General features: G+C 52.6%; 46 protein-coding genes, 1 tRNA gene, 1 pseudogene and 1 riboswitch (2 of these 49 cut by a window edge). Of the genes and pseudogenes, 29 read left to right on the top strand and 19 right to left on the bottom strand.

What is annotated here, in order from left to right; translation table 11 throughout:
• The 14 genes and pseudogenes from D5085_08140 to D5085_08205 form a co-directional block, all read left to right on the top strand.
• Nucleotides 1-7,668 carry the 3' portion of an amino acid adenylation domain-containing protein gene (locus tag D5085_08140; protein ID QEP43084.1) on the top strand. The gene continues 1,242 nt to the left of window position 1, outside the view, so the window shows 7,668 of its 8,910 coding nt (coding positions 1,243-8,910); its start codon lies off the left edge, out of view; it ends in the stop codon at nucleotides 7,666-7,668.
• 43 nt (nucleotides 7,669-7,711) lie between these two features.
• Nucleotides 7,712-8,155, top strand: coding sequence for a hypothetical protein (locus D5085_08145; GenBank protein QEP43085.1), 444 nt, complete (start codon nucleotides 7,712-7,714; stop codon nucleotides 8,153-8,155).
• A 66-nt stretch (nucleotides 8,156-8,221) separates the two neighbouring features.
• Complete coding sequence (locus tag D5085_08150) at nucleotides 8,222-8,632, top strand: hypothetical protein (protein QEP43086.1); 411 nt, start codon at nucleotides 8,222-8,224, stop codon at nucleotides 8,630-8,632.
• A gap of 37 nt (nucleotides 8,633-8,669) precedes the next feature.
• Nucleotides 8,670-9,965, top strand: coding sequence for an NAD(P)/FAD-dependent oxidoreductase (locus tag D5085_08155; GenBank protein ID QEP43087.1), 1,296 nt, complete (start codon nucleotides 8,670-8,672; stop codon nucleotides 9,963-9,965).
• Between the two features lie 37 nt (nucleotides 9,966-10,002).
• Nucleotides 10,003-12,090 carry a heavy metal translocating P-type ATPase gene (locus D5085_08160; protein ID QEP43088.1) on the top strand — a complete coding sequence of 696 codons (2,088 nt, stop codon included), beginning with the start codon at nucleotides 10,003-10,005 and terminating at the stop codon, nucleotides 12,088-12,090.
• Between the two features lie 38 nt (nucleotides 12,091-12,128).
• Nucleotides 12,129-12,977: a hypothetical protein gene (locus D5085_08165; protein QEP43089.1), complete on the top strand. Its 849-nt coding sequence runs from the start codon at nucleotides 12,129-12,131 to the stop codon at nucleotides 12,975-12,977.
• Between the two features lie 32 nt (nucleotides 12,978-13,009).
• A complete protein-coding gene (locus tag D5085_08170; GenBank protein ID QEP43090.1) occupies nucleotides 13,010-14,380 on the top strand; it encodes a hypothetical protein in 1,371 nt (456 codons plus the stop codon).
• A gap of 9 nt (nucleotides 14,381-14,389) precedes the next feature.
• Complete coding sequence (purH, locus tag D5085_08175) at nucleotides 14,390-15,955, top strand: bifunctional phosphoribosylaminoimidazolecarboxamide formyltransferase/IMP cyclohydrolase PurH (GenBank protein QEP43091.1); 1,566 nt, start codon at nucleotides 14,390-14,392, stop codon at nucleotides 15,953-15,955.
• A gap of 551 nt (nucleotides 15,956-16,506) precedes the next feature.
• The gene (locus D5085_08180) at nucleotides 16,507-16,959 is read left to right on the top strand and encodes a Uma2 family endonuclease (protein ID QEP43092.1); all 453 of its coding nucleotides are present in this window, start codon (nucleotides 16,507-16,509) and stop codon (nucleotides 16,957-16,959) included.
• Between the two features lie 19 nt (nucleotides 16,960-16,978).
• Nucleotides 16,979-17,236: pseudogene (locus D5085_08185) on the top strand (ParA family protein).
• Between the two features lie 308 nt (nucleotides 17,237-17,544).
• The gene (gene hypB / locus D5085_08190; protein QEP43093.1) at nucleotides 17,545-18,357 is read left to right on the top strand and encodes a hydrogenase accessory protein HypB; all 813 of its coding nucleotides are present in this window, start codon (nucleotides 17,545-17,547) and stop codon (nucleotides 18,355-18,357) included.
• A 6-nt stretch (nucleotides 18,358-18,363) separates the two neighbouring features.
• On the top strand, nucleotides 18,364-19,431 hold the full coding sequence (gene hypD, locus D5085_08195) for a hydrogenase formation protein HypD (GenBank protein QEP43094.1): 1,068 nt from the start codon (nucleotides 18,364-18,366) through the stop codon (nucleotides 19,429-19,431).
• A 51-nt stretch (nucleotides 19,432-19,482) separates the two neighbouring features.
• Nucleotides 19,483-19,824 carry a type II toxin-antitoxin system HicB family antitoxin gene (locus tag D5085_08200; GenBank protein ID QEP43095.1) on the top strand — a complete coding sequence of 114 codons (342 nt, stop codon included), beginning with the start codon at nucleotides 19,483-19,485 and terminating at the stop codon, nucleotides 19,822-19,824.
• Between the two features lie 4 nt (nucleotides 19,825-19,828).
• Complete coding sequence (locus D5085_08205; protein ID QEP43096.1) at nucleotides 19,829-20,515, top strand: type 1 glutamine amidotransferase; 687 nt, start codon at nucleotides 19,829-19,831, stop codon at nucleotides 20,513-20,515.
• A 481-nt stretch (nucleotides 20,516-20,996) separates the two neighbouring features.
• On the opposite strand, the gene D5085_08210 is transcribed toward D5085_08205, so the two are convergent.
• The 5 genes from D5085_08210 to D5085_08230 form a co-directional block, all read right to left on the bottom strand.
• A tRNA-Thr gene (locus tag D5085_08210) sits at nucleotides 20,997-21,072 on the bottom strand.
• 7 nt (nucleotides 21,073-21,079) lie between these two features.
• Entirely contained in the window at nucleotides 21,080-21,691 is a 612-nt protein-coding gene (locus D5085_08215) for an NAD(P)H:quinone oxidoreductase (GenBank protein ID QEP43097.1), read from the bottom strand.
• An 87-nt stretch (nucleotides 21,692-21,778) separates the two neighbouring features.
• Nucleotides 21,779-22,453, bottom strand: coding sequence for a methyltransferase domain-containing protein (locus D5085_08220; protein ID QEP43098.1), 675 nt, complete (start codon nucleotides 22,451-22,453; stop codon nucleotides 21,779-21,781).
• The gene (gene metF / locus D5085_08225) at nucleotides 22,354-23,184 is read right to left on the bottom strand and encodes a methylenetetrahydrofolate reductase [NAD(P)H] (GenBank protein ID QEP43099.1); all 831 of its coding nucleotides are present in this window, start codon (nucleotides 23,182-23,184) and stop codon (nucleotides 22,354-22,356) included. The genes D5085_08220 and metF overlap by 100 nt, the downstream gene beginning before the upstream one ends.
• Nucleotides 23,185-23,254: 70 nt before the next feature.
• Nucleotides 23,255-24,688 (bottom strand): adenosylhomocysteinase, encoded by a 1,434-nt coding sequence (locus tag D5085_08230; protein ID QEP43100.1) that lies wholly within the window; start codon nucleotides 24,686-24,688, stop codon nucleotides 23,255-23,257.
• Nucleotides 24,687-24,780: riboswitch (S-adenosyl-L-homocysteine riboswitch) on the bottom strand. It overlaps the preceding gene by 2 nt.
• Before the next feature lie 174 nt (nucleotides 24,781-24,954).
• On the opposite strand from D5085_08230, the gene D5085_08235 reads away from it, so the two are divergent.
• Genes D5085_08235 through D5085_08255 form a run of 5 tightly spaced genes read left to right on the top strand, consistent with a single transcriptional unit; the run spans nucleotide 24,955 to nucleotide 29,347 of the window.
• Nucleotides 24,955-26,064 carry a fructose-bisphosphate aldolase gene (locus tag D5085_08235; protein ID QEP43101.1) on the top strand — a complete coding sequence of 370 codons (1,110 nt, stop codon included), beginning with the start codon at nucleotides 24,955-24,957 and terminating at the stop codon, nucleotides 26,062-26,064.
• A gap of 48 nt (nucleotides 26,065-26,112) precedes the next feature.
• The gene (locus tag D5085_08240; GenBank protein ID QEP43102.1) at nucleotides 26,113-26,697 is read left to right on the top strand and encodes an aminodeoxychorismate/anthranilate synthase component II; all 585 of its coding nucleotides are present in this window, start codon (nucleotides 26,113-26,115) and stop codon (nucleotides 26,695-26,697) included.
• A gap of 15 nt (nucleotides 26,698-26,712) precedes the next feature.
• A complete protein-coding gene (gene trpD, locus D5085_08245; GenBank protein ID QEP45103.1) occupies nucleotides 26,713-27,747 on the top strand; it encodes an anthranilate phosphoribosyltransferase in 1,035 nt (344 codons plus the stop codon).
• Nucleotides 27,744-28,535: an indole-3-glycerol phosphate synthase TrpC gene (gene trpC / locus D5085_08250; protein QEP43103.1), complete on the top strand. Its 792-nt coding sequence runs from the start codon at nucleotides 27,744-27,746 to the stop codon at nucleotides 28,533-28,535. The genes trpD and trpC overlap by 4 nt, the downstream gene beginning before the upstream one ends.
• Nucleotides 28,532-29,347, top strand: coding sequence for an inositol monophosphatase (locus D5085_08255; protein ID QEP43104.1), 816 nt, complete (start codon nucleotides 28,532-28,534; stop codon nucleotides 29,345-29,347). Before trpC ends, D5085_08255 begins: the two co-directional genes overlap by 4 nt.
• On the opposite strand, the gene D5085_08260 is transcribed toward D5085_08255, so the two are convergent.
• Together D5085_08260 and D5085_08265 are read right to left on the bottom strand one after the other, a co-directional pair.
• Nucleotides 29,316-31,172, bottom strand: coding sequence for a methyl-accepting chemotaxis protein (locus D5085_08260; protein ID QEP43105.1), 1,857 nt, complete (start codon nucleotides 31,170-31,172; stop codon nucleotides 29,316-29,318). The genes D5085_08255 and D5085_08260 overlap by 32 nt on opposite strands.
• 15 nt (nucleotides 31,173-31,187) lie before the next feature.
• Nucleotides 31,188-31,619 (bottom strand): rhodanese-like domain-containing protein, encoded by a 432-nt coding sequence (locus tag D5085_08265; protein QEP43106.1) that lies wholly within the window; start codon nucleotides 31,617-31,619, stop codon nucleotides 31,188-31,190.
• A gap of 308 nt (nucleotides 31,620-31,927) precedes the next feature.
• On the opposite strand from D5085_08265, the gene D5085_08270 reads away from it, so the two are divergent.
• Nucleotides 31,928-32,476 carry an inorganic diphosphatase gene (locus D5085_08270; protein QEP43107.1) on the top strand — a complete coding sequence of 183 codons (549 nt, stop codon included), beginning with the start codon at nucleotides 31,928-31,930 and terminating at the stop codon, nucleotides 32,474-32,476.
• 6 nt (nucleotides 32,477-32,482) lie between these two features.
• On the opposite strand, the gene D5085_08275 is transcribed toward D5085_08270, so the two are convergent.
• The 5 genes from D5085_08275 to D5085_08295 all read right to left on the bottom strand — a co-directional run bounded on the left by D5085_08275 (nucleotide 32,483) and on the right by D5085_08295 (nucleotide 38,956).
• Nucleotides 32,483-35,644 carry a response regulator gene (locus D5085_08275; GenBank protein ID QEP43108.1) on the bottom strand — a complete coding sequence of 1,054 codons (3,162 nt, stop codon included), beginning with the start codon at nucleotides 35,642-35,644 and terminating at the stop codon, nucleotides 32,483-32,485.
• Complete coding sequence (locus D5085_08280; protein QEP43109.1) at nucleotides 35,641-36,744, bottom strand: 5-(carboxyamino)imidazole ribonucleotide synthase; 1,104 nt, start codon at nucleotides 36,742-36,744, stop codon at nucleotides 35,641-35,643. The genes D5085_08275 and D5085_08280 overlap by 4 nt, the downstream gene beginning before the upstream one ends.
• Before the next feature lie 3 nt (nucleotides 36,745-36,747).
• Nucleotides 36,748-37,236: a 5-(carboxyamino)imidazole ribonucleotide mutase gene (purE, locus tag D5085_08285; protein QEP43110.1), complete on the bottom strand. Its 489-nt coding sequence runs from the start codon at nucleotides 37,234-37,236 to the stop codon at nucleotides 36,748-36,750.
• A gap of 49 nt (nucleotides 37,237-37,285) precedes the next feature.
• A complete protein-coding gene (gene hflX, locus D5085_08290) occupies nucleotides 37,286-38,593 on the bottom strand; it encodes a GTPase HflX (GenBank protein QEP43111.1) in 1,308 nt (435 codons plus the stop codon).
• 87 nt (nucleotides 38,594-38,680) lie between these two features.
• Nucleotides 38,681-38,956, bottom strand: coding sequence for an RNA chaperone Hfq (locus D5085_08295; GenBank protein QEP43112.1), 276 nt, complete (start codon nucleotides 38,954-38,956; stop codon nucleotides 38,681-38,683).
• Nucleotides 38,957-39,274: 318 nt separating this feature from the next.
• On the opposite strand from D5085_08295, the gene D5085_08300 reads away from it, so the two are divergent.
• Both D5085_08300 and rpmG read left to right on the top strand, forming a co-directional pair.
• Complete coding sequence (locus D5085_08300) at nucleotides 39,275-39,511, top strand: 50S ribosomal protein L28 (GenBank protein ID QEP43113.1); 237 nt, start codon at nucleotides 39,275-39,277, stop codon at nucleotides 39,509-39,511.
• 29 nt (nucleotides 39,512-39,540) lie between these two features.
• Entirely contained in the window at nucleotides 39,541-39,696 is a 156-nt protein-coding gene (gene rpmG / locus D5085_08305; GenBank protein ID QEP43114.1) for a 50S ribosomal protein L33, read from the top strand.
• A gap of 23 nt (nucleotides 39,697-39,719) precedes the next feature.
• Here the strand turns inward: rpmG and D5085_08310 are convergent, their stop codons facing one another.
• From D5085_08310 to D5085_08325, 4 genes are read right to left on the bottom strand one after another with little or no spacing between them, the layout of a single operon-like run.
• Nucleotides 39,720-41,186 carry a type II toxin-antitoxin system HipA family toxin gene (locus D5085_08310; GenBank protein QEP43115.1) on the bottom strand — a complete coding sequence of 489 codons (1,467 nt, stop codon included), beginning with the start codon at nucleotides 41,184-41,186 and terminating at the stop codon, nucleotides 39,720-39,722.
• Nucleotides 40,960-41,271, bottom strand: coding sequence for an XRE family transcriptional regulator (locus D5085_08315; GenBank protein ID QEP43116.1), 312 nt, complete (start codon nucleotides 41,269-41,271; stop codon nucleotides 40,960-40,962). The genes D5085_08310 and D5085_08315 overlap by 227 nt, the downstream gene beginning before the upstream one ends.
• A gap of 51 nt (nucleotides 41,272-41,322) precedes the next feature.
• Nucleotides 41,323-43,314: a hydantoinase/oxoprolinase family protein gene (locus tag D5085_08320; protein QEP43117.1), complete on the bottom strand. Its 1,992-nt coding sequence runs from the start codon at nucleotides 43,312-43,314 to the stop codon at nucleotides 41,323-41,325.
• Nucleotides 43,315-43,320: 6 nt separating this feature from the next.
• A complete protein-coding gene (locus D5085_08325; GenBank protein QEP43118.1) occupies nucleotides 43,321-46,671 on the bottom strand; it encodes a PAS domain S-box protein in 3,351 nt (1,116 codons plus the stop codon).
• 114 nt (nucleotides 46,672-46,785) lie between these two features.
• Between D5085_08325 and D5085_08330 the strand changes: the two genes are divergently transcribed.
• The 4 genes from D5085_08330 to D5085_08345 are packed head-to-tail and all read left to right on the top strand — an operon-like array spanning nucleotide 46,786 to nucleotide 50,793.
• Nucleotides 46,786-47,730, top strand: a complete 945-nt coding sequence (locus tag D5085_08330) for an ATP-binding cassette domain-containing protein (GenBank protein QEP43119.1) — start codon at nucleotides 46,786-46,788, stop codon at nucleotides 47,728-47,730.
• Entirely contained in the window at nucleotides 47,727-48,488 is a 762-nt protein-coding gene (locus tag D5085_08335) for an ABC transporter permease (GenBank protein ID QEP43120.1), read from the top strand. Before D5085_08330 ends, D5085_08335 begins: the two co-directional genes overlap by 4 nt.
• Before the next feature lie 17 nt (nucleotides 48,489-48,505).
• On the top strand, nucleotides 48,506-49,915 hold the full coding sequence (locus tag D5085_08340) for an ABC transporter (protein QEP43121.1): 1,410 nt from the start codon (nucleotides 48,506-48,508) through the stop codon (nucleotides 49,913-49,915).
• A complete protein-coding gene (locus D5085_08345; GenBank protein ID QEP43122.1) occupies nucleotides 49,894-50,793 on the top strand; it encodes a DUF4340 domain-containing protein in 900 nt (299 codons plus the stop codon). Before D5085_08340 ends, D5085_08345 begins: the two co-directional genes overlap by 22 nt.
• A 201-nt stretch (nucleotides 50,794-50,994) precedes the next feature.
• Here D5085_08345 and D5085_08350 read toward each other — a convergent pair whose 3' ends face one another.
• A complete protein-coding gene (locus D5085_08350; GenBank protein ID QEP43123.1) occupies nucleotides 50,995-51,576 on the bottom strand; it encodes a Uma2 family endonuclease in 582 nt (193 codons plus the stop codon).
• Between the two features lie 501 nt (nucleotides 51,577-52,077).
• On the opposite strand from D5085_08350, the gene D5085_08355 reads away from it, so the two are divergent.
• Both D5085_08355 and D5085_08360 read left to right on the top strand, forming a co-directional pair.
• Nucleotides 52,078-52,776, top strand: a complete 699-nt coding sequence (locus D5085_08355; GenBank protein ID QEP45104.1) for a response regulator — start codon at nucleotides 52,078-52,080, stop codon at nucleotides 52,774-52,776.
• 5 nt (nucleotides 52,777-52,781) lie between these two features.
• Entirely contained in the window at nucleotides 52,782-53,999 is a 1,218-nt protein-coding gene (locus D5085_08360) for a hypothetical protein (protein QEP43124.1), read from the top strand.
• A 2-nt stretch (nucleotides 54,000-54,001) separates the two neighbouring features.
• On the opposite strand, the gene D5085_08365 is transcribed toward D5085_08360, so the two are convergent.
• On the bottom strand, nucleotides 54,002-54,679 hold the full coding sequence (locus D5085_08365) for a Fe2+-dependent dioxygenase (GenBank protein ID QEP43125.1): 678 nt from the start codon (nucleotides 54,677-54,679) through the stop codon (nucleotides 54,002-54,004).
• A gap of 11 nt (nucleotides 54,680-54,690) precedes the next feature.
• Complete coding sequence (locus D5085_08370; protein ID QEP43126.1) at nucleotides 54,691-55,767, bottom strand: chorismate synthase; 1,077 nt, start codon at nucleotides 55,765-55,767, stop codon at nucleotides 54,691-54,693.
• Nucleotides 55,768-56,115: 348 nt separating this feature from the next.
• On the opposite strand from D5085_08370, the gene D5085_08375 reads away from it, so the two are divergent.
• Nucleotides 56,116-57,671 carry the 5' portion of a ribonucleoside-diphosphate reductase gene (locus tag D5085_08375; GenBank protein ID QEP45105.1) on the top strand. The gene runs 1,696 nt beyond the window's last position, so 1,556 of the gene's 3,252 nt are visible here — the first part of the coding sequence; it begins with the start codon at nucleotides 56,116-56,118; the stop codon falls past the right edge of the window.

The raw sequence follows: 57,671 nt of genomic DNA on the forward strand, positions 1-57,671 counted from the left end.
GGCTATCTACAACACATGGGTCGGCGTGACTTTCAGGTCAAAATTCGCGGCTTTAGAATTGAGTTACAGGAGATAGAGAGCGTTATTGACGCTTATGACGGCGTTAAGCAGGCGGTGGTGTTGGTTAAAGATCGCAATCACGACCTCGATCAGCTCAACCACTCATCAATCACTCTCTATCTTGTCGGCTACTTTGTGGCCGATACGAAGCTCAATAAAGACGATCTATTCGCCTTACTGCAAAGCAAGCTGCCCGACTATATGGTGCCTAATTTTTTAGTTCAGGTTGATCAAATCCCCCTAACCCATAATCTTAAAGTTGATCGAAAAAAGCTACTTGCGATCGATGAGAACGAACCCTCGCAACCGGGCGCAACCTCGACTGCCATCACCGATCCGCAACATCGTACCATTGCCGCGATTTGGAGTCGGCTACTTAATCTACCTCTTGAAAAGCTCGATAGCCACAGCAGCTTCTTCCACTTTGGCGGCAACAGTCTGCTAACGATGCGGTTAGCTAATGAACTTGCAGCCACTTTCCAGACCCGTATTCCTATTGCGCTCATCTATGAACACAACAGCATTGCTGCTTTAGCAACAGCGATTGACGCTATCTCGGAGGCACCGCCCCCCATTGCCGCTATCGATAGGCACGAAAAGGGTGATAGACCGCGCCTCTCTTTTGCCCAAGAGCGGCTATGGTTTATTGAGAAGTATGAAGAGGGTACCGCACTCTATAACATTCCGATTATCTACACCCTAAGGGCAGATGTCGGGCTCGCGCCCCTAGAACAGGCGATTAAAAAGATTATCTCACGCCATGAGAGTTTAAGAACACTTATTCGGCAGGATCGGGCCGGTGAGAGCTATCAACAGGTGGTTACTGGTGATCTACTCACGATCGAAAAGGTGCAGCTCGACTCTCTTACCGACTTAAACCAAGCACTAAAACACGACGCGCACTATCTCTTTAATCTACAGCGGGAGCTACCCATACGGCTTAAATTTTATGCCGTAACCGAGACTAAAGAGCACTATCTGCTGCTGCTGTTTCACCACATTGCGACCGACGGCTGGTCGATTGAGCTCTTTATGCAGGAGCTGCTCATCGCCTACCGCCACTATAGCGATCCCTCTTCTCCAACCGATGAGCCCAACCTACCCGCTCTGCCGCTGCAGTATAGCGATTTTGCCTTATGGCAACGCCACTACCTAAGCGGGCCACTGTTAGAGAAGCAGCTCGACTTTTGGCGTCAACGACTCAACGATTTTGAGACGCTTAACCTCATTACCGACGCCCCCCGTCCCGAACGGGTCGATTACCGTGGCGCAGCGCTCGGTTTTGAGCTCGACCAGGCTCGTAGTGATGCCTTAAGAGATCGCGCCAAGGCGCTAGAGGTGAGCCTCTACAGCCTACTAATGGCCGCTTTTCTATTAATGCTAAGGCTTTTTAGCCACCAAAAAGATATCGTCATCGGTCTGCCGATCTCGAACCGCCACTATCACGAAATAGAGAATTTAATCGGCTTCTTCGTTAATAGCCTGCCGTTACGGCTAGTTATCGACGATAACAGCAGCAGCACTGACTATATTCAAACTGTTCACCGAGAGCTATTAGCCCTGCAACTGCATCAAGATATTCCGTTTGAGTATCTGATTAAATCGCTCAATATCGCCAAAGATTCGAGTCGCCACCCGCTATTTCAAGTGATGTTTGGCTTGCAAAACTTTGCCGATAACCTATTCGGTCTCTCCTCTGAGCCTAAGAGCGACGACAAAGATCCCCCTCTAGTACCGTACAGAGGCTCCGTTCCACTCTACGATAGCGCCAAGTTTGATTTAACTGTTTTTGTTAACGATAGCGGTGCTAACCTTTCGGTAATCTTTAATTACGCCACCGCGCTGTTTACACCGGCGACCATTAACAGCTATATGGACTCTTTTGAACAGCTGTTAACCCGTTTCGCAGCGCCTGTCTGTTGCACTCTTGCCACCTTAGACTATATTACCCCAGAGCAGCTTCAGCAGATAACGGTCGATTGGAACCGTGGTGCGCGTGTTACCCCCTTTCGGCAAACGGTTGACCACCTCTTCACCGAACAGGTCAAACAGCAGGGCGATCGCATCGCCCTCTGCTATCAACACCACACGCTCACCTACCAACAGCTCGATAGCTATGCCAATCAGTTAGCTAACTACCTACAACAGCAGCATCACATCGGCGCGAATGATCGGGTGGCGCTATTTCTCCACCCTAGTCAAGCGCTTTACATCGCCATTTGGGCGATCTTAAAGGCAGGTGCCGCCTATGTCCCTATCGATTTACGCTATCCTGAAGATCGTATCGCCTATATTTTAGCCGATACTGGTGCCACTTTAGTGCTGGTCGATCAGCGCTCGCGCGAGCAGCTCGACTCTATTGATGATGGCATAACCCGACTTACCCTTGATGCGCCTGAGGTAGAACAGGCCTATCGCCAAGCCCCCTCTAGCACGCCGACGCCACACCACTCCCCCGATAGCCTAGCCTATATTATCTACACCTCCGGCACCACCGGCCAACCTAAAGGGGTGATGGTTCCCCATCGAAGCGTTGTTGCCTTCTGTCAAGCGGATAACTACTGCCAAATTGATCAACACAACAGCGTGTTAGGTTACTCTAGCCACGCCTTTGATGGCAGCGTGTTCGATATTTTTGTCACCCTCACCCGGGGTGCAAAACTGGTTGCCATTCATAGCGATACCCTGCTCGACGCCGCCGCGCTAACCGAGGTGATCTCGCAACACCACATCGATACCCTATTTATCACCTCGGCACTCTTTGTCAACTATGCTGAACTCAAACAGCGCAACCCACTGCTGGCCATTAAAAATATCCTCTTTGGGGGGGAGAAGGTCAGTCCCGACAAAATTAGCGACTTTCTTAACTATAGTCGCCACACCAACCTCATTCATGTCTATGGCCCAACCGAAACGATTGTCTTTGCCACCTTTGCCCCGTTAACTCTCGATAATGTCGCGGCGCTACCTATCGGTAAACCGCTCGCTGATAAAAAACTCTATCTCCTCAACGAACAGTTGCAGCCTCTACCCGCAGGTGCCGTTGGTGAACTCTATATCTCTGGGCTCAGTCTAGCGCAGGGCTACCTGAATCAGGCCAGTTTTACCCAAGATAAATTTATTCCTAATCCGTTTCAAACGGCTGAAGAGGCCGCGCAGGGGCTATATGCCACCCTCTATAAAACTGGCGATCTAGTCCGCTATCTGCCCAATGGTGATATTCAATATATTGCCCGCAACGACTCCCAAGTCAAAATTCGAGGCTATCGCATCGAATTAGAGGAGATTGAGCAGGTATTAAACAGCTATCCCGGCGTAGAGCAGGTGGTGGTGCTCGCTAAAGGCAGCTCTGGTGCCAAACAGCTAGTTGCCTACCTGCAACTCAACCAGACTCGGCCAACCGAACCGCCCCTTGATGGAGCAGAGCTGCTCGCCTTTGCCCAACAGCGACTGGCCGAATATATGGTGCCACGCCAGTTTGCCGTGGTCGATAAGATTCCGGTGAACACCAATGGTAAAATCGATAAAAAACGGCTCTTGGATCTAGCGACCGAACCGCTCACCCGCCCCAAAACCTTCATCGCACCAAAGAGCCACTACGAGACGCTCCTCTCTAGCCTCTGGCAACGCATCCTATCGCAGCCACAGATTAGCATCAGCGATAATTTTTTTGATCTCGGTGGTAACTCCATCCTACTCGCGCAGATGCACGCTGCGCTACCCGATGAGATAAGAGCAAAAATAAAGATTATCGATCTATTCAAATATCCGACTATTGCCGCCATTAGCCAATTTCTAACCGAGCCGAAGCCAACCCCCCCCCCTCCTAGCGCCACGACACAAACGCATCAACGGGATGATATTGCCATTATCGGCATGGCGGGGCGCTTTCCTGGCGCTGACTCGATTGAAGAGCTATGGCAAAATTTAATCGCCGGCAGAGAGTCGATCACCTTCTATACCAAAGAGGAGCTACTCGCGGCGGGCGTTGACGCAACACTCATCAACCACCCTAACTATGTCGCAGCCCAAGGGGTATTGAGCGATATTCAACACTTTGATGCCGATTTTTTCGGCTATTCACCGCGTGAAGCGACTCTTATCGATCCACAACAGCGGCTCTTTCTAGCCTGCGCCTACCACGCCCTCGAAGCGGCCGGTTACGACAATCCCGATCAACAGCGTGGCCCTATCGCCCTCTATGCGGCTGTGGGGCGCAATCGCTATCTAGCCGACCATTTGAGTGAGCCGGGGGCTGACGATCCAGTCGGTCAATACCAGCTACTATTAGGCAACGGTGCCGACTTTCTAGCGACTCGTGTCGCCTACAAACTCAACTTAACTGGCCCGGCGATCACCGTCCAAACCGCCTGCTCTAGCTCCTTGGTGGCGGTACATCAGGCCTGCCTTGCGCTCAAAGCGGGCGATTGTGATCTTGCCATGGCAGGAGGGGTCTCGCTACAGGCGGTCGATAAACAGGGCTATCTCTATGAAGCCGATATGATTGGCAGCTCAGATGGCCACTGTCGCGCCTTTGACGCGGCGGCGGACGGCACCCTTGGTGGTCAAGGGGTAGCGGTTGTGGTATTAAAGCGGCTCTCTCAGGCGTTAGCCGATAGCGATCCTATCTTAGCCGTCATTAAAGGGCACGCCATCAATAATGACGGCAGTACCAAAATCGGCTTTACCGCACCTAGCATTCAGGGACAGGCCGAGGTTATTCGCAGCGCCATCGCCCGAGCCGGCATTGCCCCCGAAACCCTCTCCTATATCGAAGCGCACGGTACCGGCACCAAATTGGGCGATCCTATCGAAATCGAGGCACTAAAAACCGCCTTTGCCGCCGATCCAAGCCAAGGGCAGTTCTGCGCCATCGGCTCTCTGAAACCCAATATCGGCCATCTCGATGCCGCATCGGGGGTGGCAGGCTTGATTAAAGCGACCCTCTCGCTACACCACAAGGCGCTAGCCCCCACGATCCACTACCAGCAGAGTAATGAGAAGATCGACTTCTCCACCACCCCCTTCTATGTCTCAACCGACTATCGCCCATGGCCCGAGGGGGCTACCCCCAGAAGAGCCGGAGTCAGCGCCTTTGGCCTAGGGGGAACCAATGCCCATGTCGTACTAGAAGAGAGCCCGTCCCCCCTCAATCCACCGCCGCCACCGCCGCTAGAACGAGACTATCCAATCTGGTTCTCGGCCCACACTCCCAGCGCACTCGCGGCGCGACAGCGGCAGCTGCTGGCTTATTTAACCGAGCATCCCGACACTGTCATACGCGATTTTAGCTACACCCTACAGCTAAAACGGCGCCACTTTAAGTTTGCCAGCTATGTTGTCGCCCAAACAGTGGATAGCGCCATCACAGCGCTTAAAGCGACCGACTCACGCCCGCCAATTGAGTGCCGCACGAGCCCCCCTCGCGCCATTGTCTTTATGTTCCCAGGACAGGGATCGCAATATGTCGCCATGGGGGCGGCGCTCTATCGGCAACAGCCCTATTTTCGTCAACAAGTTGATCACTGTTTTGAATTAATACCGGCTCACACTACCGATTTTACCTTAGAGGATATCTTTACTAACGCCGAAAGGCTCCACCAAACCGCCTATACCCAGCCGGCGCTCTTTATCATTTCGTATGCCCTTGCCCGATATCTTATCCATATTGGCGTTAAACCTAATGCGATGATTGGGCACAGTATTGGCGAATATGTCGCCGCCACCCTTAGCGGCCTCTTTACCCTAAAAGATGCCCTCTATTTAGTCACCCAACGCGCAAGGCTACTACAGCGCCTGCCCCAGGGAGCGATGTTGTCGATCCTGCTCCCTAGTGACGATCTCCCCCGTGATGCGCTAGCGTTGGCTCAACGACTCGATCTCGACATCGCAGCCATCAATGACCGCCAAAGTCTGGTGCTCTCAGGCTCCCTAGCTCAAATCGACAGCGCCATCGGCTACCTCAACGAAAACGATATTAGCTATAAACGACTACCGGTCACCCGTGCGTTTCACTCGCGAATGGTAGAGGCGATCCTGCCTGACTTTGAACAGGTTTTAAGCCAAATCGATCTAGCGACAGCGACCCTTCCCTTTATCTCCAACCTAAGCGGCACACTCCATACGCCACAGACACTTAGCTCACGCCACTACTGGATCGATCATCTGCGCCACACGGTTAAGTTTGCCGACGGTCTCACCCACCTATTAACGATGCTAGGGGAGAGCGAGAGCCTCTTTTTAGAGGTCGGCGCAGGAGAGGTACTCACCCGTTCGGGGAGGCGAACACACCCCAACGCCACCCTGCTAGCAACCCTCGGCAGCGATAACAACCGGCTACACCCCCTACTAGAGACGCTACTACAGCTACAGGCTGGGGGGGTTAAACTTAACTGGGAGGCCTACTATCCCGACGGTGCCGCTTATCTACCCCTACCTAGCTACCCCTTTGAGAGCAAACCGTTTTGGATTACCAAACAGGTGTCAGCGTCCACGATACCCGATTCGGAACCGAGCGCCCCGACCGCACCACCAGCGCCGGAGGCCTCTGCTAGCTCCCCCCTCAAAGAGCAGCTTCGATCGATTTGGCGCGACTATCTTGGCCATGCCACGATTGGCGATGATGATAACTTTTTCGATCTAGGGGGCGATTCACTACTAGCGATACGAATTGTTAGCCGTATTAAGAGCAGACTAGCGTGTGAGCTGGCGCTAGCCGATCTCTTCGATAAACCGACGCTTCGTGCCCTAGCGCAACACATTGAACCGCAGTGGGCTAGCCAGAGAGCGATAAGCAACGACTCATCCCCCCTAGTGCAGCTACAGCAGGCAGCAGATAGCGATAAAACGCTCTTTTTAATTCACGCCGCAGATGGCTACCTGTTGAGTTATCGCCCCTTGATTGAGGCGCTTGGTGCTAGCTATACCCTCTATGGCCTACAGAACCCCTATCTGGAGCAGACCAACCCTAAACTCGCCCCCCTTAACTGTATCGAAACGATTGCCACCGCCTACCGTGAGGCGATAGAGAGGGTCGCCCCTGACGGAAAGTATCATCTCATCGGTTTCTCTTTAGGTGGCCTTATCGCCTATGAGATAGCGCAGCAGTTGACTCGAAGCGGAAAAAGTGTCGCGCTCTTGACTCTAATTGATGTTATCAGACCCGACCACCCCTTTGCCAATACCCAGAGCTGTGATGCGATCTTATTAGATATTGTGCAGCTCTTGAGCCGCAAGGCGATCTCCTTTGAGCAATTTGCCCCCCTATCCGCTAATGAGCGGGCCGCCCTTATCGTCGAAACGATTGGGCTTGAGGGGTTAAATCATGACCGAAAAGTAGCGATTTATAACCAAATGAGACACTACAGCGAGGCGATTGCCGCCTATCAAACCGCGCCCTATCGCGGAAAAGTGCTCTTTTTTAATGCCCAGCAGCGCTTTGCAGGTTACGAACAGTTCGCCCTTGATGAGACTTGGCGCGACAGCATCGAACCTGAACTCGCTGTGTACGATATACCCGGCGATCATCTTTCCATGCTCACCCCTCCTCATGTTGCCGATATCGTGCACCACTTTGAATACCACTATCGCCTTGCTAATCCCAAGTAACCGATAGTTTTAACCCTCTATTTACCTTTTGGAGAGCTGTTCTATGCCAAGCTTTATTGATAGCGATATTGAATTTATTACCAACCTCTATAAATCATTTCATGACATAGTAGGCGGTAAAAACATTCCTGATTTCTACCAGGTGATTCATCCTGACGCAGAGATTAAGTTCAATAATGAAACTTATGACTGTGATGAGTGTGTTAGCCTAATGAATGATTTCTGTGCAGCCACCCAATCAATGGAGGTGACAGTTGTCAAGCCAATTGAGTGCATCAATGAAGCAGAGCGCACTTATGTGGCTCTCTCTAGTTGGGCCATTGAGTCGCTATCGGGAAGTGGCAAAGTCGATTGCCCGATGTTGGCGATTATCTCTATTAAAGATAACAAGATCATTCAAGCTAGAGAAGTCATTAATATGGGTGGCGGCTTAAATCGCTTCTTAATAGATGATATTACCGTTAAAAAAGAGGCGTTAGCGCGTTAATATCCGCCTAAGCCAATTGTTTATATCTTACACTATTTCAAAGCGACAACGACCGGAGATAACCCGATGATGAGCGAACTTGAATTTATTAAATCCCTCTATCTACCCTACAATCAAGTCAAAGCAGGAGGGAATATTCCCGACTTCTCTGACACCATTGATGAAGCGGCTGAAATCACCTTTAATAACTGGACGCATAACCGCCAGCAGACTTTAGATTTTATCGACGCTTTTTGTAAAAAGATGCAGTCGATTCAAGTGGAAATCGCCGAAGTTAGCTGTCTTAATGAGGCGACCAGTACCTACGTTATCCTATCGAACTGGGATCTAGAGCTGATACAGAGCCCTGGCAACCACTCGATCTGTCCAATGATGGAGTTAATTACCCTCAAAGGGGGACGCATTATTAAAACAGCCGGCGTCATGCATGCTGTTGGGGAAGTGAGTCAACTCCTCGCCTCAGGGGATATCGACTAATATCCCTCTGTCACAGCTAAAACGGGTAGAAGCTATCATGGAATCAGAACTATTTGATGTTATCGTTATCGGTGCTGGTCTTGCGGGGCTAACAGCCGCAACGCGCTGCCAGCAAGCGGGGCTAAAAGTCGGACTGCTAGAGCAGTTGAATCGTGTAGGCGGTCTATGTGGCACCTACCAGCGCGAGGGGTATGAGTTTGTTATCGGCTGTAATGAGTTTGGTTCCAGTTTAGAGCGCGAAATGGTCGCGCTAGGGGTCGATATTAAATTTAAAGCCCCCAACACCCGCTTTACTTTCGAGTCGAAAAGCTACCAATTTCCGCTGAAACCCCTTGCGCTAGCCGGTATGCTAAAACATACTTTTGATATCCAACGCTTTTTAAAAGCGTGCAAACAGCCCGAAAATAGCGCCCGATCCTTAGATGAGATTGTCAGCCAAACGGTCAAAAATCGCACCTTAGCCCAACTCATTCTCTCTTTTGCTTACCCCTCGGCGATTACCCCTGCTCGACTCAGCGTAGCCAAATTTTTAGAGATGTTCTCTAAAGAGCTCAATTACGACTACCAAAACTCCCGTATTCCTATCGGTGGGCCACAACATTTAGCCGATCAGATCGCCGCCCGTTTTACCGCGATCGGTGGTCAGCTATGGTTAGAGAGGCGGGTCGAGGCGGTAGAGTATGCCGAGGGGATCCATAATGTGGCTACTAGTAACGGTAACTATCGTGCTAAACAGCTTATCTCTAGCGAAGCGAGGCAAGATCGCTTCCCTGACGGGGCGGTAGAGGGACTGTCACTCAACACGCTCCATCTAGCACTCAAAAAGAGCTTCCCTTACCCACAAGGGATGCACACCCTCGCCTATTTTCCACCCGATATCACCGGCTGGATGAGTCAAATGGATCAGGGGCAGCTCCCCGATGCCTTCGGTTTTCACCTCTTTTGTAGCGATCTGCCACCTAAGGATGAGTACTATAGTGTCAACCTCTACTGCACCGCACCGCGTCACATGGAGGATATGGCACCGGCAGCACAGCAACAGATGGAGTCGTTTATCCTTAACCATATCGAACGGCTACTACCGGGGGTTAACGATGCGATTCTCTACAAAACATTTATCACCCCTGCCGATTTCTACCAACAGCACCATCTAAAGAGTCTCGTCACTCCCTATATTGTTGAACACAATATGACTAAACCCGATAGCTACGATTCTGAGAGGGCGATTTACTATATCGGCAATAGCCTCTATCCACCGGGTGAGCACGCTTGTGGTGCCGTACTCTGTGCTAGCCAAGCTGCGACTCGTCTTATTGAGACGCAAGCTAGTTAAGATAATTGAATGTAATTTGATATAAGTTAATCTGACGATGATAGTTCACCTTGCCCTATTTGGTTATCTCTGCCTCTCCGGCTATCGCGCTATAGAGAAAAAGAGGGGAAGTAAGGAGGGCTCCCTTCTGAGTAGTGATAGCCTAAAAGAGCAGATAGCAGACAATGAGAAGGGATTTTATGATAAGCAGATGCTACAGATGTACGATAGTGCTAAAAACGATAGTGATGGCAATATCTCAACTAAAATAGCGCAAGATAACTTCGATGCTGTCAATAATCGTGAGATAAAGAGCGCAGCTATTGCCTTAGCGCTAGCGGCGGCTACGCCACTCTCTCCCCTCTTCGCTATCGCCTCTCTCCCCTTTATTCTCTATGCTAGCAGGCGGGTCATTAAAGAGAGTTTTGATCTAGCCAAAAAGGGGCAGTTCCGTGTCGAGACCATTATTAGTACCATTATTATCGGCACGCTGCTGCTTGGCCAACTCTTTATCGCTAGCTTTGCCACGCTACTCTATAAGCTCTCACTTAAGCTCACCTCCAAGATTATTCATCAGTCCAAACAGCAGCTAACCGAAACCCTGCTTCAGACCCCCGAGTCGGTCTGGATTTTAGTCGATGGCGCTGAAGTTAGTCTCCCTTTTAACGATATTGAGATCGGCCATATCGTAGTCGTTCACGCTGGCGATACGGTACCGGTTGATGGCCTCATTGAGTCGGGTATGGCCACTATCGACCAACATATTCTCACCGGTGAGTCGATTCCGGTAGAAAAAACAGTCGGTGATGAGGTCTTTGCCATGACACTCATCCTCTCTGGCAAGCTACATATCAAAGTCAACTGCCGTACCTCTGAGAGTAATGCGGCTAAAATTACCCAGCTACTTAATCAGACCGCCGACTTTAAATCGGGGGTACAACTCCAGGCTGAAACACTATCGGGTAAACTGGTTAACCCCGTTATCGGCACTAGCCTTGTCGCTATGCCGCTGGTCGGCTTCGGTGGTGCTTTAGGTATTTTGGCCTGCCATCCGGGGAACTCACTGATCGGTATCGCCCCGATTACCACCCTTAAACATATCTCTGCCGCTTCGAAACAGGGGATATTGATTAAGGATGGCCGTACTCTAGAGCTACTAAAAAGTGTCGATACGGTGGTGTTTGATAAAACCGGCACCCTAACCGATGAGCAGCCCTATGTCGGGCAGATCCACTGCTTTACTGAGCTATCGCAAAACGAGGTACTACGACTAGCTGCAGCGGCCGAATTTAAGCAGACCCACCCTTTAGCTAAGGCGATTTTAGCTGCGGCACGGCAGCGTGAGCTGACTTGGCCTGCCCCAAATGAGTGCGAATATCGCCTCGGTTACGGTCTCATTGTTGTCGTTGACGGTGTCACCGTACGACTAGGCAGCCGCCGCTTTATGGTTGCAGAGAGAGTCGCCATACCGCCAGAGTTAGCCCCGCTAGAGGAGCAGAGCCATACGGCAGGTACCAGTCTGGTTCTAGTCGCGGTGGCCGACCAGCTAGTGGCGGCGATTGAGCTACGCCCTTCGCTGCGTCCTGAAGCAAAGCGCGTTATAACCGAGCTAAAACGCCGTAAAACTGTGGCTCAGATCTATATTATCTCCGGCGATGGCGAGACTGCCACCCGCGAGCTGGCTAAAACATTAGGGGTTGATGGCTATTTCGCCGAAATATTGCCCCAAAACAAGGCCGCCATTATTCAACAGCTACAGCAGCAGGGGCGCAGTGTCTGCTTTGTCGGTGACGGCATTAACGATGCCATTGCACTGAAACGGGCGCAAGTTTCGGTATCGCTAGCAGGAGCCTCTAAAATCGCGACCGACACTGCCCAAGTTGTACTACTCGATAGGGGGATTGAGCACCTAACCTCACTCTTTGAACTTGCCGATCACCTAAATAAAAAGATGGATCGTCTCTTTAAAATAATGTTAACGCCATCACTTATGGGTGCCTCTAGTGTCCTCTTTTTAGGTACTGGTGTTACCGCTGTGCTCTACCTCTGTAGTCTCGGCATGATAGCCTCTATTGGCTATGTACTGCTGCCGTTACCTAAACAGCTAACTCCACCTAAAAATAGAACACTACCCCAGCTTGATTAAAGCCTTTTTTATGCCACAACTTTTAGAGAAACTATTTTATGTTTTCAAAATGCCTTGGAAAATTTCCACTCGATATAGACAACCTCTATGCCGATTTAGCCCAGCTACATGAATCAGACTATATTCCTGCCTATTCAGAATATACTATCGGTTCATGGCGTACCGCTATTTTAATGAATCAAGAGGGTGATTCGAGTAGCGGTGAAGTAATAGAGTATGCTGGCTCCGCTCAAGCGACACCTCTGGCTAAAAAATTACCCCATATTATGCAGGTGCTTAGCGAGACTTTTAATATGGCGACAATTAAGTTAGCCCGTATTGCGACCATTAAAAAGTATGGTCTTATTCTGCCCCATATCGATTTCGTCACCTTCTCCAAACCGTGTAAACGGTATAATATCGCCCTTATCTCTAATGACAGATGTATTAGTATTGAGGAGCAGACCGCCTATAGTATGCGTTCGGGAGAAATTTGGGATTTAGATGCGACCCATCCCCATAGCGCCGCTAACTTCTCTGATGAAGATAGAGTGTCGCTAATTATCGATTTAGAGCCCATAGATAACGAAAAAGACTATTTTAACCATCCCGATAAGCTAGCTGCGGCAGAGCCGATCCGCTTTATCGAGCGTGAGCCTCTTCCTGCCGAACTCAAGGAGCACTACTTAGCGCTAGCGGCACTAATGACTCGCCATAACTACAGAGATATTTTGGCGATGGTAGCCAAACTCCCCTTCTTGTGGCAGATGGAGTTAACCGATGTTTTTGAGATTACACAGCAGATCTGTCATCGTTCCGGTGATAGGCTTTTAATCGATAATATCGCCAAAACTAAACATGCCTTTTTACACGAAAGAGCCACCGATCCTGTCTCTGGTATTCTGTAACATCCATTAGTATATTAACGGAGCTTTTAGCGATGAGTGCTACTCAGTTAACTATTTTGGCGGCTATTGTCAGCTATTTTGTCGCCATGATTATTATCGGTATTATGGCAAGCCGCCATCAGAGTCATAGTGGCTTTGTTATCGGCTCTCGTGATGTGGGCTATATTCCAACTATCGGTTCACTCTCCTCTTCGTTTCGTGATGGCATGGGAGTTATCTTTTGGGTCGGTTTTGGTGCCTCAGTCGGTTATGGTGGGATATGGGTCTTTATCGGTGTTGTCGCAGCTCTGTTAGTCTATGCCTTTATCGGGCCGAGGGCACGACAGTTAGCCGCACAACAGGACTATATTACTATCGGTGAGATGATTCGCGCCCGCTCCGGCAGCCTTACCGAACGCTTTAGTGCGGCAATTATTGTCTGCTTCGCCTTAATGGTGATTGCCATCCAGCTCCATGTTGCCGGCAACCTCTTCTCAATGGTATTGGGGATCGCTCCTTGGATCGGGGTCTTCTCCGTTGCCATTGTCGTCGGCTTCTACCTCTTTTGGGGTGGCTATAGCACCGTCGTCAAGACCGATGCGGTACAATTTTTTATTATCTTATCGCTGCTATTTATGCCGCTCTTTTTAGAGCCGACAGAGGCGATGTTCCATTTCGATACTATTTGGGCATTAGAGACAGAGACGATTATCGCCTTTAATTTAATCGGCTTTTTCTATGTTTTAAGCTCTGCTGATACTTGGCAGCGGATCTTCTCGGCTCGAAATACCCGCGTGATCTACTTCTCTTTTCCGCTATCGGGCGTCGCGCTGCTGATTATCACTTTAGGGCTTATCTTTCTTGGCATGCTCGCTAGACCCCATTTAGGTGAGGTGATCGATACCAATACAGTCTTTTATGAGATCTTTAAAGGCGACTATCTCTCTCCCCTCCTACAGGCCTATATTGCGGTGGTTGTGATGGCTATCTGTATGTCAACACTCGATACAATGTGTTATCTCACCGCAGCCACCATCGCTAAAAACCACACTCCAGCACACCTAACTGCAACACGCGATAGCTATGTTAACTTTTCACAAAAGGTGATGCTTCTCACGCTTGTCGCCATGAGTTTAGTGACCCTCACCATTAGCGATCTGCTGCTATTTGCTTTTAGTGCGGCTAGCCTGCTCTTTATCTTATCTCCGCTCTATCTCTTTACGGTATTTAACCTCCCCAAAGTGCGTAACGATAAAACCGATCGGCTGATGACACTGGCTATCGCGATGAGCGCAATCATCTATCTTTATATGTTCTCAGCCGGCCACTTTGAGCGAGCGATTTTAACCCTAGTTCCAGTGGCAATCTCAACGGTACTAACTAGTGTTGCGATCTATTTTGGTAATATAAATAATCAGGAGTAAACCGAATCTATGCGAACCATCAAACGAGCCCTTGTTAGCGTCTCTGATAAGAGTGGTATTGTCGAATTTTGCCGTCAGTTACAGCAGCAGCAGGTGGAGATCCTCTCTACCGGAGGAACAGCTAAACTGCTAGCAGAGAGTGGCGTTAAAGTGGTCGAGGTCTCAGACTATACCGCCTTTCCAGAGATGATGGCAGGACGAGTCAAGACACTACACCCGAAAATTCATGGGGGTATTTTAGCTCGACGAGGAGTCGATGAGGCGATTGCCGCCGAGCACGGTATCGGTTTTATCGATCTAGTGGTGGTCAACCTCTATCCGTTTGAACAGACGGTCGCTAATCCTGACTGCACTCTGGCCGATGCGATTGAGAATATCGATATTGGCGGTCCGACTATGCTCAGAGCGGCAGCGAAAAACCATGCCGATGTCACCGTAGTGGTCGATAGTGGTGACTATGAGCCGCTGCTGCAGGAGTTAGCTGAGCTAGGCGGTGTGAGTCGTGAGAGCCGCTATCGGCTAGCGGTTAAAACCTTTGAGCACACCGCAGCTTATGATGGGGCGATTGCTAACTATCTCGGTGCTCATCACTCTAGCGGCGAGGCTGAGACTTTTGGTTCGACCTTTACGATGCAGTTTCACAAAGTTCAGGCGATGCGCTATGGTGAAAATCCGCACCAGCTCGGGGCCTTCTATCGTGAAGCCCACCCCGCTATCGGTACCATTGCCACCGCCGAACAGCGACAGGGTAAAGAGCTATCGTATAACAATATTGCCGATACCGATGCGGCGCTAGAGTGCGTGAAACAGTTTGATAGCGCCCCGACCTGTGTGATTGTTAAACACGCTAACCCTTGCGGGGTCGCGACGGGTGCGACACTGCTAGAGGCATATCATCGTGCCTACGCTACCGATCCGGAGTCGGCCTTTGGCGGTATTATCGCCTTTAATGGCGAGCTTGATGGTGAGACAGCGGCAGCGATTGTAGCGCGACAGTTTGTGGAGGTGATTATCGCTCCAACAGTGTCGCCGGCGGCGATCGAGGCGGTAGCGGGCAAAAAAAATATTCGTCTGCTACAGTGTGGGCAGTGGAGTCGTGGCGTCTCGGACGGATTTGACTTTAAACGGGTCAATGGTGGTCTGCTGCTACAGCAGCGCGATAGTGGTATGGTAGCGGCGGCTGATTTAAAGCTGGTTACTCGGCGTCAACCCGACGAGGGCGAGCTGGCCGATCTGCTCTTCACTTGGCGAGTGGCTAAATTTGTCAAATCGAATGCGATTGTTTATGGCCATCATGGGCAGACGATTGGCGTCGGTGCAGGCCAGATGAGTCGGGTAAACTCAGCTCGAATCGCCGCGATTAAGGCCGAACAGGCTGGTTTAGAGGTGGCGGGGAGCGTGATGGCGTCAGATGCCTTCTTTCCGTTTCGTGACGGTATCGATAACGCCGCTGCTGCCGGAATTCGAGCGGTGATTCAGCCAGGGGGTTCGATGCGCGATGAGGAGGTGATCGCCGCTGCTGATGAGCACGATATAGCGATGCTCTTTACCGGTATGCGCCATTTCCGTCACTGAGGAGCCGCAGGCCGCTGAGATAATGGCCCCCAAAAAGGCCATCAATTTTCTGCGCTAGTGATGGCCTTTTATGGATTAAAATAGACGCAAAACCAGCGATAGGTGTTGTTTTGCAATGATTTTTTTGAATTTAATGACCATAGTAATGGTTATGTTGAAGGGCCTTGTTCATCTCTTCGTCAGCTCCCCTCCACCCCTTTCCCGCTGGGAGAGGCGGAGAGGGAAGGCGAGGTAATCATGCCTCATGAAGGTGACGAGACGATGAACAAGACCCGGGTTTCGTAGGGGCGGGTTTGAAACCCGCCCCTACACGCCGTGGATTACCGGAAGAGATGGTCGTTTAAAAAGCACGGTTTGAATCACACTTGGTTGGAGGGGCATCATAGAAACCGCAAGCCTGACGGGTAACCGTTCACGCTCCCTGCTAATTTTACCCCTCACCCCAACCCTCTCCCGCTGGGAGAGGGAGATTAAGGAGGGAGAGTGAACGGTTACGATATGTTTTAGATACCCGAACGCTGGAAGAGGTATTTTTATAGGAGCCTAAGATAATGGAGTGGTCAGAAGTTATTGATAACCCGATGCTTGCTAACTTACCGTTTAAGATTGAGCTAACTCGGTTTGGGCAGTTACTGATGAGTCCGGCTTCGAACGAGCATGGGCGAATTCAAAGTCGTTTAAGCGCAAAATTTTTGCGTAAACCGGGAGGTGAAGTCATTACCGAATGTTCAATTCAAACGACCAACGGGATTAAAGTGGCGGATGTTGCATGGCTATCTGAAGCCTTTGTGTCGAAGTACGGCTTTACAACACCCTACCCTAAGGCACCCGAGTTGTGCGTTGAAATTATATCCCCATCCAATTCGATGGAAGAGATGCGAGAGAAGATTCAGCTCTATCTCGAAGCAGGGGCAATAGAGGTGTGGCTTGTGCGGGGGCTTGATGATATTCAGATATTTAATGCAGCAGGTGAAGCAGGGTATTCGCAATACTTTTCGGTATAGATAGAATAAAACATGCACACAAATTGAAGCCATTTGGAATCAGCAGGAATCAGGATCGACTATTTATCAGTGTATAAAACCATTGACTGGTGTTGGCGACATTGTCGAGCCGATTCTTCAGAATATTGCAACCGAGCTGTATCTTCTGCCTGGCGATTTAAATCTCTCCGGCTATGAAGAGGCCTTATCTGCCGAATGGCCCAACAGCATGGGTGATAATAATCTCTACCGCCCTATGCGAATACTTAGTTCCTTCTGGCAGGTGATGCAGATGTCTGTTCAAAACCCCATCGGTTATCTCTGCCAGCAACATAGCACTCAGGTGGAGCTCTCAATCGGCCCCCTCTCCGGCGTGGAACTGGAGCTACTGCAACACGCCTTCCCTATCGCTGCTGCCGGTAGCTGTGCCGCCACAGCCTGCTTGACCATAACCACCGCAGCGGTCACAATCTACTGCCCTGAGTGTGACCAAACGACAATCGTTGCCCCTAACCGGCTGCTCTGCCCCCACTGTGGTAACTGGCAGACCCAACTAAAAGCGGGCGATGAGCTGATTTTACAACGCGTAGAACTGGAGGATTAACCATGTGCGATACCTGCGGCTGTAACATTACCCCGGCCAACCGCCATCTGGTCGAAGCCGGAGGCAGACACGCCTACACCGGTAGCGGCAGAGAGTCGGTTGAAGTGCTGCAAAACCTGCTAAGTGAGAACGACCATCAGGCAGCACATAACCGCCACCATCTGCAACAGCACGGCGTGGTAGCGATTAACCTTATGTCCTCCCCCGGCTCCGGTAAGACCGCACTGCTGGAACAGACCGCCGCACGACTCGGTAAAGAGCTGAAAATGGCGGTGATTGTCGGCGATCTGGAGACCGAAAATGATGCCGCCCGGCTGCGACGCCACGGGATTGAAGCGATTCAAATCTCAACCGGCAGCGCCTGCCACCTCGATGCCCACATGGTGCATCAGGCACTGCACCAGCTCGATTTAAGCCAAATTGAGCTACTGTTTATCGAAAATGTTGGTAACTTAGTCTGTCCCGCCAGCTTCGATCTGGGTCACCACCACAATGTTACTCTGCTTTCGACTACCGAGGGGGATGATAAACCGGCCAAATATCCGGTGATGTTTCGCAGTGCCGATCTAATACTAATCACTAAAAGCGACCTGTTACCGCTATTAGATGACTTTTCGCCCGAAGCAGCCACCAATCAGCTACGACAGCTCGCCAATCCCGCCCCGGTGATTGAACTCTCGGCTAAAAGTGGTGCCGGGCTGGATCACTGGTTTGAATGGTTACAGCAGCAGCGACAACAGCGCCAGCCAGAAACAGCCCTTCCGCCACACGACCACACTCACCCCCATTCTCACCCTCACCACAGCCACAGCTAACCCAAAATGGCAACGCCAAAAGAGTGGTTGCGCCGTATCGGCCAGCTACAACCTGAACCGGTTAAGATTATGAATGTCTGTGGCGGCCATGAGCGCGCCATCACCCAAGCGGGTTTGCGTTCAATCCTGCCCGATACCATTGAACTAATCCCCGGCCCCGGCTGCCCCGTCTGCATCTGTCCGGAGGAGGCGATTGTTGAAGCGATTGATCTGGCACTCAACCAGCCAATAACACTAGTCGCCTTCGGGGATATGTTACGGGTGCCGGTAAATGGCAAAAAGGGTGAAGTCAACTCATTAGAGCAGGCTCGCGCTGCCGGCGGCGATATCCGGCCGATTGCCACACCGCAGGAGGCGGTTCAACTAGCCAAAGCAGAGCCACAGCGGCCGGTTATCTTCTTTGTCGCCGGTTTTGAGACCACCTTAGCCCCGGTAGCCGCGATGGTGGCAGAAGGGATCCCCGATAATCTGCTACTCCTTCTAGCCGGACGACGCACCTGGCCGGCGGTTGATCTACTATTAAACTCCCCGCCGGTGCAGTTTGATGCCCTGATCGCCCCAGGTCATGTCGCCACCGTTATGGGAGCCGATGAGTGGCAGTTTGTCGTCACAGCGCACCAGATCCCGACCGCAGTGAGCGGCTTTACCCCGGAGTCGCTGTTAGCGGGTTTCTATTCGGTAATTCGTCAACGCCAGCAACAGCGACTATTTGTCGATAACTGCTATGGCGAACTGGTTAATCCCGATGGCAATCGCCGGGCACAGCAGTGGTTAAATCAGGTATTTGATATCGTCGATGCAAACTGGCGCGGCATCGGCACCATTGCCGCTTCCGGCTACGCCTTAAAACCAGCGCTACGCCACCATGACGCGCGTCACCACTATCCCACCCCACCGCAACAGCGCCGCCGCGCCGGTGAAATGCCCCCCGGCTGCGACTGTGCTGCCGTGGTTTTAGGGCAGAAGCGGCCAAATCAGTGCCGCCTCTACGCGAAAGCGTGTACTCCTCGTACCCCGGTCGGCCCCTGCATGGTCTCGGATGAGGGTGCTTGTCGGATTTGGTGGTCTGGATAAATGAGCGATAGCTTCAATCCGAAAATGGTTAGATTCTCATGAGGTTAAACCATGAATATAATGGAAGTTGATGCTCATAGAGCAAAAATAGCGTATGACCCCGATATCGATATGTTCAGAGGCGAGATATTAGGCTTAAACGGAGGTGCCGATTTTTATGGCACTAATCCGGAAGAACTGAAGCGGGAATTCAAAAAATCGCTACAGATATTTCTACAGGAGTGCCAAGAGAGAGGCATCCCCCCCTATAAAGAGTACTCCGGACGCTTTAACTTAACTATCCCCCCCAAACTCCACCAAGAGATTGCCACACGCGCTAATGTCGAGCAAAAGAGTATCAATCAATGGCTGACCGATACTCTGCAAGAAATAATCCAACAGCAACACAATTAATACCATGCCCCAAGCACTGATACTACAACATGTTCCGTTTGAAGGCGCCGGCTCAATTGAGTCATGGCTCAATACACACCACTACAGCGTGCACTACTGTCAACTCTACAACGGCGATCCCCTGCCCGATCCTGACACTATTGACCTGCTCATCATCATGGGCGGGCCGATGAGCGTTAACGATGAAGCGGACTACCCTTGGCTTGCTGATGAAAAGCTCTTTATCGCCACGGCAATTCAGATGGCAGTTCCGACACTCGGGATATGTTTGGGAGCTCAACTCATTGCCAATGCCCTCGGCGCAGCGGTCTACCTTAACCCGGTGAAAGAGATCGGTTGGTTTAAGGTTAACGCCGTCGCCTCCACACTGCCACTACCACCGCAATTTAACGCGTTTCACTGGCATGGTGAGACATTTGACCTGCCACCGGGAAGTCAACATATCGCCCGCTCCAGCCACTGCCTGAATCAGGGCTTTAGCCTCGGTGATCGCGTTATCGGGCTGCAGTTTCATCTCGAAACCACCCCCGAATCGGCCACGGCGCTAATTGAAAACTGTCGTGATGAATTAAACGAAAGCGATACCATTCAATCTGAAACCGCCATTTTAGCTGCTCCGGCGAGCCACTATCAGCAGATGAATCAGATTATGGCTGCGCTGTTAGGCCGTTTAACATCATCTGTTCCTTAAGCGTACACCGCCTATCCTCTTAACGGTGAGGTTTTATTCGCCCTCAGCGGAACGGGATAGCAAGCCCACGGCGTGTAGGGGCGGGTTTCAAACCCGCCCCTACGAAACCCGGGCATTGTTCATCGTCTCGTCACCCTCATGAGGCATGATTTCCTCGCCTTCCCTCTCCGCCTCTCCCAGTGGGAAGGGGGTGGAGGGGAGCTGACGAAGAGATGAACAAGGCCGGTAAGCGCAAGAGCTGGCTATACGGAATTCAACAACCATAACCGGGGCGATGGCTGATCGAGCAAACTAATGGAAAAATTTTTTAATACCAAAGGATCGATGAGCTGTAGCGTTTTGCCTACAAATGGCAACATAATCGAGCACTATGCTGATACCGGTCGCGGAGAGAGTTGCCTAGTGGTCGGCTTCTCTAACAGGGGTAAACCGATACACACTGGTTACTTGCTCGGTTTGCAACGCTTTAGGATGGGGGTAATTGAGCCACCTGCCAGATTCGAACTGGCGACCCGCTGCTTACGAAGCAGACGCTCTACCGACTGAGCTAAGGTGGCTGAGCGGCTATGATAACACTTTTTTTCCCGTTTGTAGTTGTAAAGCGATGGTGGCTAGATGGCGTCCTTGGGCGAGCGCTAGCTCATGTTCGATAGTATCGAGGGGGCGGTCGTTGCGCGGGCCATTGAAGTGGCTGACGCCGTAAGGGGTGCCACCACCGCTGGTATTGAGCAGTCCATGTTCACGATAGGGTAGGCCGCAGTAGATCATTCCGTGGTGAAGCAGCGGCAGCGCCATGGTTAATAGGGTGCTCTCCTGCCCTCCGTGGAGGCTGGAGCTGCTGGTAAAGCAGCCGGCCGGTTTGCCGATGAGATCGCCCGATAGCCAGAGAGCGCTGGTCGAATCGATAAAATATTTCATCGCTGCGGCCATGTTGCCAAAACGGGTTGGGGAGCCAAGGAGTAATCCGTCACACTGGCGTAGCTCCTCTATTGTGGCATAGGGGGCACCCCTATCGGGAATAGCAGGGGCAGTCGCTTCGCAAGTGGCAGAGATGGGGGGCACTGAGCGTAACTGCGCTTGGCAGCCATCGACCGACTCTACCCCTCTGGCAATGAGCCGTGCTAGTTCTGCGGTGGTACCGCCGCGACTGAAGTAGATGACCAAAATTTGACACATCGGTGGCTCTCCTTGTATTAAATGTATTAAATGTATTAAATGGTTAGCAGAGACTGATCATAACGCATGTAGTGGGGGTCGTCGTGGCTACCCCTGTTTTTGTAGCAGCAGCCAGTGGGGAGGAGGGCGTCGGGTCGCTTCGGGTTTAAGTGAGTATCGCTGTGTGAGTGACGCTGTGCACTGTAGCCAGTTAACTACCGCTCGCGCCTCTAGTTCCCCCTCTCTATGACCGCGATAGAGCATAATGGATAGATATCCTTCCGGTTTTAAAAGTTGCAGACTCTGCTCTAATGCCGCTAGGGTCGTGTTCGCCTCAGTGGTATAGCGCCTCTCTGATCTAGGACGGTAGCCGAGATTAAACATAATCAGCGCAACTCGACCGAGCATCTCTGCGCTTAGTACGGCAACCATATCGGCATGAGTGTGGCAAAAGAGCGTCACCCGATGGAGCGGCTGCCGAGCTAACTGCTGTTGTAGCGCTGTAATGGCGCTGTTATCAACATCGAAACCAACTACCTGCCCTTGAGTACCGCACTGTTGTGCTAGAAAGAGGGTATCGTGGCCATTACCTACTGTCGCATCAATGACAGTGGCGTCGGGCGATAGCAGCGGCGCTAACTGCTGCTGCGCCAGCGCTGTTAGAGGTAGATAGGCGATTGGAGCTAACTCTGAAGGTGACGGTGGATATATTCCGTCGGGCCAACCTGATTCATCGTATAAAAATGGAGTCCCGGCGCTCCTAGCTCCAGTAGCTGCTGACAGAGCTGGAGGGTGAAATCGAGCCCAAACTGGCGTAGTGAGCTAAGATCATCGCCGTAACTCTCCAGTTTCAGTCGCAGCCAGCGCGGAATTTCAGCCCCACATATAGCCGAAAATCGGGCTAGCTGCTTAATATTGGTGACCGGCATGATGCCAGGATAGATCGGAACGGTAATGCCGCGTTGGTGGCAGCTATCGAGAAAGTGGCGATAGGCATCGACATTGTAGAAGTACTGGGTAATCGCTGAGTCGGCACCGGCTGCGACCTTTTGGGCAAAATAGTCTAAATCGGCCTCGGCACTAACCGCCTGCGGGTGAAACTCGGGGTAGGCGGCGACCTCAATCGTAAAGTGTTGACCATGCCGTTGGCGAATAAACTCTACCAGTTCGTTCGCATGGTTTAGCTCGCCAGTGTCGCGCATGCCTGAGGGCATATCGCCACGAAGGGCGACGATGCGGGTCACGCCCATCTCAACATAGCGCTGTAGTAGTTTGGCGATATCGTCACGGCTGGCACCGATACAGGAGAGGTGGGGGGCGGTATCGAGACCGGCTGCGAGCATCTCGCTAACCGTCTCTATCGTACCGTGTTGGGTACTGCCACCGGCTCCGAAGGTGACCGATACATAGGCTGGCTTAAGCTGCTGTAGCTGCTGGCGAGTCTGCTGTAGTGTCTGTTTGGCTTCAGCGCTCTTTGGGGGGAAAAATTCAAAACTAAATTGGGGTTGAGTCATGGCTCACTCCGTAACAGAGCTCCCCGCTATCAAAATAGGTAGCTTGATAGCGGGGAGAGGCGATTAAAAATTAGTAGCGATAGTGGTTCGGTTTATAGGGGCCGTCTGGGCTGACGCCAATATAGTCGGCCTGATAGTCGCTCAGTCGAGTCAAATTGGCACCAATTTTTTGCAGGTGGAGCCGCGCTACCTCCTCATCCAGATGTTTTGGCAGAGTATAGACCTGATTTTGGTACTCATCCCCTTTAGTCCACAGTTCGATCTGGGCCAGTGTCTGGTTAGTAAACGAGTTAGACATCACAAAACTGGGGTGGCCGGTGGCGCAGCCTAGGTTAACCAGTCGCCCTTTAGCTAGCAGAATAATACGCTTACCATCGGCAAAGATAACATGATCGACCTGCGGCTTAATCTCATCCCACTGGCACTTCTCCTCTAAAGAGGCGACATCAATCTCATTATCGAAGTGGCCGATGTTACAGACAATCGCTTGATCTTTCATCTGCGCTATATGGTCGTAACGGATAACATGGAAGTTGCCGGTGGCGGTGACGAAGATATCGCCTTGAGAGCAGGCATCCTCCATTGTGACCACCCGATACCCCTCCATCGCCGCCTGTAGGGCACAAATGGGGTCGATTTCGGTGACCCAGACGGTAGCGCCGAGACCACGCAGCGACTGGGCGCACCCTTTACCGACATCGCCATAGCCGAGCACGACGGCAATTTTGCCGGCAATCATCACATCGGTCGCCCGCTTAATGCCATCGACTAGCGACTCACGGCAGCCGTAGAGGTTATCGAATTTCGATTTGGTGACCGAATCGTTCACATTAATCGCCGGAAACGGTAGCTCACCCTTGTCGGCCATCTGATAGAGACGGTGAACGCCAGTCGTTGTCTCTTCGGTGACGCCGCGAATATTCTTCAAAATAGTGGAGTACCAGTTCGGTTGCTCGCTCAGACGCTGCTTAATTGCCGCATAGAGTACTCGCTCCTCCTCAGAGGTGGGGTGATCGAGCACCGAACTATCCTGCTCCGCTTTCGCGCCGAGGTTGATAAGCAGCGTGGCATCGCCGCCATCGTCCAGAATCATATTGGGGGTACCGCCATCGGCCCACTCCATAATCTTATGGGTATAGGCCCAGTACTCCTCCAGCGTCTCCCCCTTATAGGCGAAGACCGGAATGGCCTGTGCAGCAATCGCAGCGGCAGCGTGATCTTGGGTTGAGTAGATATTACAAGAGGCCCAGCGCACTTCGGCCCCTAACGCAACTAAGGTCTCAATCAAGACCGCCGTTTGGATCGTCATGTGGAGCGAGCCGGCGATTCGTGCCCCCTTGAGCGGTTGGCTTTGGCGATATTTTTCGCGCGTCTGCACCAGACCGGGCATTTCGGTTTCAGCAATGGCGATCTCTTTGCGCCCCCAGTCGGCCAGCTCGATATTGGCAACATAGTAGTCGTTAGCACTCATTAGCACTCTCCTGATTTTTAAGATACTGTTCATTTAGCGAGCGCCGTTGAGGGTTAAATTTGAGTTGTACCCTGAGCCTGACAGGAGAGTGAAATTGGCAACCTGCTGCAGCGCCCCTCAGGGACAAAAATAGAGAGGCCATAGCAAATAGCACCATGGCCGGAAAAATAATTTAGGGTATTCCGGTAGCAGATGCAACCCGATTTGGAAATGAATTTGCCACTTTTGCCCAAAAAGTGTCGCAACCGTGGGGGGGATTGCTAAAATAGTGCCACTATGCAGCGAAAGAGGGGAGAGTGATGCCACTGGTTAATGCACGCGATATGTTACAACACGCCTACTATAACGGCTACGCCATCGGGGCGTTTGCTTTGGTGAATACCGACTTTTTAAGCGCTATTTTGCGTGCCGCAGAGCGGTGTCGAGCACCGGTGATACTTCGTCTGGCCGAGTCCCACTTTGATTACTTCGAGTTTCAGCCACTCATGGCGGCTGTCGAGGCGGCGGCAGAGCGGGCGTCGGTGCCGGTAGCGATCCACTTTGATCGTGGCACCTCGCTCGATGCGGCGATAGCGTCGATTCATTGCGGCTGCAATAGCGTGATGGTTGACACTTCACAGCTACCGTTTGCCGATAACTGCCGCTTGACTAAACAGGTCGTTGATATGGCGCACGCCTGCGGGATTGCGGTAGAGGGGGAGTTAGGCCGGATCGGTGATATTAGCGTGAGCGAAGCGACAGCCTACCTACAGCAGAGCGGTATCGACTCGTTAGCGATTTCGATTGGCACGGCACAGGCGCTCGATTTTGAGCGGCTGGAGGCGCTTAATCAAGCGCTGGAGATACCGCTGGTGATTGAGAGCCATCGCGGCTTAAGGGAGGATCAGTGTCGGCAGTTAATCGCTAATGGTGTGGCAAAAATTAACGACTATACCGCCCTCTCCGATGTCGCTGGAGCCGCCATTAGAGCCCAATGTAGCAGCGTGGACTCTTTAGGCTACACCCCTCTAACCTCAGGGGTAGTGGCGGCGATAGCCGCTGAGGTAGAGCGCTCTATTCGGCTCTGGGGAGGGACGGGGCAGGCTGAGGCGGTACTAGCCCAGAGTGAGGCATGGCTGCCGGTAGAGCATCTGATTATCTTTAATGTCAATGAGTTGGAAGATAGCGAGGCTGAGGCGATGATGCGAAAGGGAAAAGCTATTTTAGAGAAGATTCCCGGGGTAAGAGAGGTTGTGGTGGGAACTGCGGTGAAGTTAGATGCGACATATCGCTATACTTGGGTTGTCCGTTTCTGTCATCAGGCCGTTATCGATAGCTATCGTGACCATCCTGACCATTTAGCGTTTGCTAATAGCGACTTTAGACCGGTCGCCGCTGATCGAATCTCTATCGATTTTCAGGCGGTTTAGGTCAACACTCTCAGCTAGGAACTAATCAATTAATAGGACAATGGCGCGATGCTACTGATGATAGATAACTACGACTCCTTTACCTACAACTTAGTACAATACTTTGGCGAGTTAGGGGTTGAGGTAAAGGTGGTGCGCAACGATGCGATCTCCATCGCGGAGATTGAGCAGTTGCAACCGGCACAGCTTGTCATTTCGCCAGGGCCTTGTACCCCGACAGAGGCGGGAATATCAATCGAAGCGATTCGCTACTTTGGCGGTAAAATCCCGCTCCTAGGGGTCTGCTTAGGCCACCAAGCGATTGGCGAGGCGTTTGGTGGTCGCATCGTCCATGCAACAACGATTATGCACGGTAAAACTTCACCTATCTACCACCATCACTGCGGTGTGTTTACTCAACTGCCACAAGGCTTTGAGGCGACCCGCTACCACTCGTTGGTGATTGAACAGCAGTCACTGCCCGAGGTACTAGAGGTGACCGCTTGGACCGAAAATAGCGACGGCTCAAGGGAGGAGATTATGGGGGTGCGCCATAGAGAGCTGCCGCTTGAGGGGGTACAGTTTCACCCCGAATCGATTTTGACCGAGCATGGTCATCAACTACTGCGCAATTTTTTGGATAACTACGCTTAAGGAGTCTGCATGAGTATCGATATGGTAACGGCTATTCGCCGGATGGTGGATAGAAGCGCGTTAAGTCGCGCCGAGATGGAGCAGGTCATGGCGCTGATTATGACCGGGGAGGCGACACCGGCCCAAATTGGCGGCTTTTTAATCGGCTTGCGTCAAAAGGGGGAGACGGTCGATGAGATTACCGCTGCCGCCGCCGTCATGCGCAGACTAGCGACCGTCGTGACGGTGAGGGGTGATCGTGACCATCTCATTGATACCTGTGGCACTGGCGGTGATGCCTCAGGCAGCTTTAATATCTCTACCACGGTCGCACTGGTGGTGGCCGCCGCCGGTGGCCGGGTCGCTAAGCACGGTAATCGTTCGATCTCCTCCCGCTCTGGTAGCGCCGATCTACTCGAAGCGGCGGGGGTGCAGCTAGCCCTAACGCCAGAGCAGGTTGGCCAATGTATCGACGAGGTGGGGGTCGGTTTTATGTTTGCGCCGGCTCACCATGGTGCGATGAAGCACGCCATCGGCCCCCGTAAGGAGATGGGAGTGAGGACGATATTTAACCTACTCGGGCCGCTAACCAATCCTGCTGGAGCGCCGAATCAGCTACTAGGGGTCTTTGATGCGATTTGGGTGGAGCCGATAGCAGAGGTGCTGCAGCAGTTAGGTAGCCGTCACGTGATGGTGGTTCATGCCGAAGATGGCCTAGATGAGATAAGTATTGCCGCAGCGACAAAGGTGGCGGAGCTGAAACAGGGCCAGATTAGTACCTATTGCATCACCCCAGAGCAGTTTGGTCTGCAGCGCTCTTCCCTAGCCTCGATTCAGGTCGATGGGGTCGAGGAGTCGCTAGCGATGGTGCAGTCGGTACTTAACGGGGAGTTAGGCCCAGCCCGCGATATTGTGTTGTTAAATGCAGCGGCCGCGCTCTATCTCTCCAATCTAGCGGTCGATATGGCCGCCGGTGTGGCCAAGGCCGCTAGGGTGCTCGATAGCGGTGCGGCGGCCAATCGATTGCGGCAGTTGGCCGACTTGACCCAAAAGCTAGCTAACGCCTCATGAGTAGCGACATTTTGCAACGAATTTTGGCGAGAAAAGAGGAGGAGAATCGCCAGCGCAAACAGCACTCTCCCCAGTCGCTGCTTGAGGGTAGGTTAGCGAGCGCCTCAGCGCCAAGGGGGTTTATTCGGGCGTTACAGCAGCGCATCGCCGGTGGTGAGGCTGCTGTTATCGCCGAAGTGAAAAAGGCGAGCCCTAGTAAAGGGGTGATTCGCCCCGACTTTAATCCAGCCCAGATTGCGCAGAGCTATCAACAAGGAGGGGCGAGCTGCCTGTCGGTATTGACCGATAGCGACTTCTTTCAGGGCTCAACCGAAGCGCTCCAGCAGGCGCGAGCCGCGTGTGAGCTACCGGTTCTGCGCAAGGAGTTTATTATCGATCCCTATCAGCTCTACGAAGCGAGGGCGATGGGGGCCGATGCGGTGCTGCTAATTGTGGCGGCATTAGAGCAGTCTCAGCTACGCGATCTAGCTGCTTTGGCGACGGAGTTAGAGCTCGATATCTTAACGGAGGTACATAATCGGCAGGAGCTAGAGCGGCTGCTAGCGCTCGATTTAACGCTAGTGGGTATTAATAACCGCAATTTGCGCACCTTTAAGACCTCATTGCAGACCACTTTAGAGCTATTAGAGAGAGTGCCCGCTGATAGGTTGGTGGTGACCGAAAGCGGAATCCATACTGCTGCCGATGTTGCTCTAATGCGACAGCATGGGGTCAATGCTTTTTTGGTGGGAGAGGCGTTTATGCGGGCCTCGGAGCCGGGTGAGAAGTTGGCGGAGCTATTTGCATGATAGAGCCGATAGAGCTGCTATCGCCGCTAATTGAGGCGGTTAAGGCGGTGGCAAAGCAGCACGGTTTAGAGCATGTAAGCGCGATTAAGGCGGAGCAGAAGCGGGATGGCTCGGTGGTCACGGCGGTCGATCTGGCCCTACAACAGCAGTTGTTACAGCAGCTACAGCAGCTCACTCCCGATATTGCCGTACTGGCCGAGGAGATGGTACCAGAGCTGCAGCAGCGGCTGTTGGCGACACACGACTATCTTTGGGTGGTCGATCCACTCGATGGCACCACCAATTTTGCCGCCGGATTGCCTTGGTTTGCCATATCGGTCGCGCTACTCTATCAACAGCAGCCGTTATTAGGGGTGATCTATGATCCGCTTAGAGAGGAGTGTTTTAGCGCTATCGCTAACGGCGGGGCGTGGTTAAATCGAGAGCCGATAGCGCCGTTGCGGCTCCCTACGCAGCTAGCGGAGGCGATCGGCCTTATCGATTTTAAGCGGCTATTGCCCTCGTTGCGCTGGCGACTTAGCGATAGGCCGCCCTATACTTCGCAGCGCAGTTTTGGTTCCGGTGCCCTCGACTGGTGCTGGATAGCGACGGGCCGCTGTCATCTCTACCTGCATGGGCGGCAGAGTTTGTGGGATTACGCTGCAGGATGGCTCATCTTGCAGCAGGCCGGTGGGGAGAGTTTGACGCTGGAGGGAGAGCGGCTCTTTGCGCAAGGCTTAGAGAGGTGCTCAGTGGTTGCCGCGAGTAGTTCGGCGCTATTTGAGCTGTGGTATGGCTGGGTTACAGCACCATCCGCTCGACTAGATCATTAAGACGCTCTACAATTTGATTTATCTGCTGTGAAGTTTGCAGCACATGCTGTGCTTTGTCGATGGCCTCCTCTGTGGTGGCATTAACACCGACAATTTCGTGATAGGTGCGGAGGCTAATCTGCTCCTCCTCTTCGGCCGATTGGCTGATATTGGCATTCATCTGTCGAATTTGACCGATAGCGGTGGCGATCTCCTGCATCGAATCGATGATCGTCGAAGCCTCCTTAACCAATCCATCGCTATAGGTCACATTGGTGCGCATGGTGCGGGTGGAGTCGTCGAGCTTCTGCTGTAAAATTTGCGCCATCTGCTCAATTTGAGCCGTTGCCTCTTGAGTGCGTCCCGAGAGGGTACGAACCTCATCGGCAACCACAGCAAAGCCGCGACCCTGTTCACCGGCGCGGGCAGCCTCAATCGCAGCATTCAGGGCTAATAGATTGGTCTGTTCTGCTATGGCTTTAATATCGTTAAGAATATGGACAATACTCTCGCTCTCGCTCTTGAGGCCGTTAATCACCTCGACCGAATCGTTGACATGGCTAGAGAGGGTATGAATGTGGGCGATAGTCCGTTCAATGGTCGTGACACCCTTTTTGGTATTGGTTTCGGCGATCTCTGCGGCACGACACGCCTCATTAGCGTGATCAAGTACTCGTGAACTCTGTGCTGATATCTGGTTAACTGCACTGGTAATCGACTCAATTCGCTGCTTTTGCAGCCGGTTGTCGCTTAGGCTAGCCTCGGCATTATCGGTCAGCTCCCGATCAGATCGGGAGAGGCTCTGGATGGTTAGGTTCAGATCATCAATTAATTGGCGCAGATAGGTGACCATCTTTGCCGCAGCTAGCTCTAGCTGGCCAATCTCATCGCGGTGGCGGGGTTGGATGTCGATTCTTAAGTCGCCGTCAGCGATATGGGTAAGCTGTTGGGAGATATAGCGTAGCGGCCTAAAGAGGCGAGGGGTGTACCAGAGCAGAATGGCGATAGCGAGGATCAAAATGGTACCGCCGCCGATGAGGGCTAACTGATTCGCTCGCCTCTGGCTCTCGATACTGTCACTAAAATCGGCACCGATGAGCAGCTCTGCGACAGCTCTCTGTTCGATATCGGTTAGGGTATGGCGACTGACTGCCCAGTAGCGATTATCGTAACTTATCTGTTCAAAGGTGCGTTCTGGGCTAAAAGCGGCAAACAGACGCGGATTAAGTTCTGCATCGGTGGTATAGAGGGGCCTCCCCTGACGCTGGATTAGCGCGTGTGAGTCGGCCTCTGTGGTGAAGTGTTGTAGGGTGGTGCGAAGATTTTTCAACAGCAGCGCACCGCCTAGCAGTTGACCACGCTGGGTGATCGGGAGGGCGACCATAACCATTAACTCACCTGTTTCATCGAGGCCGATGGCGTGCAGATTTTTACCTTCGGTCAACACCTGATTGACCAGCCGGTTGCGGCTTTGGCCGGTGTAGTTATCGGCGGCTGACACTAAAATCTCACCTTGGGCGTTAAAGATTCGCAGGTTATGGAGCATATCCTGTGCGGCCATAGAGGCGTAAGCGGGCTCAATTTCGGCGCTAATGGCCTCAAGATCGACCGCCTTTAGTCCCCGTTTCAACTGACTGTTGCGGGTCAGCTTTTTAGTTTCGAGATCGAGTTGGCTATAGTCGTGCCTAAGAAAGTTGCGCCAGAGGAGATCGCGGCCATAGGTGACCGCCTCTTCAAAGCGCTTTTCGCTCTGCTTTTGGGCGCTCATTCCGGCCCAAATCAGCGTAGCGGCGACCGCTAGTGTCACCACTAGGGTGAGCAGAACGATCTTTAGTCGTAGTGGCATCGGCTGTGTGGCTGCTTATTCGACAGGGTGTCCCGCCTCTTTCCAACTAGGAAAGCCCTCACGGTAGTAGTACACCTCTTGGTAGCCCCACTGTAGTGCCTTTTCGATCGCCACCGCAGCGCGGGTGCACTTAGGCCCTTGGCAGTAGATGATTAACGGGTCACTAGGAGCGACCTCAGCTGCTAAATTCTCTTTCGTGAAGTCGGTTTTTAGATCGAGCAGCACCGCATCGGGAATGCGGCCTTTATCGAAGGCCATCTGACTGCGGACATCGATAAATATCACTCCCTCATTAAAGAGCTCTTTGGCTTTGGTGGTATTGATGGTGGTGGCACCATTCACATGTTCCGGCGAGGCGTTGACTAGGTAGTCATCTGCCGCCTGTAGCGAAGCTGCGCAGCAGAGCAGCAGCAGGGCGAGTAGTTGATGGTAGGGTTTTATAGGCATGACAATCTCTCCTTTACATTTTGGTGACAGCGAATCTTATCAAGATTGCAATGGGGTCTCCAGTAAAAAATGATTTAAGTTGGTGATTTCTATATTAAAAGGTATTGATATTTTAATTTGGTGTGTTTTTTGCTTTACACTCCTGTTCGTTACTCCACCATGGCTTTTAAGAGAGCATCTTTGGTATCGGAATAAAACTGGACGGTCGGTGCTAAATCGGCGCTAAAAAAGGTTGGCTCTTAGCGATAGTCACGCTAGGATGAGCGGCCATTATCCCCCGTATTACCAATTGAAGAGGTTTGCATTTTATGAATATTGAGCGAGTTACCGCAGGCAGCAACATCCCTAACCAGATGAATGTCATTATTGAGATACCGGCGCACTCCGATCCGGTGAAGTATGAACTCGATAAGGAGACTGGGGCAATGTTTGTTGACCGATTTATGACCAGTGCCATGCACTACCCCTGCAACTATGGTTATGTGCCCAATACCCTCTCTTCGGATGGCGATCCGGTCGATGTGTTGGTGATAACTAGCTATCCGTTAATTCCTGGCTCGGTGATTGAGTGTCGTCCAGTTGGGGTGTTAAAGATGACTGATGAGTCGGGAGATGACGCCAAAATTTTGGCTGTCCCTATCGATAAGCTCTCCCCGCTCTATCGGGAAGTGCAGGATTTTCGTGATTTGCCGCGAATGGTGCTGGATCAGATAGCGCACTTTTTTGAACACTATAAAGATTTAGATGAGGGCAAATGGGTACGAGTCGGTGGCTGGGGCGGTGTCGATGAGGCGAAAGCGGAGATTATGAGTAGTCTGGAGATGTATCAGCAGGCACCAGAGAAGCCCCATTTCTGAGGCTTGTCACGCCATCTCATCCCGCCGCTGCTGTAGCTGCTGCATAAATTGCGTAAATTCGCTCTGAAGCTGAGGCCAATATGAGATGGCCTCGTCAAGCTGCTCTAGTCTAGCGGCGTTCTCCATCGCCTTCGCGGTGTGGCTAAGAGCTAGGGCAGAGAGGTTAGAGGTGGAGCCTTTCAGCTTGTGTGCACTCTTTTGAATTGCGGATAACTCTCGGCTCGCTACCGCAGCGGCAATCGTCTGTAGCTGTTTTGGGCCATCTTCAATAAAGGCATCGGCTACCCGTAAAAAGAGCCCCTGATTGTTCATTAGCCGCTCATAGGCGCTCTCAAAGTCGAAGATAGCGTGGTTATTCTCGTGATCGCTTGCATGGCAGGTGGCGGGGCTCTCTGTCTCAGAAGCGGGGCAGGGCGCGGGTTGCTTAGGTAGCCACTGGTGTAGTTTTTGCGCTAACAGCTTGGCGTCAACGGGTTTGCTAATGTAGTCGTTCATCCCCTGCTGTAGGCAGCGCTCTCTATCCCCTTTCATCGCATTGGCGGTGACAGCAATAATCGGGATATCGTGGTCGGGTAGTGTCGATGCGGGATCGCGAATCGTTCGGGTTGTCTCTAACCCATCCATATTGGGCATCTGAATATCCATTAAGATTAAGGCATATCTCTGTTGGCGTAACTTCTCTAGTGCCTGAAGACCATCTTCCGCTAGATCATTATCGGTATAGCCTAGTCGCTCCAGAATCGCTTGGATGACGATTTGATTGGTTGGATTATCTTCCACAATCAGAATCGGCGGCGAAGCACTCTCCGCTGCCTCTAGCAGCAGAGCGGCGTGCTGCTCTTTAAGTTGGTGACGAGTGATTAGCGGATAGATCGGAGTGGGGCTGCGGCTGAGTCGCTCTAGCGCCTGTTGTAGTTCGGCGGGGGTGACCGGATGGCTTAAATAGGCCGCAAAGCCGGCTTGTTGGCTCGATAGTGCTTGACCGCGATGAGGATCGGCATCGAACAGCACTAGCGGCAGTTCGAGCTCGGGGGTGTCACGAATGACCCTACCGAGAGTGGCGGCATCAATATCGATAATACGGCTATCGATAATGGCGGCATCAAATGGGTGCGGCTCCTCTCTGAGCCGTTGCAGCAGATCGAGGCCATACTGTAGCGGTTCGACCTGCCAACCGTGGGCCTGTAGCTGCTGTTGCCACTGTAGAGCACCCTGTAGCGGGTGGTGAACGAGAAGGAGGCGCCGATGTGGCTCGGTAGCCGGTTCGGCTTGCGGCAGAGGCTCTTTTGCGGTCAATAGTGTGAGATAAACATCGAAACTGGAGCCCCGCCCCTCTTCGCTGCTGACACCCATTTTACCCTGCATCAGTTCTGTTAACCGTTTGGAGATCGCCAATCCTAACCCCGTCCCCCCGTGCTGACGGGTGGAGCTGCTATCGAGCTGCTGAAAATTTTGAAAGAGTAGCGGCAACTTATCTGCGGCGATACCGATGCCGCTATCTTTAACGCTAATTTTGAGCTCCACCCTCTCCTTGGGTGCCGCTAGGAGTTGTCGCTGTTGGGAGAGTTTGATGGTGACATAGCCTTGCTGGGTAAATTTAATCGCATTACCGGCTAGGTTGAGCAGAATTTGGCGCAGCCGGCCCGGATCGCCATGGAGCCACTCTGGTATAGCAGGATCGATCGAAATAATTAGGTTGAGCCCCTTTTGACGAGCGCTCTGTTGTAGTAGCTGGTGCAGATCATCGAGTAGGTGGTGAATATTGAAGTCGATCGTGTTGAGCTCCATCTTGCCTGCCTCAATTTTGGAGAAGTCGAGAATATCGTTAATCAGTTGCAGTAGTGCTTTACCACTGGTGGCGATGGTCTGGGCATACCGCTGCTGCTGCTTATTGAGTGGTGTCTGTAGCAACAGATCTACCATCCCGATAACGCCATTCATGGGGGTACGAATTTCGTGGCTCATATTGGCTAAAAAGGCCGATTTGGCTGAATTGGCGGCGATCGCCTCCTGTCTGGCCTGCTCTATCGCGAGCTGTCCCTCTTTTTGATCGGTAATCTCGACATGGGTGCCGGTCATTCGTAACGGTCTGCCCTCTGGGCTCCACTCAACCACTTTCCCCCTATCTTGTACCCAGACCCAGTGGCCATCGCGGTGGCGCATACGCACCTCGCAGGCGTAGAGTTCGCTCTCGCCCTGAATATGTTTTTCGATCAGTTCACTGGAGTGGTGTAGATCGTCAGGGTGGGTATTGTCGAGCCAAGTCTGTAAGGAGAGCGGCTGGAGCTCCTCCAAGGTATAGCCGATGATCTCTGCCCAGCGCTGGTTAAATACGACTCGGTTATCGCTCATATTCCAGTCCCATAGACCGGCGTCGGTACCGGCAAGCACCAGCTCTAGCCGCTCCCGCTCCTGTTGCAGTGAGTGCGCTAGTCTCTTAGTGGCGGTAATATCTTGCACCGAGCCGACGGAACGAATCGGTTTGCCGTTTGCATCGTAGTGGTGCTGTCCATGCTCTAGCACATATTTAACCCGCCCATCGGTCATGAGTAGCCGATGCTCAAGAGAGTAGGTGCGCTGCTCCTGTAGCGATTGCCGGTAGGTGGTGTCGAGTAGTTCGCGATCTTCGGGATGAACGACGCTCAGGAGCTGGGTGTAGGAGGGGGGCTGCTCTTTAGGTAGCTCAAAAATAGCATAGACCTGTGAAGACCAGACCAGTCGCTCATTCTCAAACCAGAGCTCCCATGAGCCGAGGTTAGCCATCGCTTGAGCTTCGCTAAGCTGGTTAGTCGCGGCTCGCTGCTGCTCTAACATCTTATTGACAATCGTACCGAGCTGGACGAACTGGTCAAATTTTAACTGTCGGGTATCGATCTGTCGCTCTTGCTGCTCTGCTTGGGTAAAAATCGCGATAAAGTGGGCAAGCTCCTGACTAATCTCGCCGATCATGGCGCTGGATATCTGGCGCAGCAATAGAATTAACAGGGGGATCGGTAGTAGCCACGGAATTAGTTGCAGAAGTTGTAAATAGTGCTCATCAAGGGCGGTTAGATAGTATTCGAGATAGCTATCTAGGGTGAATAGCGCTAGCCAGATAGCGATAATGATCAGTAGGATTCGTCTTATGCCTCGATTGATGTGGCGTGCAAGATCGACCGGTGAGTTCATGTCACCTCCTCGGATGAGTGGCTGTCAATCTGGTGCTGTAGCTGCTGTAGCTGCTGTTCGAGCAGGGTGCGACTATGGCTACAGAGTGTGGCGTGGCCGACCTTGCGTCCAGGGCGGGACTGTTTACCGTAGTCGTGCAGATGTAGATCGGGTAGCTGTAGTAGCTGTCGATGTGGCGGGATTTGGCCAATAAAGTTGACCATAGCGGCGTGACACTGGGTGGCCGTTGCACCGAGAGGTAGGTGGGTGATGGCTCGTAGATGATTTTCAAACTGGCTAGTTGGGGTGGCCTCTATCGTCCAGTGGCCTGAGTTGTGCACCCTAGGGGCGAACTCATTGGCTAACAGTCTGCCTTGGGACTCAAATAGTTCTAGCGCTAGCGTGCCGGTATAGTTCAACGCTTGCAGCAGCGAGGTGGCACATTTGGCCGCCTGCTCAGACATTGCATCATCAGGGCGAGCGAAGGCGCGATGCAGGATGCCGTGGTGGTGCTCATTTTCGCTTAATGGGTAGGTGATGAGGCTGCCGTGACGATCTCGTACAGCAATAATCGATAGCTCTCTATCGAAAGGGATAGCGGCCTCCACTAAGGCGGGGACTCCCCGTAGCTGCTCCCAAGCCGGTTGCAGATCGTCACTACGATTGATGCGAACCTGGCCTTTGCCGTCGTACCCTTGGGTGCGGGTCTTCAAAATGGCCGGATAGCCGACGCTATCTAGCGCCTGCTGTAGCTCTTTTAAAGTGTTAATCGCCACGAAAGGTGCGGTAGCGATGCCGAGGTGGCGAAAGAGCTCTTTTTCGTGTAGTCGATCTTGGGCGACAGCTAGGGCGGCAGGGGGGGGATAGACCGGTAGCTGTTTAGCAAGGTAGTTGAGGCTAGCTGTCGGGATGCTCTCAAACTCATAGGTGATGAGATCGCACAGCTTGGCTAGCTGCTGTAACCCTTTTGGATCATCATAGGCTGTACAGAGGTGGCGGCCGAGTGGGGCGGCACAGGCCTCTTGTGAGGGATCGAGAAAGGTGAAGCTGAGTCCTAGAGGATAACCAGCTAGCGCTAGCATTCGCGCTAGCTGTCCGCCGCCTATAATGCCGATATGCATCGGTTAACTCCGGGGATCGGGTTGGCTAAGTACTGTTTCGGTCTGCCGCTGCCTAAACTTTTGGTAGGCTTGACCAATGGGATTGTGGTGGGTACCGAGTATCGCTGCGGCTAATAGGGCGGCATTAACGGCACCACTGCGGCCGATGGCGAGGGTGCCGACGGGGACTCCGGCTGGCATCTGGGCGATAGAGAGCAGGGAGTCGATACCGTTTAACGCCTTGGATTCGACCGGAACCCCTAACACCGGTAGCTCGGTTTTGGCTGCGACCATGCCGGGCAGATGGGCTGCACCACCGGCACCGGCAATAATAATCTCTAATCCTCGCTGTTGCGCCGAAGCGGCATATTGAAACAGTTTGTCAGGCGTTCTGTGAGCCGATACAACCTCGGTTTCATAGCTAATACCGAGCTGTTCGAGCGTTTCGATGCAGTGACGCATCGTCTCCCAGTCCGATTTGGAACCCATAATGACCCCCACTAATGGTTTCAAGCATCTACTCCTTATCCGGCAGTAAAAACTGGCAATTCTAGCCTAATTTCTAGCTGTCAGGTAGGTTTTGAGTGCTCGCTTGGGCCAATAGCGGGCTAAATTGGGGCTCTTTTTGGAGTCGGCGCAGTGCCTGAAGCGAGATCTCCGCCTCAATTTGTAGCCTGCCATCGTCAAGTGTCTTTTCATGCAGCACTTCGGCAACACTGAATAGGCGTGAGCGTAGTCTGCCGGCAGAGGGCGGCAGCGTGAGCGAAATTCGTTGGCAGGCAGGGATAAAGCGTTCACTGATACGGCTTAGCAGCAGATCGATCCCGGCGCCACTATGGGCGGAGAGATAGAGCCGTTCTAGCCCGTTAGCGGTAACGATGAGCCGCGCCTGCTCCTGCGCTAGCGTATCGATTTTGTTGTAGATCTCCATCTGCGGCACCTGTTCGGCACCGATGTCTGCTAAGACTCGATTGACCTGATCAATTTTAGCTGCGCGTTCCGGATCTGAGGCATCGATCACATGCAGCAGTAGATCGGCTTCGCGGGTTTCGGTTAAGGTGGAGCGAAACGATTCGACCAGATCGTGGGGTAGGTGGCGGATAAAACCGACCGTATCGGCTAGAATCATCGCCTCTTGGCTCGGCAGTTCGACTCGTCGTAGGGTCGGATCGAGGGTGGCAAAGAGCTGATCGGCGGCATAGACCACCTGCTGTTGGCAGAGGCGGTTAAATAGGGTCGATTTGCCAGCGTTGGTGTAACCGACCAGAGTGACGGTCGGTAGCTGGGCATCGCTGCGCCCTTGGCGATTCTGCTGTCGCTGCTGTCGCACCCTCTCTAATCGCCTATTGAGCTGCTTAATGCGTAAGCCTAACAGGCGACGATCGGTCTCTAGTTGGGTCTCCCCGGGGCCACGCAGGCCGATCCCCCCTTTTTGCCGCTCTAGGTGGCTCCAGCCCCGTACTAAACGGGTCGAGAGGTGGGTTAACTGCGCGAGTTCGACCTGTAGTTTGCCCTCATGGGTTCGGGCGCGTTGGGCAAAGATATCGAGTATCAGTCCGGTTCTATCGAGCACGCGACACTCTATCAGCGCCTCCAGATTCCGCTCTTGGGCGGGGCTAATGGCGTGGTTAACGAGGACTAGCTCTATCCGATTGGCTGCGACTAACTGCTTAACCTCGTCGGCTTTGCCACTGCCGATAAAATATTTAGCATCGGGGGTTCGGCGTGCGCTAGTTACCGTGATTAAAGGGTCAGCGCCAGCGGAGAGGGTAAGATCCCGAAACTCGTCCAGATCTTCTCGCTCGCTCTCCTGCTGTAGATTGAGATGGATAAGTAGAGCTCGCTCGCCCGAGCGTGGGCGTTCAAACATCGAGGTAGAGGGGCGGGTACAGCCGTGTGCTGTACCCGTACTCTGTTAGGGGGAGGGGGGGGAGAATGGTGGTAACCTTGAGATTGGTTAAATGGTATTACCTGGTTCGGGCATCAATTCGACGCCCTCTTCGGCTAGATTGTCGTTTAGAGTGAGTTTGACATTGCGTGCAGGCACGACGGTGGAGATGGCGTGCTTATAGACCATTTGGCTGACTGTATTTTTTAACAGCACCACAAACTGGTCAAATGACTCAATTTGCCCCTGTAGTTTAATGCCGTTAACCAGATAGATGGAGACCGGTACCCGCTCTCTGCGTAACGCGTTTAAAAAAGGATCTTGAAGCGCTTGCCCTTTACTCATTGTCTTTTAACCTCAGTTGTTGTTGTGGCGACACCAAAACAGTGTCCAGAAAAGTATAAATTCAATTTTATTGGTAATAAAAATAAAATATTACCCGATTCTAATATAGCCAGTGGGAATTTTCTAGCCATCCCGACTAAAATTTTCACTCTTTTGCAACGCGTTATAGTGGGAGCGTACGGGCTAAATCTAAAGGGGGGGGAGGGCATCAATGGCCCTATCGGCCATTTTGGCTTGCGTTGCTGGCTCTTTTTTGCTATAAAGCACGGCTCTTTTGCAACGCCATCGGCTGAATCAACTATATCGGGAGTAAATTCAATGTCCAAGGTCTGCCAAGTGACCGGCAAACGCCCCATTACCGGAAACAATGTGTCACACGCACACAATAAAACTAAGCGCCGCTTTCTGCCCAATCTGCATACTCACCGCTTTTGGGTCGAGAGTGAAAAGCGCTGGGTTAAGCTGAAGCTCTCTGCTAAAGGGATGCGGATTATCGACAAAAAGGGTATCGAAACAGTTCTGGCCGATATGCGTGGCCGGGGCATTAAGGTTTAGTTTTCAAGATTTAATTAAGGGAGAGCACCATGCGCGATAAAATTCGTCTTATCTCATCAGCCGGTACCGGCCATTTTTACACCACGACTAAAAACAAGCGCAATATGCCGGAGAAGATGCAGATCAAAAAGTTTGATCCGGTAGTTCGCAAGCATGTCATCTATAAAGAGGGCAAAATTAAGTAGCCATTCAACTCTATTCTGTTCTTTTACCGCGCTAACCTCTCGGCCCGAACTGCGATGTCGGCCATTATTTGCGCAGTTTGGGATGCGGTAAGATGGCATTTAGCAAAGGGTGTCGCTGCCGTTTCTGCGAGAGTGAGTAGTTCATCTATCAGTCTGGCCATCTCTTTAGCACTCATACCGAACTCTCTGGCGTTCTGTTGTAACTCGCTCCCTGTTGGCGGGAATTCATCGGCCAAAAATTTAAGTGAGTGGTAGCTAGGCTCGTAGCCTCCCATGCCATCGAGTTGATTGGCCCTGCTAGGGAGTAGATCGTACACCGGTGAGAGGCACCACCCCTCTCTATCTCGTACTACGGAGAAATTTTTCAGATGATCATCGATATTGCCAATTAAGATGTTAAATAGCATGAGCCGGCAGAGCTGCTCTAAGTCGTCTCGGGGGCGATAGCTGTAGCGTCGTAGTAACTTGGCTAGATCGGCATAACTGACGCCGCAGCTAGAGTGAACCCCCATCAGTGCCTGCATACTCATAACATGAACTCGCCCGCCGTTAGCTAGGCAGTCAAAGCGCTTTACCATTAAAATATCTTGTCCAGCGATCATTTTAAGCCTAAATGGGGGGGTATTTAATCGATAATGGTGGGCTAGTTCGAGCGTTGCCGCCTCAACAGCGGGCAGATTCATACTGTCTGTCGGCTGTGATAGTTTGACTAGCCAGATGCTATCGTGACTATCTTTGACGACGACTTTAGGTCGCCCTCCGCCTACAGAGGAGCCGCCTTTAAAGAGTGCTCGTAGTACCGGCTCTGGAATCGATTCGCGGTTAAGCAGCCGATGAGCGGCATCGACAAGCTGCTCTAACTCCATCATCGAGCACCAAGCCATCTCTGGTTTTTGGCCATGGGTAATGATCTGAAGGGCACCAATCGGATCAGGATAGGTGTAGCCTAGTAGCTGAGCGACAGAGCTCTGCCTATTGAGTCTCTGATGCTGTCGAATTAGCATTAACCGCCCCCAACCTTCAGGGACAATATCACGAAATGTGGCAAAGAGCCCACTCGGATGGTGGGTGCGAAACAGGGTATTGCCGAGCGGTAGGCCCAAACCAGCTTGGTTTGAGGGGTGTAGCGCAAAACTGTGGCTCGCCTCGCAATAACTTCTCTCGTAACGAAACAGCCCCTCCACCCCCTCTTTAATCACCAGTTGACCGGCTACCATCTGGCTGCCATCGGGTAGTGTGATCCAGCTATCGTAGTGGTAGATTTCAGTTTGAGCCACGAGCTGAACGGGAGATTCGGTGTCGGGGTTGTTGGCTTCTCCCCCCTTCGAGAATATCGAGCAGCTCATCCGATTGGGCGAGTGCGTCGAGTAGCTGTTGTGGATTGCCGTAGTAGTCGATGGCAGTAAGCCAGTGTTTAATCGCGGTGCCAGGATCGGCTCGTTCCATTTTGGAGTAGGTGCCAAGGCTGACGCCAATGCGTGTGGCGGCATCAAGCTGGGTGTCGTTGTTAGCTAGCCGTTGTCGTCTGAGTGCCTCGGCTAGTCGTTGCAGAAGTGGCTCGTTATAACTGCTCATATTGTGGGTATTAGCTCGGTAAATTGAGGTTAATCTATAGTATATTGCAAATTAACCAAAATAGAGCAGCCGCAGTGACCCTCCCTCGATGAGCTCTGCCTGCCAGTTAGGGGCTAGCCAGGTGGTTGAGACCGCATCGACAATGAGCGCCGGCCCGCTAAGGGTGCGATTTTGGAGCTGGTGGCGCTCGTAGAGGGGGTAGGGGGAGGTGGCGTGGAGCGAGGAGAGATCGAGAGCGAGTGGCTCACTCTCCCCCTGCCACGGATAGATGGGATCTGGCTCGCTGATTTTAACCCTGAGGGTCACTAACTCAATCTCAGCCGCTAGGGTATGGCCGTAGCGCTGCTGGTGGGCGGCATGAAAGCGCTGCTGTAGTGTTTGCAGACTCTCACCGGCCTGCCACGATAGAGTAAGGCTAAAGGCCTGCCCGTGGTAGCAGAGATCAAGACTCGGCTGACAGATGAGTCTCGCGGCGCTTACCCCTTGGGCTAACAGGGTATGGCGACCGGTTGTGATTAAGGGGGCGAGCCAGCTCTCGATCTGGTGCGGTGTTAGGTGTGACAGTGGCTTTTTAACGCTCTGGCTGAGGTGGCAGCCTCGGGGCGAGAGTAGCATACCGAGTGCCGAGAGGATGCCGGAGTGGATCGGCACCAGTGCCCGTTTCATCTGTAGCGCTTCGGCTAGGGCACAGACATGGAGTCCGCCGGCACCGCCAAAGCTGACTAGAGTTAAGGTTTTAGGATCGACGCCGCGCTCAATCGACATCACTCGCAGCGCCTGCGCCATCTGCTCATCGGCAAGCGCAACGATCCCCTCCGCCGCCGCAGTCACACTACACGCCATCCGTGCTGCTAGCGGGGTGAGTGCCGCCAGCGCCGCCGCACGGTCGAGCGCCATCTTTCCGCCTAAAAATAGGGCCGGATGGAGTCGGTTGAGGAGAAGATTAGCGTCAGTCACGGTGACCTCTTGCCCCCCTTGGCCATAGCAGGCGGGGCCGGGGAGTGCGCCGGCCGATTCGGGGCCGACATGGAGCATACCGCCCCTATCGAGGCGAGCGATAGAGCCGCCTCCGGCACCAATGGTGTGCATATCGACCATCGGTACCGCGACTGGCCAGCGACCAATGTGCCCTTCATTCGTGAGTTGTAACTCGCCTTGAATAAGCGCTACATCGGTCGAGGTGCCGCCCATATCAAAGCTAAGTAGCTGATGGTAGCCGCTTAAAGCGGCGACGCCACGGGCACCCGCTAATCCCCCGGCTGGGCCAGATAGCAGCAGATTGACCGTGCGTTTGGCCGCCTGATTCGCCTCGATAGTGGTGGCGCTGCTCTGCATAATCTGTAGCTGCGTCTTAGGTAGCTGCCGCTGTAGCTCGGCCAGATAGCGTGCCATAATCGGCCCGGTGGCGCTGTTAAGCCAGGTGGCGATACCGCGCTCATATTCGCGGTACTCCGGTAATATCTCACTGGAGCGGGAGATAAATAGCCCCGCTGGCATAGCCTCGGCTAGCTGGCGCTCAAAGGTGTCATCTAAAAATGAGAATAGTAGATTAATCGCTACCGCCTGTGGGCGGGTGGCGATTAGCCACTGCTGTAGCTGTTCGATATCGGCTGGGGTGAGCGGTTCAACTGTCTGGCCATCGGCACCGAGGCGGCCTCCGGTCTCAAAGATCAGCTCCTCTGCGAGAGGTGGTGGCAGTGGTCGGGGCTGTAGGTTATAGAGCTCCTCTCGTGCCTGCCGTCCGAGGGTTAGAATATCCCCTAGACCTCGATTGGTAATATAGGCGGTGGTGACCCCTTTACCCTCTAAGACCGCATTGGTCGCGACGGTAGAGCCGTGAATAATCGTTAGTGGTCGCTGCTCGGGGTCGAGTCCTAGCTCGCGTATCCCCTGTAAAATCGCTCGGTCGGGGGCCTCTGGGGTGGAGAGAACTTTGTGAATTCGTAATCGACTCCCCTCTAGTAGGGCAAAATCGGTAAAGGTGCCGCCGGTATCGATACCGAGCAGCAGAGGGGAGGGGGAGTTAATGAGACGATTTTCCATGGTATTTTAGAGAGAGCTTGGCGGTTGTGGTGGTTCGGCTCGCTCTAGCGGGATGGAGAACCAGAAACTCGAACCGTGATTGGGCACGCTTTCGACACCAATCTCTCCCCCCATCAGTTCGGTGAGCTGTCTGCTAATCGCTAATCCGAGTCCGGTGCCGCCATATTTGCGCGTTGTGGAGCCATCGGCTTGGGTAAAGCGTTCAAATAGGCGACTCTGCTGCTCTTGGGTAAGACCGATGCCGTTATCACGAACGACAATCGTTAGCACTACCGTGGTGGCTGAGTCTGGTTTGAGAGAGATATCAACCACCACCTCTCCGCCATTGGGGGTAAACTTAATCGCATTGCTAACTAGGTTGGTGATAATTTGCCCGATTCGAGTCGGATCACCGCAAAGCCAACACGGTTGGAGCCGATGGGCTGGGCAGAGGAGGGTAATCTCCTTCTCTGTAGCTCGTGGGGAGAGTAGTGAGGCTATCTGCTCTAAAGTGGTCGCTAGCTCAAACTCGATCTGCTCTAGTGCTAGTCTGCCTGCTTCAATTTTGGAGAAGTCGAGAATATCGCTCAGTAGTGTGAGGAGCGTATTGGAGCTCTGTTTGACCACCTCCAGTTTTTGGCGTTGATCGGCGGTTAGGGCAGGATCAAACTCTAGCATCAGGTCGGTCATGCCGATAATGCCGTTCATGGGGGTGCGAAGTTCGTGGCTCATGTTGGCTAAAAACTCCGATTTGGCTCGATTGGCCGCTTCGGCGCGCTGTTGAGCGCTAATCAGTTCGCTCTCTATCTGCTTTTGTCGGGTAATATCGCGGCCAATAATCACTAGCGCCTTGCGTTCGCCTTCGGGGTCGAAGATGGGCATTTTGCGCACCTCAAAAACCCTCTTTGTACCATCCCTATCGGCGATGTTCTCTATCGTGATGGAGATATGACGACTCTGCCAGGCGGTCTGATCACTATTGATACAGGCTTGATAGACGGTGGCGAGTATTGGCTGCAGCTGGGCTAGTTCGGCATCGGTTTTGCCCTCCCATGCCAGATCGGTCATTTGAAACAGTTGTCGTGCTACCTGATTGGTTAAGAGCCATCTTCCTTTACCATCTTTAACAAAGACGGCATCAGGTAGGGTATTCATAAAGGTAACGAGTCGGTCGTGGTGCTCTTGTTGGGCTAGCTCGGCGAGTTTGCGTTGGGTGATATTCTCTTTAATCGCTACATAGTGGCTGGTGCGTCCTGTATCGTCACTGATGGAGGTAATGGTGGCAAACTCCCAAAACAGAGCACCATCCTTGCGCCGGTTGCAAAGCTCCCCCTGCCACGCTTGGCCGTTACAGAGGTTGTCCCATAAGCGCTGATAGAACGCCTCATCGTGGCGGCCCGATTTGAGCAGGCGTGGGTTTTGACCAACGACCTCCTCGGGGCTGTAGCCGCTGACATAGCTAAAGGCGGGGTTGACATACTCAATGGTCCCTTCGGTATTGGTGATAACGAAGCTGGTATGGCTCTGCTCTACCGCACGAGTGAGTTTGCGTAGCTGCTCCTCGGCCTGCCGTCGTTGGGTAATCTCTTTGGCAAGGCGACGATTCCAGTAGAGAATGGTGAGCGTAATGAGTAAAAACAGGCTGATAAGTTGCCATAGTAGGGTATAGTCGGTCGTTGTCTTGGTAATTATCTGCCGCACCATCCACTTCTCATCAATCTTTTTACGCTCCTGCGGGGTAATGGCGCGAATGGCACGATTGAGCAGCGGGAGTAGCTGTGCGTGCTCCTTGCGTACCATTAGTTGTAGGGGAAAGAGGATATCGGTCACGCCAGCTAGTTTGAGTTCGTGGGCCGAAAAGTTGGCTAGATGGTGCTGTAGTACCGGTAGAATATCGACTGCGGCAAAAGCGTTGCCATTAATGACCTGCTGTAGCGCTTGGTGGGTATTTTCGACCTGAATCAGATCGATCTGTGGATAGTGGTGTCGTAGTAGATGGTAGGCGCTGTAGTTGCGGCCAACCGCGACCGGTTTGCCGTTTAAAGAGGCGGCGTTAAAGAGATAGTCGCTGCTAGCGCGGGTGGCAACGGCGATGGGGAACTCTTCGTAACTAGCAGAGAAGAGCGCATAGGCCTCTCGATCTGCGGTGCGGGTGGTGCTAGGGTAGATATCGGTTTGACCCTGCTGCATCATCTCCAGTATGGCGGCGAAGGGGAGTGGCGGTGTTCCTGTCACTTCGTTAAGTTTAAGTTTATCCCGTATCAGTGCCCAGTAATCTTCACTAATGCCGATGATATTGCCCTGTTCATCTTTTAGGTTAAAAGGTGTCCAATCGTAGGAGAGTTGGCGGTGGAAGGTGGTGGTATCAAGGTAGTGGCGCTCTGCTGCGGTGAGTTGTAGTTCGGTGCGTTGTTGTGGCTGAAATAGTAATCCTGGTAGAGAGTCTGGCTGCGGTAGCTGATAGTAGCTAGCCACCTGGCGGGCTGCATTGAGCAGTACATCTTCAAATAGACTGCCGATAGGTAGCGGCAGCGGGAGAATGAGTTCGTGGGTCTTTTCTGCCTCATAGAGTAGCGCTTCGCGGCTTTTGTGCTGCGAATATTTTTCGAGAATGAGATCGACAATCTGTGGCTGATTCTCTAGGGCGTAGCGCCACCCCTCGTGACTGGCCTGAACAAAATGGTGGGTCTGTTCTGGCTCTCGCTCCGTTTGAGCGGTGGAGGTAAAGAGGTAGAGATCCCCGAGGCTGCGCATGTAGTCGTAAAATTCGTGGACGGTAAAGGGGATATTTTGCTGTAGCAGATAGAAAGGTTCGTTGGAGATAAAGGCGGTCATGGCATCGACCTCGCCTCTGATAAAGGGTGTGGCATTAAATGTGTGGGGTACGATATCGATATTTTTCCCCGCCGTCAGCCCCTCCTGTTTGAAGATAAGCTGTACTATTGGCGAGTTAAAATCCTTATCCGATATCATTAACCGCTTGCCAGCTAGTTGTGATAGTGAGTCAATGTCGGGTCGAGTGAGGATAACCAGTGGCAGTTTTTTAAAGTAGTTGGCTAGTAGTTTGATCGGTTTTTGCTGTAGGTAAGCGAGAAGTACATCGCTGTGAAAGAGGCCAAAATCGTACTCTCCAGAGAGCACAGAGGCGATAATATCACTGCCGTGCTGATACTCAATTAGCTCAACTTCGAGTCCATGTCGGGCGTAAAAGCCCTGTTCGATGGCGGCATAGAAGCCGGCAAACTCAAACTGGTGTTTCCAAGGGAGCATGAGCGTGATTTTAGTCGAGCTATCGGCCCCCTGTAGAGGCAGCGTCTCCGATAAGAGAGCGGAAGGGGTGATGAGCAGTAGCCACAATAGCACTGGTAGTCGGTACATGGTTGACAAAATTCCCCCATTGCTTGTGAAGTTAATCGTCTGTCCCCAAATCAGCCATGCTCTGTCAAATCGCTTGGTTAATGTAACAAAGACTAATTTCGGGAAAGAGTTATTATGACGCAAACACGACTTCAGGTGCAGCAGTTATCGCGCCGCTATGGTGAGCAGTTAGCGGTAAACGGTATCAGCTTTAAGGTCGAACAGGGGGAGGTGCTCGGCTTTCTAGGCCCGAATGGGGCTGGAAAATCGACGACTATGCAGATGATTACCGGCAATCTGGCCCCCTCTACCGGTGAGGTTTCGGTTAACGGTATCGATCTGCTCGATAATCCTAAAGAGGCGAAAGCGATGATAGGCTTTCTGCCGGAGCAGCCCCCCCTCTATCGTGAGCTGACGGTGGATGAGTTTTTAGGCTACTGCGCTAAACTGCACGGTATTCGGCGCAGAGGCGTGGCGGAGGCGGTTGATCAGGTTAAGCAGCGCTGCGGGCTAACCGACATGGGAAGACGGCTCATTAACAACCTCTCGAAGGGGTATCAGCAGCGGGTCGGTATTGCACAGGCGATTATCCATTCGCCGGAGCTAGTGATTCTGGATGAGCCGACGGTAGGGTTAGATCCTATTCAGATTCGCTCTATTCGGGGGCTAATTAAGGAGCTAGGCGATGATCACAGCGTCATTCTTTCGACCCATATTCTACCCGAAGTGCAGGCGACCTGTGATCGGGTACAGATTATCAATCGGGGTGAGTTAGTCGTTAGTGATACCATTGAGGGGATGATGGGGCGTATGGCCCACGACTCGATGCGAATCAAACTGCGCCAGCCCCCGCCATTAACGGAGCTAGAGCAGATTAGCGGTGTGGTGGCGGTCGAGGCGCTCGCAGAGGGCCACTTTAGGCTAGCGTGTGATCCAGAACAAGATCCGGCCGAGCAGGTGGCGATTGCGGCGGTTGAGGCTGGTTGGGGATTATTAGAGCTGACGCCGGAGCAGCGTTCGTTGGAGGATATTTTTGTCGATATTACCTGTAGTGAGAGTGAGGAGATGGAGACGGTATGATGATCTTGACCATTGCGGGGCGCGAGCTGCGCTCCATGTTTCTTTCGCCGCTAGCGTGGGCGGTACTGGCGGTGGTAGAGGCGATTTTAGCCTTTCTATTTCTACAACAGCTCGATCTCTTTATCGCCTTTCAGTCGCAGCTAGCGATGCTCGAATCTCCTCCGGGAGTGACTGAAGTGGTAGCGATGCCGATCTTCTCCACCGCAGCGATTGTGCTGCTGTTGGTGGTACCGCTGCTAACGATGCGGCTGTTAAGTGAAGAGAAGCGGCAAAAGACGCTACCGCTGTTGATGTCAGCCCCGATCTCAATGAGCGAGATTGTACTGGGGAAATATCTGGGTATGGTCGCTTTTTTGGCAATTATGGTCGCGCTAATCGGTTTAATGCCGCTGTCGCTACTAGCCGGAGGGAGGCTCGATTTTGGGCTGCTATTGACCGCCCTGCTAGGGCTGTTGCTTATGGTCTCTGCCTTTGCGGCGGCAGGGCTGTTTCTCTCCTCGCTAACCAACCACCCAGCCGTCGCGGCTGTGAGTAGCTTTGGACTACTGCTGTTATTGTGGCTAATCGATATTGCCGGCGGTGCCGATGGTGCGACATCGGATCAGCTATTGAGTTGGTTATCGTTACAGCGCCACTACGATGCTCTGCTAAAGGGGCTAATCGATAGTGGCGATCTGATCTATTTTCTGCTCTTTAGCGCTACCTTTTTACTGCTAACGGTGCGCCAACTCGATGCCGAACGGCTACAGAGCGGTTAGTCAACAGGAGACAAACGATGCAACTAACAATCAAAGGACGGCGGCGACTACAGCTGCAATCTTGGAGTTTTGTACTCCTACTACTGGCGCTGGTGGCGCTAATTGGGGTGGTATCGGAGCGCTACAGTGGCCAGATCGATATGACTGCTACCGGTCGTCACACCCTGTCGGAGGCGACTACACAGCTATTGGCCCAGATGGAGGGGCCGCTTGAAATCACTGCCTTTACCCGAGCTCTCAATGAGAGCCAGTTAGCGAAGCAGATTCGGGAGCTAATCGAGCGCTACCAGCGCCTAAAGGGCGATATTAAACTTGACTTTGTCGATCCCGATCGGGAGCCGGAGCTGGTGCGACAGCACAATATCACCATGGATGGCGAGCTGTTAATTCGTTATGGTCAGCGACAAGAACAGCTAACCACCCTCGGTGAACAGGCGCTAACTAATGCGTTACAGCGGCTGTTACGCAGTGGCGAGCGCGAAGTTGTCTTCATTAGCGGTCATGGAGAGCGTCGCTTTGATGGCGCAGCAAATCATGATTTAAGCCAATGGGCCGAACGCTTAGCACAGAAAGGGTTTCTGTTTCGGGCACAAAATTTAAGTGTCGAGCTAGGGCTCTCAAAGAGTGTCGCCGCTGTGGTGCTCGCCTCACCGCGTACCGAACTGCTACCTGGCGAGGTGGAGCAGCTACTGAACTATGTTGACCAGGGAGGAAACTTACTCTGGCTACACGATCCCGACGATGCGGTCACTCTGCCGCAGCTACAGCAGGCGCTGGGGGTAGCGTTTAATCCTGGCACCTTGGTTGATCCGACCGGGCAGATGCTGGGAATCGACAACCCCGCCTTTATTCTAGTTGCAGAGTACCCGCAACACCCTGTGACCGGCGACCTGAGCAGTTTGACACTCTTTCCGATAGCCCATAGCCTTAACACGGCGCTCGATAGTCAGCAGTGGCAAGCACAGCCGATCTTACAGAGTCTGGAGCGTAGCTGGCTGGAGAGTGGTGAGCTGCAAGGGGAGATCGACTTTAACCAAGCTGAGGGTGATCTACCGGGGCCGCAAACGCTTGCGCTGGCGCTAACACGGGAGATCACAGCCGAGCAAGAGAGCCACAGCGAAGAGGCAGAGGCGGTCATTGAGGCGTTACCGGCTCGACAGCAGCGAGTGGTAGTGGTTGCCGATGGCGATTTTATTAGCAACGCCTACCTTGGCAATGGCGCGAACCACGATCTGGGCGAGCGACTATTAAACTGGCTCTCGTATGATGATGCGATGATTACCATCCCCTCTCGTGCCGCACCCGATGTTAACCTAGAGCTCTCTTCGAGCGCCTTAACCGCGATCTCACTGCTATTTCTGATCCTAATCCCGCTAGGACTTTTAGGCAGTGGTGGCTGGATCTGGTGGCGGCGGCGCAGAGCATAGGGGGCGATATGGCAAAGCGTAACAAACTCAATCTGCTCTTAGCGCTACTGGTTGTTGGGCTAGCGCTATTTGTCTGGTTCGATGAGCCGCCCTCCACCGAGAGTAAACCCTCCCCCTTAGCGCTACTTAAAGAGGGTGAGGTGACCGACATTCGACTCACTAAAGGGGGGGTGACCACCCTCTTAGTGCGCGAGAGTGAGGGTGAACAGTGGCAGCTAACTCAACCGATAACCGCACCTGTGCAGCCATTTAAGGTCGATTCGCTGCTAGCGCTGTTGGCGGTTGAGCCGTTTAACCGTTTTAGTGTCGCGAATGAGGCCTCCTTAGCGCAGTATGGTTTGGCCGAACCGATGGTCGAGGTGGCGTTTAACCAAGGGGCAGTGACCTTCAAGTTTGGGGCACAGACCGCCCTAGATCGGCGTCGTTATGTCGCTATTGGAGGCGAGGTGGCAACCATTGCCGACTACCACTACTATCAGGCGGCGGCTGACTACAATGACTTTATCAACCCACGCCTGTTGCCGAATAATCCGCAGTTAGTTGCCTTTATACTGCCCGAATTTACCCTGCGCCATGGTGAGTCGGGTTGGGCTATCGAACCGGCAGAACCGACTGTTAGCGCCGATAGCGTGGCCGACTGGGTCGATAACTGGAAATATACCAGTGCGCTATCGGTAGAGGCGTTAGAGGAGCCGCCTACAGAGATAGAGGGGCGTATTGAGATTGAGATGGCAGCGGGTGAGCGCGTAACTTGGCTCTTGAGCGAGAATGAGCGTCATGAGCCGCAGCTCTATCGGCCCGATCTGAAGCTGCTCTATCAACTGCCACAGAGCCAGAGAAGACTGTTTGAGCGGCCGCTCTCTGAAGTGAGTGAGTAGCAGCCGCCCATCACTCTACTCTATTTAGTAGGGGCGGGTTTGAAACCCGCCCCTACACGCCGTGGATTACTGGAAAAAAGGATCGTCTAAAAAGCACGGTTTGAATCACACTTGGTTGGATGGGCATCATAGAAATCGCAAGGGTGACGAAACGATGAACAAGGCCCAGTGCGGGGTCATGGCTACCGTTTTACCTATCCGTTAACCATCATCCGCTAAAATAGGGTTTATATCCTCAAACAGCTCACTCATCGGTAGCGTCAACTCCAGCGTATAGACCGGTAACGCCGCATCACTCTCCCGGCGATAACAGTGGTAGAGCCAATCCCCTTGCTCTGCCCGACGAAAGATCTCAATCTGCTGCTCATCAATATCGACTAACCAGTACTCCTGTAGCGTCTCTATTGTGCGATAAGCCGCAAATTTACCGTTGCGATCATAAGCTTCGGTCGATTCTGATAAGACCTCAACAATAAGAGTCGGCTCTGTAATATAGAGCTCTGCGCCATTATCTGCGGCACTACATGTCACCACAATATCGGGATAGTAGAAAGCATTACGGTTTAACAGGCGTAGTTTGAGATCGTTCGCGTAGGCCCGGCATTTTGAACCGCGCAGCTGAGATTTTAGTGCGGCAAAGATATTCCCCGTCGCCACCACATGCAGTCGTCTGGCACCGACCATGGCATAGATCTCGCCATCAACATATTCGTGTTTTAATTCGGTCTGTTGCGCCTCCCAGGTGAGATACTCATCCGGTGTCATTAGAGTCTGGTTTAACATAGCCGCTGCTGCCAATTAACTCTCCTTTATGTTTTGCACCCTATTCAGCTGCCGGCAGAGCCACCGTCACAGTCGTTCCATCTACAAGTAAGTGTAACTGAACCGGTCGCAAACCCCAAGCAGAAACCGCGCCGTAGCCGTATAAACATTGCCCAACTGCTAGAGCAATACGAGCAAATGGCTCAGGAGCTGAGTGAAGTCGACATTGCACGGCACTTGGACATTCCTCGCACAACACTGCGTCACTATCAGCTTATTCCGGCGCTCTACCTTCAACGGGTAGCTCAGAGAATGACCACAGCAAAGGCGGCCTGACGAAACGATGAACAAGGCCATTTTTTGATCTAAATCAGTTTCGTGCTGTCGCTGTCGAACTAGCCGCGCTATTGACACGGTTATTACCACTCTTTTTGGCTTTCGCCCCCCAAACCGTCATACTATTGTCATGAAAATCGCTTTTAATGATCATTTTTTCACTGAGCACTTTAATTTTTTGAGATGATGCACAAAAAGAGCGTTTTGTTAGTAGAGGATGAAGCTCCGATTCGAGCTATGTTGCGCCACGCCCTCAGCCGAGAAGACTTTATAGTCTATGAGGCCGATTCCGTCCACTCGGCGCGGCTGGCGTTGGCCGACCATCGTCCCGATCTGATTCTGCTCGACTGGCTGCTTCCAGGCGGTGAGAGTGGTATCGACTTTGCCGTAAAGCTGCGTCGGGATGAGAGTTTAGGCGATATTCCGGTGATTCTGCTGACCGCACGAGCCGCCGAGGAGGATAAGGTACGCGCTCTGGAGTCGGGGGCTGATGACTACATTACCAAACCGTTCTCGCCGCGGGAACTAGTTGCCCGCATCCATGCGGTGCTAAGACGCGCCACGCCCGGAGATAAAGAGGGTAAAGTGCGGGCTGGGCGAATAACCCTAGATAAAGAGGCGCACCTGTTTTGGTGCGATGATGAGCATGAGATCCACCTAGGACCAACCGAATATAAAATGTTAGAGCTATTTATTCTTGCCCCTGAACGCGCCTTTAGCCGTTCACAACTGCTAGATCGAATTTGGGGCCATGGCAGTTATGTTGAAGATAGAACGGTCGATGTTCATGTTCGGCGGTTAAGGCAGGCGCTAATGCCCTACCAGTTACAGGCGTATATTAAAACGGTTCGCGGCGTCGGTTACCGCTTCTCTTCTAAAACTTAAGGTGAATGCTAGTTATGGGCAAGCTCTTTATCTGTAATGGCCCGAAAAATAAACCGATACCCTTTTTGCGCGGTATTTTGACCCGTTCGCTGCAAGATGCCGGTCTTGAGTTTAATCAAGCCTACCAATTAGCGTCCGAGATTAGGGCGCAGCTCAATCGTGACAATGAAGATTGCACCATGACGCCATACGAGTTACGCAAAGCCGTTCAGGAGCAGTTGAAACAACACCACAGTGAGGCGGTATTAAAGCGCTATAACGCTAGTGGCGTGCTGCCGGAGACGATTATGGTGCGCTTAGGGCCGACACAATTAACCCCCTTTTCGCGGCTACAGCATCAACGGGATCTTGACTCCTGTTGTCTGACACGAGAGGAGTCGGCGACTATTACGAACCGAGTATTTGAGTATCTGCTAGAGAGGGGCTATAGCGAAGTCTCCACCGAAGAGTTGATAAAGTTGACACACCAATACCTAATGGCCGAGGCCGGGGTTGAGGCAGCGAAACACTACCATAGCTGGATCAAATTTCAGCGCAGCAACATTCCGTTGCTGATCTTAATTGGCGGTGCGCCCGGCTGTGGTAAGAGCTCTATTGCCACCGAGCTGGCACATCGACTCAATATCGTCCGTATTCAATCGACCGATATGTTGCGCGAGGTGATGCGGATGATGCTGCCAAAAAAGGTCGCCCCGTCGCTCCATACCTCCTCCTTTAACGCCTGGCAGATGTTACCGCAAGGGGGGGAGGGGGAAGAGGGGAGCCCCGATAAACCGTTAATTGATGGCTATCTGGCCCAAGCTGAACTGGTCTCTGTCGCCTGTGAAGGGGCGATTCAACGGGCGCACAAAGAGCGGGTGTCGCTGATTCTGGAGGGGGTGCATATCTATCCGGTGCTAATCGAGAAGATTCACTCGTTAACTTCACAGATGTTAATCGTACCGGTTATGCTAGCCACCCTCCATCCGGATCTTCTAAAACAGCGCTTTAAGGGGCGGCATAAGGATCAGCCCGAGCGGCGCAGTAAGCGCTACCTGCGGCAGTTTAGCCGTATCTGGCAGCTACAATCATTTCTGCTCTCTGAGGCCGATAATGCTGGCATTACCATCGTCCATAACAGCGATAAGGAGGCGATGGTACAGGAGATTTTGCGTCTAATTGGCAGCGCGATAGAGAAGCGGTGTGATGCCGTTAAAGATAAAGATAAAGACAGGAATAGATAGCGCTAAACATCGCTCCACATTCTTGTCAGATTCACCAGCACATAATCGACCTCAAAGGTCTCGCGACGACCAGGACGGCTCTGTAGTAGCCTCTCGCGGGCATTTGAGAGGGTAAAGAGCAGCTCTCGTTGTACCGGATCGCGAATCATGCTCTGTAGCCAGCCGACGGCTACCATGCGCACACCAGCGGTTACCTCTGCGACTCGGTGCAGACTCGCCGAGGGGTAGAGTACCGCACTGCCTGCGGCCAATTTCGCCTGCTGTTCGGCGTAGTGGGTCTGAATCGTTAACTCCCCCCCCTCATACTCGTTAGGATCGGTTAAAAACACGGTAAAGGAGAGATCGGTACGGTAGTAGGGGTCGCTGCCCATAATTGGATCATCAATATGGGTGCCATAGCTCATGCCCGCAGTATAGCGGGCGAAGAGCGGGGTGGAGATTTTGGCCGGATAGGCGATACGACTAAACAGCGGATGGCGATAGAGTGCTCCTACGATCAGCTTCGCTAGTACCTCTTTTTGTGGCGCGGTACGACTTAGCTCTAGGTTCTGTTTTACCGTATCGGCCTCCTTGCCGGCGCTCAGTTTGCCATCAACGAACTGCCCCTCTGACTGCTCTAGGGTTTTGCGAATCGCCTTTAACTCTTCGGCGGTTAAGAGATTATCGAGTTGGTAGAGCATCTTCTCTCCTGCTAATTGTCGTTACAGTTGCGATCACCGTTTTGGCCGCGATGGCGCAGCAGATGATCCATCATGGTGATCGCCAGCATCGCCTCGGCAATCGGGGTCGCACGAATACCGACACAAGGGTCGTGCCGACCTTGGGTGATGAGCTCAATCGGCTCAGCGGCTCGATTAATGCTCTCAATGGGGAGGCGTAGGCTGGAGGTCGGTTTCAGGGCGATAGAGACCACAATATCTTGGCCACTGGAGATCCCCCCTAAGATCCCCCCGGCATGGTTAGAGCGAAAACCTGTCGGGGTGATCGGGTCACGATGAACACTCCCCTTTTGGGTAATCGACTCAAAGCCGGCACCGATCTCAACCCCCTTAACGGCATTAATGCTCATCATCGCATGGGCAATATCGGCATCGAGGCGATCAAATACCGGCTCCCCTAACCCGATCGGAACTCCGCTAGCGACGACATTCACCCGCGCACCGATGGAGTCCCCCTCTCTGCGTAGCGCGTCCATATAGGCCTCTAGCTCCGGTACCTGTGCGGCGTTAGGAAAGAAGAACGGATTGCTATCTACCGCCTCCCAGTCGAGTTGAGTCGCTCTGATCGGTCCTAGCTGCGATAGATAACCACGAATGGTAATCCCCTTTGTGGCCAGATAGCGCTTTGCAATCGCTCCGGCCGCGACTCGCATCGCCGTCTCTCGGGCTGAGGAGCGACCGCCGCCTCGGTAGTCGCGAATACCGTACTTATGGTGGTAGGTATAGTCGGCGTGTCCTGGTCGAAAGCTATCGGCAATATTGGTGTAGTCTTTGGAGCGTTGATCGGTGTTGTGAATGATCAATCCAATCGGGGTGCCGGTGGTTTGACCCTCAAAGACGCCGGAGAGGAGGGTCACCTCATCGGCTTCGCGCCGTTGGGTCGTATGGCGTGAGGTGCCCGGTTTGCGCCGATCTAGCTCCCGTTGCAGATCGGCCTCACAGAGCGGCAAACCTGGCGGACAGCCATCGACAATGGCACCGAGCGCTAGGCCGTGGCTCTCTCCAAAAGTCGTTACTGTAAAGAGTTTACCGAAGCTGTTTCCTGACATCTGCGCTTGCTCCAAGGGCTGTGATAAGGGGGGATAAAACGGCGGTAGTATAGCATGCAGATGGGGTGGCTGGCGCTATTGTGGATATCTTGTGGGTAGAGTTGGGGATAATATTTTAGGTAGCTAGGGCGTTAGCGCTAACTGGTTGAGGTGCGGTAAGATTATTTTTTCCTCTCGGTGCGAGGCAAAATAGGGCTTGGTCAAACCACAATATGTAGCGATAATCCCCCAGCAAAACCACAATATGTTGTGTTTTTACTGCCATCTCGGCAAATTTATTTTGTGTCAAACTTGAGGGAGAGTTTTGTGACCACTCAGCAGCGAGCCCACTTAAAAGCGGTTAAACCGATGAGCACCGACATTCCGTTTCAGGAGGCCTCTATCGATATTTGGGATAAAAAGTATCGTCTCAAAACGAAAGCCGGAGAGGTGATTGACGAGACGATGGACTCTACTTGGCAGCGTATCGCCCGTGCCCTAGCCGATGTTGAGCAGAGTGATATTAAGCGGGAAGAGTGGTACCAAAAGTTTCTCTGGGCGCTGCGCCACGGTGCGATACCGGCGGGGAGAATTACCTCTAATGCCGGTGCATTAAGCTATAAGCCGGCGACCTCAACGATTAACTGTACCGTATCGGGTACGATTGATGACTCGATGGATGGCATTTTGCAAAAAGTACACGAGGCGGGGCTAACATTGAAAGCCGGTTGTGGCATTGGTTACGAATTTTCCACCCTAAGACCGAAAGGGGCCTTTGTCGCTGGGGCCGGCGCCTATACCTCTGGGCCGCTATCGTTTATGGATATCTACGATAAGATGTGCTTTACCGTCTCCTCGGCGGGCGGGCGGCGCGGGGCACAGATGGCGACTTTCGATGTCGGTCACCCCGATGTCTTTGACTATATTCGCGCTAAACGGGAGGATGGGCGGCTGCGGCAGTTTAATCTCTCGCTGCTCATTACCAGCGACTTTATGGAGGCGGTTAAAAATGATCGCGACTGGCCGTTAGCGTTCCCCATCTCGGCTAAAGAGAGGGCGATAGATAAGATCGATATTAGCGATCCTGCGCAAGTTGTCTGGCGTGGCTGGCCTAATCCGACCCCCTATATCACTAATGAGGCCGGTAAAGTGGCTTGTCGAATCTATAAAACCGTTAAAGCTAAACGGTTGTGGGATATGATCATGAGTTCAACTTATGACTATGCCGAGCCTGGATTTATCCTAATTGACGAATACAACACCATGAATAACAACTGGTTTTGTGAAAATATTCGGGCGACAAATCCCTGCGTCACTGCCGAAACCTGGGTCCAGACCGATGCCGGGCCACGCCAGGTGAGTGACTTAATCGGCCAACCGTTTAACGCCGTTGTCGATGGGAAGCTCTACGCTAGTAGTGTAGAGGGGTTCTTCTATACCGCCACCAAAGCGATCGTTGAGCTACAGTGTGTCGAGGGGTACCGACTTCAGCTTACCGCCGATCACCGTGTGCGCCGCATTACGCTGCAAAACCGTTGGCGTCAGCAGAGCGAGTGGTGCGCGGTCTCAGATCTCAAGCCCGATGATCAAGTACTGCTGCATAACCATCAAAGCTATAGCCACTGGGACGGCGCTTATAGCCGTGGCGAGGGCTACTTGGTCGGACTACTGATCGGTGATGGCACCGTTAAGGCGGATGGTGAAGCGGTACTCTCGGTATGGCAGAACCACAGCGGTGCGGTGGTCAATGGTGTTTCAACCGATAGTGGCACCGCCAGCGTCATGGCCTATGCCCTGCATACAGCTAACGCCCTTTCGCACCGCTCTGATTTTCTCGGTTGGCGTCAAGTCAGCGGGCGTGATGAGTGGCGTCTCAGTACGGCTGCCATTAGTCACCTCGTTGCGAAACTCGGGATTAAAGCGGG

The organism is Ectothiorhodospiraceae bacterium BW-2, from assembly GCA_008375315.1.
Classification (GTDB): domain Bacteria; phylum Pseudomonadota; class Gammaproteobacteria; order Thiohalomonadales; family Thiohalomonadaceae; genus BW-2.

Excerpts from the sequence above, each read along its gene's own strand:
- D5085_08335 (QEP43120.1), top strand. The coding sequence starts at position 47,727 with ATGATGATCTTGACCATTGCGGGGCGCGAGCTGCGCTCCATGTTTCTT.
- D5085_08320 (QEP43117.1), bottom strand. The coding sequence starts at position 43,314 with ATGGAAAATCGTCTCATTAACTCCCCCTCCCCTCTGCTGCTCGGTATC.
- D5085_08240 (QEP43102.1), top strand. The coding sequence starts at position 26,113 with ATGCTACTGATGATAGATAACTACGACTCCTTTACCTACAACTTAGTA.
- purH (QEP43091.1), top strand. The coding sequence starts at position 14,390 with ATGCGAACCATCAAACGAGCCCTTGTTAGCGTCTCTGATAAGAGTGGT.
- D5085_08310 (QEP43115.1), bottom strand. The coding sequence starts at position 41,186 with ATGCCGCCACACGCATTGGCGTCAGCCTTGGCACCTACTCCAAAATGG.
- D5085_08235 (QEP43101.1), top strand. The coding sequence starts at position 24,955 with ATGCCACTGGTTAATGCACGCGATATGTTACAACACGCCTACTATAAC.
- hypD (QEP43094.1), top strand. The coding sequence starts at position 18,364 with ATGGCAACGCCAAAAGAGTGGTTGCGCCGTATCGGCCAGCTACAACCT.
- metF (QEP43099.1), bottom strand. The coding sequence starts at position 23,184 with ATGACTCAACCCCAATTTAGTTTTGAATTTTTCCCCCCAAAGAGCGCT.
- D5085_08215 (QEP43097.1), bottom strand. The coding sequence starts at position 21,691 with ATGTGTCAAATTTTGGTCATCTACTTCAGTCGCGGCGGTACCACCGCA.
- D5085_08200 (QEP43095.1), top strand. The coding sequence starts at position 19,483 with ATGAATATAATGGAAGTTGATGCTCATAGAGCAAAAATAGCGTATGAC.
- D5085_08355 (QEP45104.1), top strand. The coding sequence starts at position 52,078 with ATGCACAAAAAGAGCGTTTTGTTAGTAGAGGATGAAGCTCCGATTCGA.
- D5085_08265 (QEP43106.1), bottom strand. The coding sequence starts at position 31,619 with ATGCCTATAAAACCCTACCATCAACTACTCGCCCTGCTGCTGCTCTGC.
- D5085_08255 (QEP43104.1), top strand. The coding sequence starts at position 28,532 with ATGATAGAGCCGATAGAGCTGCTATCGCCGCTAATTGAGGCGGTTAAG.
- D5085_08350 (QEP43123.1), bottom strand. The coding sequence starts at position 51,576 with ATGTTAAACCAGACTCTAATGACACCGGATGAGTATCTCACCTGGGAG.
- D5085_08280 (QEP43109.1), bottom strand. The coding sequence starts at position 36,744 with ATGCATATCGGCATTATAGGCGGCGGACAGCTAGCGCGAATGCTAGCG.
- D5085_08180 (QEP43092.1), top strand. The coding sequence starts at position 16,507 with ATGGAGTGGTCAGAAGTTATTGATAACCCGATGCTTGCTAACTTACCG.
- D5085_08270 (QEP43107.1), top strand. The coding sequence starts at position 31,928 with ATGAATATTGAGCGAGTTACCGCAGGCAGCAACATCCCTAACCAGATG.
- D5085_08170 (QEP43090.1), top strand. The coding sequence starts at position 13,010 with ATGAGTGCTACTCAGTTAACTATTTTGGCGGCTATTGTCAGCTATTTT.
- D5085_08315 (QEP43116.1), bottom strand. The coding sequence starts at position 41,271 with ATGAGCAGTTATAACGAGCCACTTCTGCAACGACTAGCCGAGGCACTC.
- hypB (QEP43093.1), top strand. The coding sequence starts at position 17,545 with ATGTGCGATACCTGCGGCTGTAACATTACCCCGGCCAACCGCCATCTG.
- rpmG (QEP43114.1), top strand. The coding sequence starts at position 39,541 with ATGCGCGATAAAATTCGTCTTATCTCATCAGCCGGTACCGGCCATTTT.
- D5085_08365 (QEP43125.1), bottom strand. The coding sequence starts at position 54,679 with ATGCTCTACCAACTCGATAATCTCTTAACCGCCGAAGAGTTAAAGGCG.
- D5085_08325 (QEP43118.1), bottom strand. The coding sequence starts at position 46,671 with ATGTACCGACTACCAGTGCTATTGTGGCTACTGCTCATCACCCCTTCC.
- D5085_08295 (QEP43112.1), bottom strand. The coding sequence starts at position 38,956 with ATGAGTAAAGGGCAAGCGCTTCAAGATCCTTTTTTAAACGCGTTACGC.
- hflX (QEP43111.1), bottom strand. The coding sequence starts at position 38,593 with ATGTTTGAACGCCCACGCTCGGGCGAGCGAGCTCTACTTATCCATCTC.
- D5085_08260 (QEP43105.1), bottom strand. The coding sequence starts at position 31,172 with ATGCCACTACGACTAAAGATCGTTCTGCTCACCCTAGTGGTGACACTA.
- D5085_08150 (QEP43086.1), top strand. The coding sequence starts at position 8,222 with ATGATGAGCGAACTTGAATTTATTAAATCCCTCTATCTACCCTACAAT.
- D5085_08300 (QEP43113.1), top strand. The coding sequence starts at position 39,275 with ATGTCCAAGGTCTGCCAAGTGACCGGCAAACGCCCCATTACCGGAAAC.
- D5085_08160 (QEP43088.1), top strand. The coding sequence starts at position 10,003 with ATGATAGTTCACCTTGCCCTATTTGGTTATCTCTGCCTCTCCGGCTAT.
- D5085_08230 (QEP43100.1), bottom strand. The coding sequence starts at position 24,688 with ATGAACAGTATCTTAAAAATCAGGAGAGTGCTAATGAGTGCTAACGAC.
- trpC (QEP43103.1), top strand. The coding sequence starts at position 27,744 with ATGAGTAGCGACATTTTGCAACGAATTTTGGCGAGAAAAGAGGAGGAG.
- D5085_08165 (QEP43089.1), top strand. The coding sequence starts at position 12,129 with ATGTTTTCAAAATGCCTTGGAAAATTTCCACTCGATATAGACAACCTC.
- D5085_08275 (QEP43108.1), bottom strand. The coding sequence starts at position 35,644 with ATGAACTCACCGGTCGATCTTGCACGCCACATCAATCGAGGCATAAGA.
- D5085_08205 (QEP43096.1), top strand. The coding sequence starts at position 19,829 with ATGCCCCAAGCACTGATACTACAACATGTTCCGTTTGAAGGCGCCGGC.
- D5085_08330 (QEP43119.1), top strand. The coding sequence starts at position 46,786 with ATGACGCAAACACGACTTCAGGTGCAGCAGTTATCGCGCCGCTATGGT.
- D5085_08155 (QEP43087.1), top strand. The coding sequence starts at position 8,670 with ATGGAATCAGAACTATTTGATGTTATCGTTATCGGTGCTGGTCTTGCG.
- D5085_08145 (QEP43085.1), top strand. The coding sequence starts at position 7,712 with ATGCCAAGCTTTATTGATAGCGATATTGAATTTATTACCAACCTCTAT.
- D5085_08370 (QEP43126.1), bottom strand. The coding sequence starts at position 55,767 with ATGTCAGGAAACAGCTTCGGTAAACTCTTTACAGTAACGACTTTTGGA.
- D5085_08340 (QEP43121.1), top strand. The coding sequence starts at position 48,506 with ATGCAACTAACAATCAAAGGACGGCGGCGACTACAGCTGCAATCTTGG.
- D5085_08360 (QEP43124.1), top strand. The coding sequence starts at position 52,782 with ATGCTAGTTATGGGCAAGCTCTTTATCTGTAATGGCCCGAAAAATAAA.